43 protein-coding genes are annotated in these 44,466 nt (G+C 71.8%); 27 read left to right on the forward strand and 16 right to left on the reverse strand.

The features are described 5' to 3' along the window. Nucleotides 1-63: 63 nt before the first annotated feature. Entirely contained in the window at nucleotides 64-681 is a 618-nt protein-coding gene (locus AB0C62_RS27285; RefSeq protein ID WP_362977453.1) for a TetR family transcriptional regulator, read from the reverse strand. Nucleotides 682-820: 139 nt separating this feature from the next. Between AB0C62_RS27285 and AB0C62_RS27290 the strand changes: the two genes are divergently transcribed. The 8 genes from AB0C62_RS27290 (at nucleotide 821) to AB0C62_RS27325 (ending at nucleotide 8,630) form a co-directional block, all read left to right on the forward strand. Beyond that, a complete protein-coding gene (locus AB0C62_RS27290; RefSeq protein ID WP_362977455.1) occupies nucleotides 821-1,618 on the forward strand; it encodes an acetoacetate decarboxylase family protein in 798 nt (265 codons plus the stop codon). Further along, nucleotides 1,618-2,502 carry an SDR family NAD(P)-dependent oxidoreductase gene (locus AB0C62_RS27295; protein WP_362977457.1) on the forward strand — a complete coding sequence of 295 codons (885 nt, stop codon included), beginning with the start codon at nucleotides 1,618-1,620 and terminating at the stop codon, nucleotides 2,500-2,502. The genes AB0C62_RS27290 and AB0C62_RS27295 overlap by 1 nt, the downstream gene beginning before the upstream one ends. A 9-nt stretch (nucleotides 2,503-2,511) precedes the next feature. After that, nucleotides 2,512-3,795: an amidohydrolase family protein gene (locus AB0C62_RS27300; protein WP_362977459.1), complete on the forward strand. Its 1,284-nt coding sequence runs from the start codon at nucleotides 2,512-2,514 to the stop codon at nucleotides 3,793-3,795. Then, a complete protein-coding gene (locus AB0C62_RS27305) occupies nucleotides 3,792-5,024 on the forward strand; it encodes an amidohydrolase family protein (protein ID WP_362977461.1) in 1,233 nt (410 codons plus the stop codon). The genes AB0C62_RS27300 and AB0C62_RS27305 overlap by 4 nt, the downstream gene beginning before the upstream one ends. A gap of 100 nt (nucleotides 5,025-5,124) precedes the next feature. Beyond that, entirely contained in the window at nucleotides 5,125-5,835 is a 711-nt protein-coding gene (locus AB0C62_RS27310) for a VIT family protein (protein ID WP_362977463.1), read from the forward strand. Nucleotides 5,836-5,978: 143 nt separating this feature from the next. Beyond that, nucleotides 5,979-6,881, forward strand: a complete 903-nt coding sequence (locus AB0C62_RS27315) for a sterol desaturase family protein (protein WP_362977465.1) — start codon at nucleotides 5,979-5,981, stop codon at nucleotides 6,879-6,881. Further along, nucleotides 6,878-7,549, forward strand: coding sequence for a lysoplasmalogenase (locus AB0C62_RS27320; RefSeq protein ID WP_362977467.1), 672 nt, complete (start codon nucleotides 6,878-6,880; stop codon nucleotides 7,547-7,549). The genes AB0C62_RS27315 and AB0C62_RS27320 overlap by 4 nt, the downstream gene beginning before the upstream one ends. A 37-nt stretch (nucleotides 7,550-7,586) precedes the next feature. Beyond that, nucleotides 7,587-8,630, forward strand: coding sequence for a zinc-dependent alcohol dehydrogenase family protein (locus AB0C62_RS27325; protein WP_362977469.1), 1,044 nt, complete (start codon nucleotides 7,587-7,589; stop codon nucleotides 8,628-8,630). A gap of 25 nt (nucleotides 8,631-8,655) precedes the next feature. On the opposite strand, the gene AB0C62_RS27330 is transcribed toward AB0C62_RS27325, so the two are convergent. From AB0C62_RS27330 to AB0C62_RS27340, 3 genes are all read right to left on the reverse strand, one after another. Beyond that, the gene (locus AB0C62_RS27330) at nucleotides 8,656-9,708 is read right to left on the reverse strand and encodes a CopD family protein (RefSeq protein WP_362977471.1); all 1,053 of its coding nucleotides are present in this window, start codon (nucleotides 9,706-9,708) and stop codon (nucleotides 8,656-8,658) included. Between the two features lie 87 nt (nucleotides 9,709-9,795). Then, nucleotides 9,796-11,208: a CoA transferase gene (locus AB0C62_RS27335; protein WP_362977473.1), complete on the reverse strand. Its 1,413-nt coding sequence runs from the start codon at nucleotides 11,206-11,208 to the stop codon at nucleotides 9,796-9,798. A 167-nt stretch (nucleotides 11,209-11,375) separates the two neighbouring features. Then, nucleotides 11,376-12,902, reverse strand: a complete 1,527-nt coding sequence (locus AB0C62_RS27340; RefSeq protein WP_362977475.1) for a S8 family serine peptidase — start codon at nucleotides 12,900-12,902, stop codon at nucleotides 11,376-11,378. 391 nt (nucleotides 12,903-13,293) lie between these two features. On the opposite strand from AB0C62_RS27340, the gene AB0C62_RS27345 reads away from it, so the two are divergent. The 3 genes from AB0C62_RS27345 (at nucleotide 13,294) to moaA (ending at nucleotide 16,467) form a co-directional block, all read left to right on the forward strand. Beyond that, nucleotides 13,294-13,671: a DUF485 domain-containing protein gene (locus tag AB0C62_RS27345; RefSeq protein WP_362977477.1), complete on the forward strand. Its 378-nt coding sequence runs from the start codon at nucleotides 13,294-13,296 to the stop codon at nucleotides 13,669-13,671. Then, on the forward strand, nucleotides 13,668-15,305 hold the full coding sequence (locus tag AB0C62_RS27350) for a cation acetate symporter (protein WP_362977479.1): 1,638 nt from the start codon (nucleotides 13,668-13,670) through the stop codon (nucleotides 15,303-15,305). Before AB0C62_RS27345 ends, AB0C62_RS27350 begins: the two co-directional genes overlap by 4 nt. A 172-nt stretch (nucleotides 15,306-15,477) precedes the next feature. Next, nucleotides 15,478-16,467, forward strand: a complete 990-nt coding sequence (gene moaA / locus AB0C62_RS27355) for a GTP 3',8-cyclase MoaA (protein WP_362977481.1) — start codon at nucleotides 15,478-15,480, stop codon at nucleotides 16,465-16,467. A gap of 41 nt (nucleotides 16,468-16,508) precedes the next feature. Here the strand turns inward: moaA and AB0C62_RS27360 are convergent, their stop codons facing one another. Next, entirely contained in the window at nucleotides 16,509-16,745 is a 237-nt protein-coding gene (locus AB0C62_RS27360) for a hypothetical protein (RefSeq protein WP_362977483.1), read from the reverse strand. A gap of 361 nt (nucleotides 16,746-17,106) precedes the next feature. Next, nucleotides 17,107-17,493, reverse strand: coding sequence for a DUF3099 domain-containing protein (locus tag AB0C62_RS27365; RefSeq protein ID WP_362977538.1), 387 nt, complete (start codon nucleotides 17,491-17,493; stop codon nucleotides 17,107-17,109). A 242-nt stretch (nucleotides 17,494-17,735) separates the two neighbouring features. On the opposite strand from AB0C62_RS27365, the gene AB0C62_RS27370 reads away from it, so the two are divergent. Next, complete coding sequence (locus AB0C62_RS27370; protein ID WP_362977486.1) at nucleotides 17,736-18,017, forward strand: GlsB/YeaQ/YmgE family stress response membrane protein; 282 nt, start codon at nucleotides 17,736-17,738, stop codon at nucleotides 18,015-18,017. A 106-nt stretch (nucleotides 18,018-18,123) separates the two neighbouring features. Here AB0C62_RS27370 and tyrS read toward each other — a convergent pair whose 3' ends face one another. The 3 genes from tyrS to AB0C62_RS27385 are packed head-to-tail and all read right to left on the reverse strand — an operon-like array spanning nucleotide 18,124 to nucleotide 22,360. Beyond that, the gene (gene tyrS, locus AB0C62_RS27375) at nucleotides 18,124-19,392 is read right to left on the reverse strand and encodes a tyrosine--tRNA ligase (RefSeq protein WP_362977488.1); all 1,269 of its coding nucleotides are present in this window, start codon (nucleotides 19,390-19,392) and stop codon (nucleotides 18,124-18,126) included. A gap of 44 nt (nucleotides 19,393-19,436) precedes the next feature. Next, nucleotides 19,437-20,840, reverse strand: coding sequence for a metallopeptidase TldD-related protein (locus AB0C62_RS27380; RefSeq protein WP_362977490.1), 1,404 nt, complete (start codon nucleotides 20,838-20,840; stop codon nucleotides 19,437-19,439). Further along, nucleotides 20,837-22,360, reverse strand: coding sequence for a TldD/PmbA family protein (locus AB0C62_RS27385; protein WP_362977492.1), 1,524 nt, complete (start codon nucleotides 22,358-22,360; stop codon nucleotides 20,837-20,839). The genes AB0C62_RS27380 and AB0C62_RS27385 overlap by 4 nt, the downstream gene beginning before the upstream one ends. Nucleotides 22,361-22,608: 248 nt before the next feature. Between AB0C62_RS27385 and fabG the strand changes: the two genes are divergently transcribed. The 3 genes from fabG (at nucleotide 22,609) to AB0C62_RS27400 (ending at nucleotide 24,599) form a co-directional block, all read left to right on the forward strand. Next, nucleotides 22,609-23,313: a 3-oxoacyl-[acyl-carrier-protein] reductase gene (fabG, locus tag AB0C62_RS27390; protein ID WP_362977494.1), complete on the forward strand. Its 705-nt coding sequence runs from the start codon at nucleotides 22,609-22,611 to the stop codon at nucleotides 23,311-23,313. Between the two features lie 5 nt (nucleotides 23,314-23,318). Next, nucleotides 23,319-24,086, forward strand: a complete 768-nt coding sequence (gene fabI / locus AB0C62_RS27395; RefSeq protein WP_362977496.1) for an enoyl-ACP reductase FabI — start codon at nucleotides 23,319-23,321, stop codon at nucleotides 24,084-24,086. 153 nt (nucleotides 24,087-24,239) lie between these two features. Further along, the gene (locus tag AB0C62_RS27400) at nucleotides 24,240-24,599 is read left to right on the forward strand and encodes a hypothetical protein (protein WP_362977498.1); all 360 of its coding nucleotides are present in this window, start codon (nucleotides 24,240-24,242) and stop codon (nucleotides 24,597-24,599) included. A gap of 3 nt (nucleotides 24,600-24,602) precedes the next feature. Here AB0C62_RS27400 and AB0C62_RS27405 read toward each other — a convergent pair whose 3' ends face one another. Continuing rightward, nucleotides 24,603-25,313 (reverse strand): FadR/GntR family transcriptional regulator, encoded by a 711-nt coding sequence (locus tag AB0C62_RS27405; RefSeq protein WP_362977500.1) that lies wholly within the window; start codon nucleotides 25,311-25,313, stop codon nucleotides 24,603-24,605. 99 nt (nucleotides 25,314-25,412) lie between these two features. On the opposite strand from AB0C62_RS27405, the gene AB0C62_RS27410 reads away from it, so the two are divergent. From AB0C62_RS27410 to AB0C62_RS27425, 4 genes are all read left to right on the forward strand, one after another. Continuing rightward, nucleotides 25,413-26,720 carry a CynX/NimT family MFS transporter gene (locus AB0C62_RS27410; protein WP_362977502.1) on the forward strand — a complete coding sequence of 436 codons (1,308 nt, stop codon included), beginning with the start codon at nucleotides 25,413-25,415 and terminating at the stop codon, nucleotides 26,718-26,720. Nucleotides 26,721-26,791: 71 nt separating this feature from the next. After that, nucleotides 26,792-26,908, forward strand: a complete 117-nt coding sequence (locus AB0C62_RS27415) for an SGM_5486 family transporter-associated protein (RefSeq protein WP_263974370.1) — start codon at nucleotides 26,792-26,794, stop codon at nucleotides 26,906-26,908. Nucleotides 26,909-27,194: 286 nt separating this feature from the next. Beyond that, nucleotides 27,195-27,407: a hypothetical protein gene (locus tag AB0C62_RS27420; protein ID WP_362977504.1), complete on the forward strand. Its 213-nt coding sequence runs from the start codon at nucleotides 27,195-27,197 to the stop codon at nucleotides 27,405-27,407. A gap of 431 nt (nucleotides 27,408-27,838) precedes the next feature. Continuing rightward, nucleotides 27,839-28,357, forward strand: coding sequence for a histidine phosphatase family protein (locus tag AB0C62_RS27425; protein WP_362977506.1), 519 nt, complete (start codon nucleotides 27,839-27,841; stop codon nucleotides 28,355-28,357). 70 nt (nucleotides 28,358-28,427) lie between these two features. On the opposite strand, the gene serB is transcribed toward AB0C62_RS27425, so the two are convergent. Both serB and AB0C62_RS27435 read right to left on the reverse strand, forming a co-directional pair. Beyond that, the gene (serB, locus tag AB0C62_RS27430) at nucleotides 28,428-29,651 is read right to left on the reverse strand and encodes a phosphoserine phosphatase SerB (protein WP_362977508.1); all 1,224 of its coding nucleotides are present in this window, start codon (nucleotides 29,649-29,651) and stop codon (nucleotides 28,428-28,430) included. A gap of 789 nt (nucleotides 29,652-30,440) precedes the next feature. Further along, nucleotides 30,441-32,282 (reverse strand): streptophobe family protein, encoded by a 1,842-nt coding sequence (locus AB0C62_RS27435; protein ID WP_362977510.1) that lies wholly within the window; start codon nucleotides 32,280-32,282, stop codon nucleotides 30,441-30,443. 238 nt (nucleotides 32,283-32,520) lie between these two features. Between AB0C62_RS27435 and AB0C62_RS27440 the strand changes: the two genes are divergently transcribed. Continuing rightward, a complete protein-coding gene (locus AB0C62_RS27440; protein WP_362977512.1) occupies nucleotides 32,521-35,019 on the forward strand; it encodes an FHA domain-containing protein in 2,499 nt (832 codons plus the stop codon). 88 nt (nucleotides 35,020-35,107) lie between these two features. On the opposite strand, the gene AB0C62_RS27445 is transcribed toward AB0C62_RS27440, so the two are convergent. The 3 genes from AB0C62_RS27445 to AB0C62_RS27455 form a co-directional block, all read right to left on the reverse strand. Next, nucleotides 35,108-35,851, reverse strand: a complete 744-nt coding sequence (locus AB0C62_RS27445) for a transglycosylase SLT domain-containing protein (RefSeq protein WP_362977514.1) — start codon at nucleotides 35,849-35,851, stop codon at nucleotides 35,108-35,110. Nucleotides 35,852-36,153: 302 nt separating this feature from the next. Further along, nucleotides 36,154-37,278 (reverse strand): S-adenosylmethionine:tRNA ribosyltransferase-isomerase, encoded by a 1,125-nt coding sequence (locus tag AB0C62_RS27450; RefSeq protein ID WP_362977516.1) that lies wholly within the window; start codon nucleotides 37,276-37,278, stop codon nucleotides 36,154-36,156. After that, nucleotides 37,275-37,970 (reverse strand): SDR family NAD(P)-dependent oxidoreductase, encoded by a 696-nt coding sequence (locus tag AB0C62_RS27455; protein WP_362977540.1) that lies wholly within the window; start codon nucleotides 37,968-37,970, stop codon nucleotides 37,275-37,277. The genes AB0C62_RS27450 and AB0C62_RS27455 overlap by 4 nt, the downstream gene beginning before the upstream one ends. A 219-nt stretch (nucleotides 37,971-38,189) precedes the next feature. Between AB0C62_RS27455 and AB0C62_RS27460 the strand changes: the two genes are divergently transcribed. From AB0C62_RS27460 to AB0C62_RS27475, 4 genes are all read left to right on the forward strand, one after another. After that, the gene (locus tag AB0C62_RS27460) at nucleotides 38,190-39,356 is read left to right on the forward strand and encodes a GAF domain-containing sensor histidine kinase (protein WP_362977518.1); all 1,167 of its coding nucleotides are present in this window, start codon (nucleotides 38,190-38,192) and stop codon (nucleotides 39,354-39,356) included. Beyond that, entirely contained in the window at nucleotides 39,349-39,990 is a 642-nt protein-coding gene (locus AB0C62_RS27465; RefSeq protein ID WP_362977520.1) for a response regulator transcription factor, read from the forward strand. Before AB0C62_RS27460 ends, AB0C62_RS27465 begins: the two co-directional genes overlap by 8 nt. Before the next feature lie 211 nt (nucleotides 39,991-40,201). Continuing rightward, nucleotides 40,202-40,447 carry a chaplin gene (locus tag AB0C62_RS27470; RefSeq protein WP_362977522.1) on the forward strand — a complete coding sequence of 82 codons (246 nt, stop codon included), beginning with the start codon at nucleotides 40,202-40,204 and terminating at the stop codon, nucleotides 40,445-40,447. 195 nt (nucleotides 40,448-40,642) lie between these two features. Further along, nucleotides 40,643-40,882 carry a chaplin gene (locus AB0C62_RS27475; RefSeq protein WP_362977524.1) on the forward strand — a complete coding sequence of 80 codons (240 nt, stop codon included), beginning with the start codon at nucleotides 40,643-40,645 and terminating at the stop codon, nucleotides 40,880-40,882. A gap of 185 nt (nucleotides 40,883-41,067) precedes the next feature. Here the strand turns inward: AB0C62_RS27475 and AB0C62_RS27480 are convergent, their stop codons facing one another. After that, nucleotides 41,068-41,856 carry a hypothetical protein gene (locus AB0C62_RS27480; RefSeq protein ID WP_362977526.1) on the reverse strand — a complete coding sequence of 263 codons (789 nt, stop codon included), beginning with the start codon at nucleotides 41,854-41,856 and terminating at the stop codon, nucleotides 41,068-41,070. Nucleotides 41,857-41,977: 121 nt separating this feature from the next. On the opposite strand from AB0C62_RS27480, the gene AB0C62_RS27485 reads away from it, so the two are divergent. The 3 genes from AB0C62_RS27485 (at nucleotide 41,978) to AB0C62_RS27495 (ending at nucleotide 44,386) form a co-directional block, all read left to right on the forward strand. Then, nucleotides 41,978-42,769 carry an ABC transporter ATP-binding protein gene (locus AB0C62_RS27485; protein ID WP_362977528.1) on the forward strand — a complete coding sequence of 264 codons (792 nt, stop codon included), beginning with the start codon at nucleotides 41,978-41,980 and terminating at the stop codon, nucleotides 42,767-42,769. Nucleotides 42,770-42,864: 95 nt separating this feature from the next. Further along, nucleotides 42,865-43,299 carry an NfeD family protein gene (locus tag AB0C62_RS27490; protein ID WP_362977530.1) on the forward strand — a complete coding sequence of 145 codons (435 nt, stop codon included), beginning with the start codon at nucleotides 42,865-42,867 and terminating at the stop codon, nucleotides 43,297-43,299. A gap of 130 nt (nucleotides 43,300-43,429) precedes the next feature. After that, a complete protein-coding gene (locus AB0C62_RS27495) occupies nucleotides 43,430-44,386 on the forward strand; it encodes an SPFH domain-containing protein (protein WP_362977532.1) in 957 nt (318 codons plus the stop codon). The last annotated feature ends 80 nt before the right edge of the window (nucleotides 44,387-44,466 follow it).

The raw sequence follows: 44,466 nt of genomic DNA on the forward strand, positions 1-44,466 counted from the left end.
CAGCCGTCGACCGGGCCGTGCGACGGCCGTACACGGACCCGGCCGCCCTCTCCGCGGTCCGGGTCAGCCGGCCAGCAGCGCGTCCACCAGCGCCCGTACGGACAGGACGAACAACCTCTCCGGGTCGACCGGGCGGCTCAGCGCACGCGCCAGGGCCGGGTCGCCCTGCGCGGTCCGCGCGTCCCACAGCTCCTCCTCGGCGGGCCGCTGCACGGGCGCGCGCTCCCGGTTGCGCTCGACGAGGACGAAGCCGACGACCTGGAAGAGCACCGCGCGGACGACCTCGGCGGCCCGCGCCCCGCGCAGCCCCGCCGCGTGCACCTCGCGCACCAGGGCCTGCCGCGCGGGCAGGAACATCCGCTCGGTGAGGCCGCGTTCGTGGACCATCGCGACGAGGTGGGGGTGCTCGCGCAGCTGCCGACGCAGGGTCCGGGCGACCGAGACGACGCGGGTGGCCGGTGTGCGCCCGGCGGGACGGATCTCGCCGAGGTCGGCCACGGTGCGTTCGACGAGGGCGTCGAGGAGCGACTCGCGGTTGCCGACGTGCCAGTAGATCGAGGTGACGGCGGTGCCCAGCTCGGCGGCGAGCCCCCGCATCGTCAGGGCGTCCGGCCCGTGCCGCTTCACCAGACCTGCGGCGGTCTCCAGGACGTCCTCGCGGGTGAGTGCGGGTCTTCCCATGGCGCTCCCCAACTCCGTGCCTGCACGTGTATTCACCCTTCGAGCAGTCTGCTGTAACTGTGTTACAGGCGCCAGTGACGGACCATCAGAAAGCTGCTGCTTCCCCAAGCTGCTGCTTCCCCGCGAAGGGCGGTACGACATGGCACGAGTGAGGTACGGGGCACGCACCGAGGCGGAGATCGCCGCCGCGCGCACCGCGAACTCCCGGCTCCCCGACATCTGGTCCACCGGAGTGGTGGCCGTCTGGGAGAGCGACCCGGACGCGGTCGCGGCGGTCCTGCCGCCCCCGCTGAAGCCCACCGCGCGGCCCCTGGTCCGCGTGAACATCAGCAAGGTGGATCTGCCCGGATATCCCCTGGGAGCCGGCTCGTTCGCCGTCGCCGCCGCGCACGACGGCGTCGAGGGCTTGTACCCGCTGGTCATGCCGATGACCCACGAACGGGCCCTCACCGGCGGGCGTGAGGTCTTCGGGGAGCCCAAGAAGCTGGGGGAGGTGACGGTCGAGCGCGACGGGCTCGTGGTGCGTGCCGTCCTCGCCCGGCACGGCATCGCCTTCGTCGAGGTGCGCGGAGCGGTCAGCGGCGACCTGCCGCTGCCGGAACCCGCGCGGAAGACCGACTTCTACTTCAAGTTCCTACCCGCGGTGGACGGTTCGGGATTCGACCTCGACCCGGTCCTCGTGCACTGCGTGCGCAACGAGAAGGTCCGCCGGCTGGAGCGCGTCACCGGCGACGTCGTCCTGCGCGAGTCGATGTACGACCCGGTCGCCGACCTCCCCGTCCGCCGGCTCGTGGAGATCACCATCGGCGAGAAGACCACCGACCAGCAGGGCAGGGTCGTCGAACGCGTCAGCGGACAGGCCCTGTTGCCGTACGTCCACCAGCGCTACGACGACCCGCGGCAGATCCTCGACGGGCCGCCCGAAGGGAGCCTGTGATGGAACTGCGCGCGGGACAGGTCGCCGTCGTCACCGGAGCGGCGAGCGGCATCGGGCTGGCGATGGCTCGACGGTTCGCGGCCGAGGGCCTGAAGGTGGTCCTCGCCGACGTCGAGGAGGGCGCCCTCGGCAAGGCCGTCGCGGAACTGCGCGAGGACGGCGCCGACGTGCACGCGCGGGTGGTGGACGTCGGGGAGCGCTCCGAGGTCGTCGCGCTCGCCGAGGACGCCTACACCACGTACGGCGCGGTGCACGTCCTGTGCAACAACGCGGGCGTCGGCTCCGGCGCCGAGGGCCGCATGTGGGAGCACGACCCGAACGACTGGAAGTGGGCCTTCGCCGTCAACGTGTGGGGCGTCTTCCACGGCATCCAGGCGTTCGTCCCCCGGATGATCGCCGCCGGCGAGCCGGGCCACGTCGTCAACACCTCGTCCGGCGACGGCGGGATCGCCCCGCTGCCCACCGCCTCCGTCTACGCCGTCACCAAGGCGGCCGTGGTGACGATGACCGAGTCGCTCTACGCCCATCTGAAGGCGGAGCACGCGCGCGTGGGCGCCTCCGTCCTCTTCCCCGGACCCCACATGCTCCGCACCGGCCTGTGGGAGTCGCACCGCAACCGTCCCGAGCGCTACGCCAAGGCACGGCCCCGGAAGACCCCGTACCGCAGCCTCGACCAGTGGGAGGCCGCGATGAGGGAGTCGGGCCACGACGTCCTGTTCACGCCCGTCGAACAGGTCGCGGACCTCGTCGCCGAGGGAATCCGCCGGGATCGCTTCTGGCTGCTGCCCGAGAGCGAGCACAGCGACCGGCAGATCCGTGCCCGGTCGCAGTCGATGCTCGACCGGGCCGATCCGTCCTACCTGGAAAGCTTCATCCTCGACTGAGGGGGCGCGGTGACCGCACAGGACCCGTATCTGATCATCTCCTCCGACTGCCACGCCGGACTCCCCACCGAGGAGTACCGGCCCTACCTGGACTCCCGGTTCCACCGGGACTTCGACGAGTTCCTCGCGGGCCAGGGCAGGCGCCGCGAGGAGATGACCCGTCTCGGCATCCGCAACGAGACGTTCGCCGACAAGTGGTTCGAGGACAACGAGGAAGGCCTGCGCGGCGGTTGGGACTCCGCACAGCGCCTCAAGGAACTCGACGGCGACGGGGTGGCCGCCGAGGTCGTCTTCCCCGACGCGGACGCCGTCGACAGCCGCACCGCCGCGCCCTTCGGGGTCGGCCTCGGCCTCTCCGGCGACCAGGACCCGGATCTCGGCATGGCGGGCGCGCAGGCCCACAACCGCTGGCTCGCCGAGTTCGTCTCCGAACACCCCGAACGGCACTGCGGGGTGGCGCTCCTGCCGATCACGGGCGAGACCGGCCGGGTCGTCGCCGAGGTCTACCGGGCCAAGGAGTCGGGCCTCGGCGCCCTGATGATCCCGTCCATGTGGGTCGACAAGGAGCCCTACCACGACCGCCGTTACGACCCCGTGTGGGCGGCGGCCGCCGAGTGCGGGATGCCCGTGCTCACCCATTCCGGAGCGGCCCCCCGCCACGAGTACGGCGACCACCTCGGGATCTACGTCTCCGAGGTCACCTGGTGGCCCGCGCGCCCCCTCTGGTTCCTGCTCTGGTCCGGGGTCTTCGAACGCCACCCCGGTCTCCGCTTCGGCGTCGCGGAGTCCGGCTGCTGGTGGCTGCCCAACCTGCTGTGGTTCATGGACCGGCTCTACCTCGGTGCGCACGGCGGCAAGAAGCTCTCGCCCTTCGCCGAACTGAAACGGCCCCCGCACGAGTACCTGGACCGGCAGGTGTTCGTCTGCGCGACCAACACCAAGCGCCGCGAACTCGCCCAGCGCTACGAGATCGGCGTCGACAACATCCTCTGGGGCAGCGACTTCCCGCACCCCGAGGGCACCTGGCCCGACACCCGCGCCTGGCTGGCGAGGACCTTCCACGACATCCCGGTGGCGGAGACCCGCCGCATGCTCGGACTCGCGGCGGCCGAGGCCTTCGGCTTCGACGTCGCCGAACTCGCCCCGCTCGCACGGCGGATCGGGCCCACCCCCGCCGAACTGGGCCAGGCGGAGGACCAGTCGGCGGTCGAGGCGTCCTGGGCGCGCTCGCGCGAGGTCGGCCGCCACTGGCTGACCGACCACGACTTCCCCGACCTGGGGGTGACCCCGTGACCGCCGACGACCGGTACACCGTCATCTCCGCCGACTGCCACGCGGGCGCCGATCTCCTCGACTACAAGCCCTACCTGGAGCGCGCGCACCACGACGACTTCGACGCCTGGGCGGCCGGCTACGTCAACCCCTACGAGGACCTGCTGGCCGACACCGCCGACCGGAACTGGAACTCCGGCCGGCGCCTCGCGGAGCTGGAGGAGGACGGCATCGTCGCGGAAGTGGTCTTCCCGAACACCATCCCGCCCTTCTTCCCCTCGGCGTCCCTGATGGCACCGGCCCCTACGGCGGCCGAGTTCGAACAGCGCTGGGCGGGCCTGCGCGCCCACAACCGCTGGCTCGCCGACTTCTGCGCGGCGGCACCCGGCCGCCGCGCGGGCGTCTTCCAGATCCTCCTGAACGACGTCGGCCGGGCCGTCGAGGAGATCCACCGGGCCGCGGACGCCGGCCTGACGGGCGGCCTGCTGCTGCCCGGCACACCCCCCGGCTCCGGCCTGCCCGAGCTGTACTCGACGGCGTACGACCCGATCTGGGCGGCCTGCGCCGACCGGGGCGTCCCGGTCAACCACCACGGAGGCTCGGCCTCGCCGCCCCTCGGTGACGAACCGGCGGCCCGCGCGGTCTTCATGGTGGAGACGACCTGGTTCTCCCACCGGGCCCTGTGGCACCTGGTGTTCGGCGGAGCGTTCGGCCGCCACCCCGGCCTGCGCCTGGTGCTCACCGAACAGGGCTCGGGCTGGATCCCCGGGGTGCTCGACATGCTGGACTACTACCACCGCCGGCTGGTCGCGGCGGCCGGCCGGGCGGCGACGGCCGAGTCCAGGTTCGGCGCCGGGCTGGGCGAGGCGATGGGCAAGGGCCCCTCCCAGGTGTGGCGCGACCACTGCTTCGTCGGCGCCAGCTTCATGCGCCCCCACGAGGTCCCGCTGCGCGACCGCATCGGGCTCGACAAGATCATGTGGGGCAGCGACTACCCGCACGACGAGGGCACCCACCCCTACAGCCGCGAGGGCCTGCGGATCGCCTACGCGGGACTTCCCCGCGAGGAGGTCGCGGCCATGGTCGGCACCAACGCGGCCCGCGTCTACGGGTTCGATCTCGCCCACCTCGACGAGATCGCGGCGAAGGTCGGCCCCACGGTGGCCGAGATCGCCGAACCGCTCGTCACCCCGCCTGCCGACGCGACGAGCCCGGCGTTCGCGAGGGGAGGCTCGGTCCGCGTGTGGTGAGGGCCGCCGCGACCCACGGGCGGCTCCCCGGCGCCGTACGGACCGGCGGACCACCGGGTCGGTACGGCGCGCCCCGCCCCCGGGGTGCGATCCTCCCCGTGTGACGGAACCGACGCACGACGAGGCCCACGGCGGCACGCTCGGCTCGCGGCTCAACTGGCTCCGGGCCGCCGTCCTGGGCGCCAACGACGGCATCGTGTCCACCGCCGGCCTCGTCGTCGGCGTGGCCGGCGCCACCGACGACCGCGCCGCCCTGCTCACCGCGGGCCTCGCGGGACTGCTCGCCGGGTCGATGTCGATGGCGGCGGGCGAGTACGTGTCCGTCTCCACCCAGCGCGACTCGGAACTGGCCGCGCTGGCCCTGGAGCGACGCGAACTCAGGGACGAGCCCGAGGCCGAACTGGAAGAGCTGACCGAACTCCTCCAACAGCGGGGCCTGTCACGGGAGGTGGCCCGCGAGGCGGCCGAACAGCTCACGGAACGCGACGCCCTGAAGGCCCACGCCTCCGTCGAACTCGGCATCGACCCCGACGACCTCACCAACCCGTGGCACGCCGCCTGGGCGAGCTTCCTCGCGTTCACCGTCGGCGCGCTGCTGCCACTGCTCGCGATCGTCCTGCCCCCGGCGGCCTGGCGGCTCGGTGTCACCGTGGTCTGCGTGCTGGCCGCGCTCGCCCTGACCGGCTGGAGCAGCGCCCGGCTCGGCGCGGCGGACCCGCGCCGTGCGGTGCTGCGCAACATGGCCGGGGGAGCGCTCGCCATGGCCGTGACGTACGTGGCAGGAGCACTGCTCGGAGCGGCGGGCGCGTGAGCGCCCGATCCGGCACCGGACGCCGCACGGTGAACTCCGGTGCACGGGGCCGGAGACCACCGGGAGGCGAACCCGTACCCGCCGGTCATACTTGTCGGTAACAGCCTCTAGCCGCGGCCGACCGGCGCCTCTACGGTGCATCCATGCCGAACCTGCCCGACGTCGTGCTGTGGTCGATACCCGCCTTCGTGCTGCTCGCCGTGATCGAGATGGTGAGCGTCCGGCTCCACCCGGACGACGACGCCGCGGGCTACGAACCGAAGGACGCCGCCACGAGCGTCGGCATGGGCCTCGGCAGCCTCTTCTTCGACTTCCTGTGGAAGTTCCCGATCGTCGCGATCTACGCGGCGGTCTACGAACTGACGCCGCTGCGCGTACCGCTCCTGTGGTGGACGGTCCCGCTGATGCTGCTCGCGCAGGACTTCTTCTACTACTGGGCCCACCGCGGCCACCATGTCGTCCGCGTCCTGTGGGCCTGCCACGTCGTCCACCACTCCAGCCGGAGGTTCAACCTCACCACCGCGCTGCGCCAGCCCTGGACCGGCTGGACGTCGTGGCCCTTCTACCTCCCCGTGATCGCGCTCGGCGTGCACCCCGCCGCCCTGGCGTTCTGCTCGTCGGTGAGCCTCGTGTACCAGTTCTGGATCCACACCGAGCGCATCGACCGGATGCCCCGCTGGTTCGAGTTCCTCCTCAACACGCCCTCCCACCACCGCGTCCACCACGCGTCCCAGGGCGGCTACCTCGACCGCAACTTCGGCGGCATCCTCATCGTCTGGGACCGGCTCTTCGGATCGTGGGTCGCCGAGACCGAGCGGCCCGTCTACGGGCTGACCAAGAACATCACCACCCACAACCCGCTGCGCGTGGCCACCCACGAGTACGCCGCCATCGCCCGGGACGTGATGGCGGCCACGACCTGGCGCGAGCGCGCGGGACGCGTCCTGCGCGGCCCCGGCTGGGAGCCCGCGCAGGCTGCCACCACCGCCTCTGCCGGCACCGCCACCGCCACCGCTCCGGCCCCGGTCACCGAGCCCGCCGCGTGACCCCGCGCTCCGCCCCGCTCCTGCTCGGCTCCTTCGCCCTGGCAACAGCCGTGGACGTCCTGTCCCTCGCCGTCGGGTACGAGCCGGGGCACCTGATCGCCAAGCCGCTCCTGATGCCCCTGCTCGCCGCGTACGCCGCCGTCCGCGGCGGCCCCCGGCTGCTGGTCGCCGCCCTGCTCCTCGGCTGGGCCGGCGACCTGGCCCTCCTCTCCGACGCCGACGCCGCCTTCCTCGCCGGCATGGCCTCCTTCGCGGCCGGACACGTCTGCTACCTCGTGCTCTTCCGGCGGACGGCCCGAGCCCGCGGGCCCTGGCCCGCCGGCGCGTACGCCGTCGTCCTGGCCGTCCTCGTCGTCCTGCTCTGGCCCGGGCTGCCCGCGGGGCTCCGCGTCCCCGTCGCCGGTTACAGCCTGCTGCTGACCACGATGGCCCACGGAGCCACCCGCCTGGGCCCCCTCGCCGGGCTCGGCGGCGCCCTCTTCATGCTCTCCGACACCCTCATCGCCACCGGTGTCGCCGACTGGCGGCAGCCCCCGAACCCGGCCTTCTGGATCATGCTCACGTACGCGGCGGCCCAGTTCCTGCTGGTCCGCGGCGTGCTCGGACCCCTCGGCGCCTCACCCGCGTCCGCGGCGGCGTACGGTGGTACGCGCTCAACCACCCCCTGAGCGCACCCCCGCACACCGCACGAGAGGGACCCTCGCCATGCGCGCCACCACCATCCACGCCCCGTTCGACATGCGGGTGGAGGACGTGCCCGAGCCCATGGTGCAGCTGCCCACCGACGCCGTCGTCCGGGTGCTGCGCTCCTGCATCTGCGGCAGCGACCTGTGGGCGTACCGCGGCGAGGCGGCCCGCCAGGCCGGCCAGCGGATCGGGCACGAGTTCCTCGGCATCGTCGAGGAGACCGGCTCCGAGGTGACCGGCGTCCGGCGCGGCGACCTGGTCGTGGCCCCCTTCATGTGGTCCGACGGCGTCTGCGACTACTGCCGCGAGGGACTCACCACCTCGTGCGAGCACGGCGGCTTCTGGGGCTCCGTCGGCTACGACGGCGGCCAGGGCGAGGCCGTCCGCGTCCCCTTCGCCGACGGCACGCTCGTCCAGCTCCCCAAGGACGCGGCCTCCGACGACCACCTGCTCTCCGCGCTGCTGACGCTCTCCGACGTCCTCGGCACCGGCCACCACGCGGCCCTCGGCGCCGGCGTCCGCAAGGGTTCCACCGTGGCCGTCGTCGGCGACGGTGCCGTCGGTCTGTGCGCCGTGCTGGCCGCCAAGCGCCTCGGTGCCGATCGGATCATCGCCCTCGGCCGCCACGAGGCGCGGACGGACATCGCGCGCCGCTTCGGCGCCACGGACGTCGTCGCCGAACGCGGTGACGCGGCCGTCGAGGCCGTGCGCGAGCTGACCCGCGGCCAGGGCGCGATGTGCGTCGTCGAGGCCGTCGGCACCGAGCAGTCCATGAGCACGGCCGTGAACATCACCCGCGACGGCGGCGCCATCGGCTTCGTCGGCGTGCCGCACGGCAGCGGCACCGGCCTCGACCTCGGCGTCATGTTCGACCGGAACATCGCCCTGCGCGGCGGCGTCGCCCCGGTGCGCTCCTACATCCCCGAGCTGCTGCCCGACGTCCTCGACGGCACCATCGACCCGTCGCCGGTCTTCGACATGACCGTCGGCCTGGAAGGTGTGCCCGAGGGCTACAAGGCGATGGACGAGCGGACCGCGCTCAAGGTCATCGTCACGAACTGAGGTCCGCTGCCGGGCTGTCGGCCGCTCACCAGCGGATGGGCAGCGGCAGCGCCGTCAGCAGGCCGGACGCCGTGACGACCGCGCCCAGCACGACGACCTCCGCGCGCGCGGGGGAGCAGGCGCCGAGCGGGTCCCGCCCACGCCGCAGCCGCAGCCGTGCGCAGAGTGCCAGGACGGCGACGGCGGCCACCAGGAGCACCTTCGCGAGCAGGGTGCGCCCGTACGCCGTCGTCGTCAGCTGGTCCATGATCGTGCCGGCCGGCATCCGGCGCAGCGAGCTCCAGACGCCGGTGGCGGTGATCGCCGCGAACAGGACGGCCGCCACGCGCGCGTAGCGGCCGAGCAGCGCGGCCCCGGCCGCCGAACCCCCGGCAGCGCCCGGCGCGGGGACACCGGCCGCCTCCGCCGCCCGCCACGCGCGCAGCAGCCGCAGGACGTGCAGCAGACCGCCCGCCCACAGGGCCGCACAGGTCAGATGGACGAGCGTCAGACCGGAGCCGGCCGGCGCCGCGTGCTCGGCCGCCGGATGCGCGCGCAGCGCCTCCGCCAGCGCCACCGCGGCCAGCGGCCACACCTGCGTGCCGGGCCGACGCGACCGGGCGCAGAACCAGGCCACCGCGAACGCGTTGACCTCCAGGAGCGCCAGCCTGCCGTCGCGGCTCGCGTAGAGGCCGCCCAGATCCAGGTCGGCGAGGTGACGGGGCAGCAGATTGCCGGTCGCGACCACGGAGGCGAGCCCCAGCGCGGCGACGAACCCGGCGACGGCCGCGTACGCCGCCCAGCTGCGCGGCACGTCCGCCCGCGGCGCACCGGGCACCCGACGGGCCAGCCCGGCCGCGAACAGCTCTCCCACGGGGACGCACAACGCCGCGAACAACACCGCGCGCAGCAGGGCGATGCCCGCGACCCCGGGTGCGGCGGCCTCTCCGGTGCCGGTCAGCGCGGTGCGCGGGCCGAGCAGCGGGATCAGGGCCGCGACGGCCACCAGCGCGAGCAGGGCGAGGGCCCTGCGGGTGGCCTGCCGCCGGGCCGCCGCCCCCGCGTCCGCCGCGTCGGCCGTCGGTCGTGTCAACGTCACCTCACGATGCTCACCAGCCGCCGCGTACCCGGCAACTCACGTTAGCCCGTCCGACGTTGGAGATCCGGGCACCGAGAAAACCCCCCGTCACAGCCAGCCCGGCGTGTCCGCTCCGCGGGGGCCCGGCGGGCGGGACCAGTCGGTGGGGCCGTCGGTGAAGGTGAGCGGCGGGAGGGCGTACCGGAGGTGGCCGATCGGGCTGTCGCGGTCGGCGAGCCAGGTGTCCGGGCTGTCGTAGGGGAGGCCCGTCACCTGGTTCTCCGCACCGGGCTCCGCGGACCCGTCGGTGTCCCGGGCGATGCCGCCCGTCAGCCACGCCGCTGTCCCTGCCAGCGCCAGGCGTACGAGACGGCCCCGGCCGTCCTCGGACCGCTCGGTCAGGGCCCGGAGGACGGCCGCCGCCAGCAGGTACCCGGTGCCGTGGTCGAGGGCCTGTGCGGGCAGCGCACCCGGCTGCGCGGCCGACCCCTCCGTGACGGCGATCCCGGTCGCCACCTGCACCAGGCTGTCGAAGCCCCGCCGACCGCCCCAGGGCCCGTACGCGCCCCACGCCGACAACTGGGCCACGACCAGGCCCGGCCGACGTTCGGCCAGCGCCTCGGGGGTGAGCCCGAACCGGTCGAGCGCGCCCGGCCGGTACCCGGTCACGACGACGTCGGCCGTCGCCAGCAGCTCCTCGAACGCACCCCGGTCGGTGGCCAGGTCCAGGGTCGACGACCGTTTCCCGAAGCCGGTGTCGGCGTGCGCGTCGGCCGACTCGGGCAGGTGCGGCGCGTCCACCCGCAGCACGTCGGCCCCCAGGAGCGCGAGCGTGCGGGTGGCGACCGGGCCCGCGATGACCCGGGTGAGGTCCAGCACCCGTACCCCGGCCGCGGGTGGCAGCGAGCCGCCGCCGTCGAGCGGGGCGAGGGCACGCGCGGGCGCGGAGTCCAGCAGGCCGCGCTCGATCAGCGGCCGGGCCGCCACCGCGCGCCCCTGTGCGTGGCCGGCCCACTCCTCGGGCGTGCGCAGCGCGACCGCGAGGCCACCGGCGGCGTACACCGTCTCCTCGACCTCCCGGGCGGGCCGCTCCGCGAGCACCGCGGCCACGTCCTCCACCGTCGCGTCGTCCGTCAGGCCCAGCGCCGCCAGCAGTCGCGCCCGGTGATGGGGATAGTTCGCGTGCGTGCGCGCCCAGCCGTCCGCCGTCCGCCAGAAGCGCGACAGCGGCGCGAAGGAGACCGGTGCCCGCCCGTCGACGAGCAGATGCCGTTCGCTGACGAACGCCGTGGCGACGGCACCGTCGTCCACCGTCACGGGCGGGACCTCGGCGCGTCCGGTCCGCCGGGCCGCCAGCTCGGCGGCGGCCAGCGCGCACCCGCCCACGCAGGCCCGCGCCATCTCCCGTACGGGCAGCCGGGCCTCCAGCGCGCCCGCCCGCACCACGGTCGAGACCCGGGCGAGCAGCGCGGGGTCCCCGCCCAACTCCCGCCATACGGCGGCCATCGGTGATTGCGTCATACGGGCACTATGCGGCGTGGATCGGATCAACATGCGTATCGGCCCCCGCCGGGTGCCGGGTGCCGGGTGCCGGGTGCCGGGTGCCGGGCGCCGGGCGTCGGACGACGCGACGTGGCCCCGGCCGCCGCCCTGGGCGACGACCGGGGCCACGAAGGCGTCGGCGGAGGCTACTTGACCGCCCGCAGGGCGTTCACGATCCCGAATCCGTAGAAGCCGTTCACGTGCTTGCCGCCCACGCAGGTCGCGTCGACGACACCGTCACCGTTCCCGTCGTACGGTTCGGCCGGGCAACCCGGGTTGTCCGCCTGGGCCTTGAGGAGAATCTGGAGCTGGGCGGGCGTCGCCCAGGGGTACTTGGACTTGAGCAGCGCGGCCACACCGGCGACGTGCGGCGTCGCCATCGAGGTGCCCTGGAGATAGCCGTACGTGTTGTTCGGCAGCGTCGAGAGGATGCGGCCGTTCTGCGACGGCGTGTCCGGGATCTGGTACCGGTCGCCGCCCGGCGCCGCGACGTCGATGACGCCCTCGCCGTAGCTGGAGAAGTACGACTTGGCGCCCTTGACGCCGGTCGAGGCGACCGTGACGACACCCGGCAACTGGGTCGGGATGTCGAAGCACTTGTGCGGGTCGACCGTCCGCGTCGTCGGCGTCGAGTCGTCGGGGCTGGACGCGTCGGTCAACGCGTCCGAGTCGAGGTCGTCGTTGGAGTTGCCCGCCGCGGCGACGTTCAGCGTGCCCTTGTGCTGCGCGTACAGCTGGGCCCGGTTGACCGCGTCGACGATCGCCTTCTGGTCGGGGTCGTCGACGCAGTTGTACAGCCACGGGTCCACGTAGTAGCTGTTGTTGGTGATCTCGACGCCGTGGTCGGCGGCGAACACGAAGGCGCAGACGACGCTCTCCGGGTAGAACAGCTGGGTGGAGTCGGGCTGGGCCACGGTGATGCCGGAGACCTTCACGCCGGGCGCGACACCGGCGACACCGACGCCGTTGCGGGCCGCCGCGATCTCACCGGCGACATGGGTGCCGTGGTAGTGGTCGGCGTCCACCGGGCGCCAGGAGCCGTACGTCGTGTCCGGCTTGCCGCCCACGCAGTTCGCGGACTGGGAGGCGGAGAAGTTCGGCGCGATGTCCGGGTGCGTGTCGTCGACGCCGACGTCGATCACCGCGACGGTCACCTTCTTGCTGCCCGGGTTGACCGCGGCCGCCTTGTCGGCGCCTATCGCGCGCAGATCCCACTGGTCGGCCTCCAGGGGCTCTTCGCCCGGGGCGGCCGTCTTCGCGACCTTGGCGGCCTCGGCGGCCGACAGCACCTGCGCCGCGCCCTCGTCCGTCGTCCCCGCGGGCGTCAGGGCCGAGGTGCGCGTGGCACCGGCCGACTGCACTCCGCGCGCCGCCCGGATCTGCCGCCCGAAGTCCGGGTTGGCGGAGTGGACGACGATCACACCGATCTGCTCGTACGCGATGACGACGCTGCCGCCGGCCGCGGTGATCGCCTTCTTCACCGACGCGACGGTGCGGTGGTCCGCCCGCGTGTTGACCACGTAGGACAGGTTCGGCCCGTCCGCCGCCGTCACGGCGGGCGCGGTGGCGGGAGCGGCGGACGCGACACCCGGCAGAAAGCCCAGCGAAGCGGTGAGCGACAGAACGACCGGCACGGCGAGGGCGAGACGGCGTCTGGAACGCAGATGAGCCACGGGATCTCCACATCATCCGGAAAACGGAGCTGCCCGAACACAGGTGGTGCCCGGGCAGGTACATGACGGAAATGGCGCAGGCCGAAGCTATCCTCCCGGCGCCCGGGCCAGCAATGACTTCCGGCGACGACTTCCGCGGGAAGGCGACTTCCGAAAGAACCCAAGGGAGTTGAACCGGTCCACGCGTGGCGCCGTGACCTTGGGCAGGGAGCCCGTGGACGATCGAGGCCCTCTGCCGGATCACGGAACGGAGCGGCTGTGCCGCATACCGTCACGTGATCCACGTCACTGTGAGGTCAGCCCCATGTCCGTACCCGAACCGTCCCCGTCCGCGAGCACCGGCTCGCCCCCGCCCACCGTCGCAACCGCACCCGCAACGCGAGGAGACACCGTGGCCACCGACGCACCGCCACCCGCGAACGACGCACCGCCGCCCGCGAAGACCCGCGCCCCCCTGCCGTCCACCGAGGAGTTCATCGAGGTCCAGCAGAGCGCCGAGTTCGGTGAACTCCGCCGTTCCCACCGCTCGTTCGCCTTCCCGCTGACCGTCGGCTTCATCCTCTGGTACCTGCTGTACGTCCTCCTCTCGAACTACGCGGGCGACTTCATGGGCACCAAGCTGTTCGGCAACATCAACGTCGCCCTGGTGCTCGGTCTCGCCCAGTTCCTCACCACGTTCCTCATCGCCTGGTGGTACTCGCGGCACGCCGCCGCCCAGCTCGACCCCAAGGCCGAAGCCATCAAGTCCCGGATGGAGGGCGGCGCATGAGCTCCGTACAGACCAGCGTGCACACGACGGTGCTGGCCGCCGGCGAGGCCAGTGAGCACCGGCCGCTGATCATCACCCTGTTCGCGGTGTTCGTCGCCGCGACCCTCGTCATCACCGTCTGGGCCGGCCGCCAGACGAAGGACGCCGCCGACTTCTACGCGGGCGGCCGCCAGTTCACCGGCTTCCAGAACGGCCTCGCGGTCTCCGGCGACTACATGTCCGCCGCGTCCTTCCTCGGCATCGCCGGCGCCATCGCCCTCTTCGGCTACGACGGCTTCCTCTACTCCATCGGCTTCCTGGTCGCCTGGCTGGTCGCCCTGCTCCTGGTCGCCGAGCCGCTGCGCAACTCCGGCCGGTACACGATGGGCGACGTCCTCGCCTACCGCCTGCGCCAGCGCCCGGTCCGCACCGCCGCGGGCACCTCGACCATCGTCGTGTCGATCTTCTACCTGCTGGCCCAGATGGCGGGCGCCGGCGTCCTCGTCTCGCTGCTCCTCGGCATCACCAGCGACAGCGGAAAGATCGGCATCGTCGCGCTCGTCGGCGTCCTGATGATCGTGTACGTCACCATCGGCGGCATGAAGGGCACCACCTGGGTCCAGATGGTCAAGGCCGTCCTCCTGATCATCGGTGCCCTGCTGCTCACCTTCCTGGTGCTGCTGAAGTTCAACTTCAACATCTCCGACCTGCTCGGCAAGGCGGCCGAGAACAGCGGCAAGGGATCCCCGTTCCTGGAGCCCGGCCTCAAGTACGGCGCCACCTCCACCACCAAGCTGGACTTCATCTCGCTCGGCATGGCGCTGGTCCTCGGCACCGCCGGCCTCCCGCACATCCTGATCCGCTTCTACACCGTCCCCACCGCCAAGACCGCCCGGAAGTCCGTCAACTGGGCCATCGGCCTCATCGGCGCCTTCTACCTGATGACCCTCGCCCTCGGCTTCGGCGCGGCCGCGCTGATCAAACCGGACGAGATCATCGCCTCCAACAAGGCGGGCAACACGGCGGCACCCCTGCTCGCCCTGCATCTCGGCGGCGTCGACTCCAGCTGGGGCGCGATCCTGCTCGCCACCATCTCCGCCGTCGCCTTCGCCACCATCCTGGCGGTCGTCGCGGGACTGACCCTGGCCTCGTCCTCGTCGTTCGCGCACGACATCTACGCGAACGTCATCAAGAGGGGCCAGGCCACGGAGAAACAGGAGATGAGGGCCGCCCGCTACGCGACGGTCGGCATCGGCGCCGTGTCGATCCTCCTCGGCGCCCTCGCCCGCGACCTCAACGTCGCCGGCCTGGTCGCGCTCGCCTTCGCGGTCGCCGCCTCGGCCAATCTGCCCACGATCCTCTACAGCCTGTTCTGGAAGAGGTTCACCACCCAGGGCGCGCTCTGGTCGATCTACGGCGGCCTGGCCACCGCGGTCGGTCTGGTGCTGTTCTCCCCGGTGGTCTCGGGCAAGCCCACGTCGATGTTCCCGGACGTCGACTTCCACTGGTTCCCGCTGGAGAACCCGGGCCTCATCTCGATCCCGGTCGGCTTCCTGCTGGGCTGGCTCGGCACCCTGCTGTCGAAGGAGGAGCCCGACGCCGGCAAGTACGCCGAGCTGGAGGTTCGCTCCCTGACGGGCACCGGAGCGCACTGAGGCACCGGCATCGCGCGGGCCCGTCGTAGGCCGCTGGTGGATCACCACTAGTAGGTCCCTACGACGGGCCCGCGCCGCGTCTCGTGGGATCGGGCCGCTGTCCTTGTCGGCCACGTCACGTAGGCTCGCACATGTCCGGAAAACGTGATCAGCATCGAGGGAGGGGGCCCACGTGCTCATCGACACCTTCGGCCGGGTGGCCACTGACCTGCGGGTTTCCCTGACAGACCGGTGCAACCTCCGCTGTACGTACTGCATGCCCGAAGAGGGGCTGCAGTGGCTCGCCAAGCCCGATCTGCTCACGGACGACGAGATCGTCCGGCTGATCGACATCGCGGTCACCCACCTCGGCATCGAGGAGGTCCGCTTCACCGGCGGCGAGCCGCTGCTGCGCGCCGGCCTCGTCGGCATCGTCGAGCGGGTCGCGGCGCTCGCCCCCCGCCCCCAGATGTCGCTGACGACCAACGGCATCGGCCTCAGGCGCACCGCCGCCGCCCTGAAGGCCGCGGGCCTGGACCGGGTGAACGTGTCGCTGGACACCCTCCGGCCCGACGTCTTCAAGACCCTCACCCGCCGGGACCGGCACAAGGACGTCATCGAGGGACTCGAAGCCGCCCACAGCGCCGGCCTGACCCCCGTGAAGATCAATTCGGTCCTGATGCCCGGCCTGAACGCCGACGAGGCCCCGGACCTCCTCGCCTGGGCCGTCGCCCACGACTACGAACTCCGCTTCATCGAGCAGATGCCGCTGGACGCCCAGCACGGCTGGAAGCGCGACGGCATGGTCACCGCGGGCGACATCCTCGCCTCCCTGCGCACCCGCTTCGAGCTCACCGAGGAGGGCGACGGCGAGCGGGGGTCCGCACCCGCCGAGCGCTGGACCGTCGACGGCGGCCCGCACCGGGTCGGGGTCATCGCCTCGGTGACCCGCCCCTTCTGCGCGGCCTGCGACCGTACGCGTCTGACCGCCGACGGCCAGGTGCGCACCTGCCTCTTCGCCACCGAGGAGACCGACCTGCGGGCGGCACTGCGCTCGGACGCCCCCGACGAGGAGATCGCCCGGATCTGGCGGGTCGCCATGTGGGGCAAGAAGGCGGGAGCGGGTCTGGACGACCCGTCGTTCGTGCAGCCCGACCGTCCGATGTCGGCGATCGGCGGCTAGGCCTGCCGTTCGGATCAGGTGGCGTCCGGATGCGCGCCTGCTCAGGCCTCCGGGGACTCCCACTCCTCCAGCCGCACGACGTCCTTCAGGAACCCGCGGATGCCGAGGAACTTTGACAGGTGCTCGCGGTGTTCGTCGCACGCGAGCCAGGTCTTCCTGCGCTCGGGTGTGTGCAGCTTCGGGTTGTTCCACGCGAGCACCCACACGGCATCCGCGCGGCAGGCCTTGGCCGAGCAGACGGGGGAGGCGGGGTCGGAGCCGGGCACGTTCAGAATCACGCTGCCGACCCTAGCCGAGGCCTCACTTCGCGCGTCCCGCGCGGTCGGGCGGCATCCCCGGGAAAAGCCTCCGACGGGGCCTTCGGCACCCCCACAAAGGCGACGCCGAGCAGCCACGGGGGGAGCTGCCCGGCGTCGGTCCGTCGCTCCGACGGGGGATGCGGAGCGCGTACGAAGTATGTCACGGGCGACCCGCCGCCCGGCACCTGAACAACATGATTGATCTGAGGTTTTCTTGAGCTTGGCGCGTGGCCGGATTCCGTTTTCGGAGGTTCCTCCGGGGGCGTTTCCGAGGGTGTGACGGAGCCTCTTCGGAAGGGTTTCGAAGACGGTTCCCGTACCGTCGCCGACCCGCTTCGCGTCAGCTCGAGTCGTGCGGCTCGGGCCGCGGCGGCGTCCCCGGATCGGCGGCGACATCGTCCGGGAACGCCGCCGCGGGACCGTCCTGACGCGGTGGCGCGATCATCGGCCGGGAGGGCGCGGCGACGAACGTCGAGGGGAGCCCCGGAGCGTTCTCGCGGCCCGCGTTGGCGATGACGACGGCCACGTAGGGGAGGAGGATGCCGAGCACCAGCGCGACGATCGCCACGTGCCGCTCGACGTTCCACAGGGTCGCCCCCAGGATCACCGCGACCGTACGGACGGACATGGAGATGATGTAGCGGCGCTGTCGGCCGCGGACGTCCTCGTCCAGTCCCTGCCGCGCTCCGGTGATCCGGAAGACCTGGACGTCGCTCTGCTTCCTGATCACACTCCACCACCCGCCTGTCTCGGACGCCCACCGGGCCGTGCCCGGCACGAACCCGTGGAGAGCGGGCCCGGACTGCCTCCACGGTACGCCGCGGCTGCGCCGCCTTCGAGACCGGGGCAGGTACCCGGCGGGTGGATCGGGTGCGCGGTACCGCGTATGGCTCCGCCCGACATGCGACGTATGACCGCCACCCCGAGACTGGCTGTACTGCTCACGGAGAGCCGTACTAGGAGGCAGACATGGGCTGGTTGTGGGCGATCATCGTCGGTTTCGTGCTGGGCCTGATCGCCAAGGCGATCATTCCGGGCAAGCAGCACAGCCCGCTCTGGCTGACCACCATCTTCGGCATCCTCGGCGCCATCGTCGGCAACGCGATCGCACGGGGCATCGGCATCGCCGAGACCCGGGGCATCGACTGGGGCCGGCACGCGCTGCAGCTCGCCGCCGCGATCGTCATCGTCTTCCTCGGCGACATGCTCTACATGGCGGTACGGGGCAACAAGGTGAACGCGACCCGGTGAACCCCACCCCGTGAACGCCACACCGTGAACAAGACGACGAAGGGGCGGCCCCGGTCAGGGAGCCGCCCCTTCGTCGTCGTACGTCACACCGCGCGCGGGCGGTGCCTCAGGCGCCGGTGACCTCGACCGCGGCCAGGCTCTTCTTGCCCCGGCGCAGCACCAGCCACCGTCCGTGCAGCAGGTCGTCCTCGGCAGGGACCGCGTCCTCGGCGGCGACCTTCACGTTGTTCACGTAGGCCCCGCCCTCCTTGACCGTGCGCCGGGCGGCCGACTTGCTGGCCACCAGACCGACCTCGGCGAAGAGGTCCACGACGAGACCCGGCTCGGCGACCTGGATGTGCGGCACCTCGGAGAGGGCCGCGCTCAGCGTCCGCTCGTCGAGCCCGGTCAGCTCGCCCTGCCCGAAGAGGGCCTTGGACGCGGCGATCACGGCGGCCGTCTGGTCGGCGCCGTGCACCAGCGTCGTCAGCTCCTCGGCCAGCGCGCGCTGCGCGGCGCGCGCCTGCGGCCGCTCCTCGGTCTGACGCTCCAGCTCCTCCAGCTCCTCACGGGACCGGAAGGACAGGATCCGCAGGTACGTCGAGACGTCCCGGTCGTCGACGTTCAGCCAGAACTGGTAGAAGGCGTACGGCGTCGTCATCTCGGGGTCGAGCCAGATGGCGCCGCCCTCGGTCTTGCCGAACTTGGTGCCGTCCGCCTTCGTCATCAGCGGCGTCGCCAGCGCGTGCACGTGAGCCTGCGGCTCCAGGCGGTGGATCAGATCCAGACCGGCGGTCAGGTTGCCCCACTGGTCGCTGCCGCCCTGCTGCAGCGTGCAGCCGTACCGGCGGTACAGCTCCAGGAAGTCCATGCCCTGGAGCAGCTGGTAACTGAACTCCGTGTAGCTGATGCCCTCCTCGGACTCCAGCCGGCGGGCGACCGAGTCCTTGGTGAGCATCTTGTTCACACGGAAGTGCTTGCCGATGTCCCGGAGGAACTCGATGGCCGACAGTCCGGCCGTCCAGTCCAGGTTGTTCACCATGACCGCGGCGTTCTCGCCCTCGAAGGACAGGAACGGCTCGATCTGCGAGCGCAGGCGCGTCACCCAGTTCGCGACCGTCTCCGGGTCGTTCAGCGTGCGCTCCGCCGTGGGGCGGGGGTCACCGATCTGGCCCGTCGCCCCGCCGACCAGCGCGAGGGGCCGCAGGCCCGCCTGCTGGAGCCGGCGCATCGTGAGCACCTGCACCAGGTGGCCGACGTGCAGGCTCGCCGCGGTCGGGTCGAAGCCGCAATAGAACGTGACGGGGCCGTCCGCGAGCGCCTTGCGCAAAGCATCTTCGTCAGTGGACAGGGAGAAAAGCCCCCGCCACTTCAGCTCGTCGACGATGTCCGTCACGGTTCTCGTATCTCCTTGGGTGGTCTCGTGGATCAGGTACGAGGTTATACGCCCTGGCTGACGGAGCTCATATTGAAGTCCGGCACCCGCAGGGCGGGCATCGCAGCCCTAGTGAACCAGTCGCTCCACTCGCGCGGCAGCGTCTTTTCCGTCCGCCCCGCCTCGGTGGCGCGCCCGAGGAGTCCCACCGGCGACTCGTTGAAGCGGAAGTTGTTCACCGCGCCGACGACCTGGCCCTTCTCGACCAGGTAGACGCCGTCCCGGGTGAGCCCGGTCAGCAGCAGCGTCGCCGGGTCGACCTCGCGGATGTACCAGAGGCAGGTGAGCAGCAGACCGCGCTCGGTGGCGGCGACCATGTCCTCCAGCGACCGGTCCTCGCCACCGTCCAGGACGAGGTTCCCGATCGACGGCGTCACCGGCAGCCCGGTCAGGTCCGCGCTGTGCCGGGTGGTGGACAGGTGCCGCAGCTCACCCTCCCGGATCCAGTCGGTGGCCGTCAGCGGCAGCCCGTTGTCGAACACGGAGGCGTCGTCGCCCGAGGAGTGCGCGAGCACGAACGGCGCGGACTCGAGGCCCGGCTCGTTCGGGTCGCTGCGCAGCGTCAGCGGCAGCTCGGTGAGCCGCTCGCCGATGCGGGTGCCGCCGCCCGGCTTGCTGAACACCGTCCGGCCCTCGGCGGCGTCCCGGGCGGCCGCCGACCACATCTGGTAGATCATCAGGTCCGCGACGGCGGTCGGCGGCAGCAGCGTCTCGTAGCGCCCGGCGGGCAGCTCCACGCGCCGCTCCGCCCAGCCGAGCCGTACGGCCAGCTCCGCGTCGAGCGCGGCCGGGTCGACGTCCTTGAAGTCACGCGTCGAGCGCCCCGCCCACGCCGAACGCGTCCGGTCCGGGGACTTGGCGTTCAGCTCCAGCGTCCCGTTCGGCTGGTCGTGCCGCAGCCGCAGCCCGGTCGACGTGCCGACGTAGCTGGTGACGAGTTCGTGGTTGGCGAAGCCGTACAGTTCCCGGCCGCCCGCACGCGCGCGGGCGAACGACTCGCCCAGCGCGGGCGCGAAGTCGGCGAACACCGCGGAGGAGGTCTCGGCCGGCGCGTCCGTGAAGTCGGGGGACTGAGCCACGCCCGTCACCAGCGGCCGGCCGTCCTCGGCGGGACCGGCACCCCGTGCCGCGGCCTCGGCCGCCCGCACCAGGGGTTCCAGTTCGTCGGCGGTCACCGCCGAGCGCGAGACCACGCCGGACGCGGTGCCCTCCCGGCCGTCGACCGTGGCGATCACGGTGAGCGTGCGCCCGCGGGTGACCCCGTTGGTGGTCAGCGCGTTGCCCGCCCAGCGCAGGTTGGCGGAGGACTCCTCGTCGGCGATCACCACACAGCCGTCGGCCCGGGACAGTTCGAGGGCGCGCTCGACGATCTCGTGCGGCTTGTTCTGCTGGCTGGAGCGAGCGCTCATCGACCGGCCTCCTGGGTCGTGTTGAGGATGTTGACACCCTTGAAGAGGGCGGAGGGACAGCCGTGCGAGACCGCGGCGACCTGGCCCGGCTGGGCCTTGCCGCAGTTGAAGGCACCACCCAGGACGTAGGTCTGCGGACCGCCCACCGCGGCCATCGAACCCCAGAAGTCGGTGGTCGTGGCCTGGTACGCGACATCCCTCAACTGGCCCGCGATCCGGCCGTTCTCGATGCGGAAGAAGCGCTGGCCGGTGAACTGGAAGTTGTAGCGCTGCATGTCGATGGACCAGGAGCGGTCACCCACTACGTAGATGCCGCGGTCGACACCCCCGATCAGGTCCTCCGTGGACAGACCGCCCGGGTCCGGCTGGAGCGACACGTTCGCCATGCGCTGCACGGGCACGTGCCCGGGGGAGTCGGCGTAGGCGCAGCCGTTGGAGCGGTCGAAGCCGGTCAGCTTCGCGATGCGCCGGTCCAGCTGGTACCCGACGAGGGTGCCGTCCTTGACGAGGTCCCAGGACTGGCCGGCGACCCCTTCGTCGTCGTACCCGATGGTCGCGAGGCCATGCTCGGCGGTGCGGTCACCGGTCACGTTCATCAGCTCCGAGCCGTACCGCAGCTTGCCGAGCTGGTCGAAGGTGGCGAACGACGTGCCCGCGTACGCCGCCTCGTAGCCGAGCGCGCGGTCCAGCTCGGTGGCGTGCCCGATGGACTCGTGGATCGTCAGCCACAGGTTGGACGGGTCGACGACCAGGTCGTACACCCCCGCCTCGACGCTCGGCGCGCGCATCTTCTCGGCGAGCAGCCCGGGGATGCTCTCCAGCTCGGTGTCCCAGTCCCAGCCGGTGCCCCGCAGGTACTCCCAGCCGCGTCCGACCGGCGGCGCGATCGTCCGCATCGAGTCGAACTCGCCGCTCGACTCGTCCACCGCGACCGCGGTGAGCTGCGGATGCAGCCGTACCCGCTGCTGCGTGGTCACGGTGCCCGCGGTGTCCGCGTAGAACTTGTTCTCGTGCACCGACATCAGCGACGCGTCGACGTGGTTGACGCCGTCGGCCGCCAGCAGCCGCGCGCTCCAGTCGGCGAGCAGCCCCGCCTTCTCCTCGTCCGGCACCGAGAACGGATCGATCTCGTACGAGGAGATCCACGTCCGGTCGGCGTGCACCGGCTCGTCCGCCAGCTCGACCCGCTCGTCGGAACCGGCCGCCTTGATCACCTGGGCCGACAGCTTCGCCATCGCCACGGCCTGCGAGGCGACCTTCGCCGCCGCGTCCATCGTCAGATCGACGCCCGACGCGAACCCCCAGGTCCCGCCGTGCACCACGCGCACCGCGTAGCCCAGGTCCGTGGTGTCGGACGACCCGGCCGGCTTGGCGTCGCGGAGCCGCAGGGACGCGCTGCGCACCCGCTCGAACCGGAAGTCCGCGTGCTCCGCGCCGAGCGCCCGCGCCCGCGCGAGCGCGGCGTCCGCGAGGGCGCGCAGCGGCAGCGCCGTGAACGCTTCGTCGATGGAATGAGGCACCGAGGTCTCCCTGCTGTCGTGGCCTGTCGGGTCCGATCATGTCGCGCGGGCGGGCTCCGCGGCCACGCCTTTCGTGCGACCGGGCGCTTTTTCGGCCGGGCCTCCCCGGCTTTCTGTAGGGACCCGACAGAGGGCACCCGAACCCACTGTCGGTGCCCGATTCTCTGACAGGCCGGACGGACCGATAGGTTTTCGAGGTAGGCGCCTGTCATGCAGGGGTTTCAGTCCGCTATCGAAAGGGTGATCCGTTGAGCCGCTCGGTTCTCGTCACCGGAGGCAACCGAGGCATCGGCCTCGCCATCGCCCGCGCATTCGCCGACGCAGGCGACAAGGTCGCGATCACATACCGGTCCGGTGAGCCGCCGTCCGGCTTCCTCGCCGTCAAGTGCGACATCACCGACACCGAGCAGGTGGAGCAGGCCTACAAGGAGATCGAGGCCGAGCACGGCCCGGTCGAGGTCCTCATCGCCAACGCCGGCGTCACCAAGGACCAGCTGCTGATGCGGATGTCCGAGGAGGACTTCACCTCGGTCATCGACACCAACCTGACCGGCACCTTCCGCGTCGTCAAGCGCGCCAACCGCGGCATGCTGCGGGCCAAGAAGGGCCGCGTCGTCCTCATCTCGTCGGTGGTCGGACTGCTCGGCTCCGCGGGCCAGGCGAACTACGCCGCCTCCAAGGCCGCCCTGGTCGGCTTCGCGCGCTCGCTCGCCCGGGAACTCGGCTCGCGCAACCTCACCTTCAACGTCGTCGCGCCCGGCTTCGTCGACACCGACATGACGCAGGCGCTCACCGACGAGCAGCGCGCGAAGATCGTGTCGCAGGTGCCGCTGGGCCGTTACGCGAAGCCCGAGGAGATCGCCGCGACGGTGCGGTTCCTCGCCTCGGACGACGCCTCGTACATCACTGGAGCCGTCATCCCGGTTGACGGCGGACTGGGAATGGGTCACTGATCACCATGAGCGGAATTCTCGAGGGCAAGCGCGTCCTGATCACCGGTGTGCTGATGGAGTCCTCCATCGCCTTCCACACCGCCAAGCTGGCCCAGGAGCAGGGCGCCGAGATCATCCTGACCGCGTTCCCGCGGCCCACGCTGACCGAGCGCATCGCCAGGAAGCTCCCGAAGCCCACGAAGGTCATCGAGCTCGACGTCACCAACGACGAGCACCTCGCCCGTCTCGCCGGCCTCGTCGGCGAGGAGCTGGGCGGCCTCGACGGTGTCGTGCACTCCATCGGCTTCGCGCCGCAGGACGCCCTCGGCGGCAACTTCCTCAACACGCCTTTCGAGTCGGTCGCCACGGCCATGCACGTCTCGGCGTTCTCCCTGAAGTCGCTGACCATGGCCTGCCTGCCGCTGATGCAGAACGGCGGCTCGGTCGTCGGCCTCACCTTCGACGCGCAGTACGCGTGGCCGCAGTACGACTGGATGGGTCCGGCCAAGGCCGCCCTGGAGGCCACCAACCGCTACCTCGCCCGCGACCTGGGCAAGCAGAACGTGCGCTCCAACCTCATCTCCGCGGGCCCCATCGGCTCGATGGCCGCCAAGTCCATCCCGGGCTTCAGCGAGCTGGCCTCCGTGTGGGACTCCCGCGCGCCCCTGGAGTGGGACATCAAGGACCCCGAGCCCGCGGGCAAGGGCGTCGTCGCCCTGCTGAGCGACTGGTTCCCGAAGACCACCGGCGAGATCATCCACGTGGACGGCGGCCTGCACGCCATCGGCGCGTAGCACCCACGCCCGGTCCGGACGCCCCGTTTCCCGCAGCTCGCGGGGGACGGGGCGTCCCCCGTTCGGCCCATTCGGCCGGGCGCCGCGGGTACCGCAGCACGCAGTCTGGGAGAACGCACCGCCCCGCAGCCGTACGGCCGAGGAGGTCCCCTTGTGCGCCTGTCCCGCCGCATTGCCCCGGCGTTCGCCGCTGTCGCTCTGGTGATGGCCGTTCCGTACGACGCGATACCCCGGACGCTCGCAGACCACGACGGCGCGGGGGCCGCACGCCCCTCCGGATCCCAGCCCTTCGGCGCCGAGTGCCGGACGACCGTCACCGGCTCGCACGCGGTGGCGTACTGCCACAACCCCTATGTGGACACCGACAGCGTCCGGCTGCACGTCGAGTGCGCCCGCTGGTGGGACATCGACACCGACAGTGCCCCCGTCGACGTCGGACCCGCGACGACGGTCCGGCTGACCGGACGGTGCTGGAAGGAGATCCGCGCCGTCTGGATCACGCACGGCACCTGACGGTCAGCCGCGGCCGGTTCCCAGCGCCCGCCCCCGGGCGTCCAGCCGTCCCGGCCGGCACATGAACGCGTAGCTCCCCGCCTCCTCGGCGGCCGCCTCCGGGGTGCCCGAGCGGATTGCGTCGACGAGCCGGGCATGGTCCATGTGACTCTCCGGCGTCAGCTCCGCGCCCACGTCCTCGCGCAGCCAGTCGCGCAGCACCTCGCCCAGGTCCGCGTACATCGCCGTCATGACGTCGTTGTGGGACGCGGCCACCACGGCCAGGTGGAAGGTCGCGTCGGCGGTCACGAAGGCTTCCGTGTCACCTGACTCCCAGGCCTCCTCCCGGCGCACGAGGAGGGCGTCCAGCTGCTTGAGATCGCGCTCGGTGCGCCGCTCGGAGGCCAGCGCGGCGGCGCTCGACTCCAGCGTGGACCGCAGCTCGGCGATGTGCCGCGGATCGGCGTCCGCGAACCTGCGGTGCATCACACCCGCCAGCTCACTGGTCGCCACGACATACGTGCCCGAGCCCTGCCGGATGTCCAGCAGGCCGTTGTGGGCGAGCGCCCGGACGGCCTCGCGCACCGTGTTGCGGGCGACACCGAGCTGGTCGACGAGTTCCGGCTCGGTGGGGATGCGGGAGCCCACCGGCCACTCGCCCGAGGTGATCTGGTTCCGCAGCTCGGCGATGACCTGCTCGGACAGTGCCGAACGGCGGGGGTGGCTCAACGGCATGACGGTCCTTCGTACGGGCCCGGGTGCGGTCGGTCGCGCGGGCCGGAGATTCCGGAGATTAACCCAGCGGGATTGGACAGCCAATCATCCCATGATTCTATGATGGGCGACATGGCAAGCGAGGAGACCCGGACGACGATGACGTCCCCACCGACACACCGCCCCACCGAGAGCACGGCACCCCGGCCGCCCGCCCCGCGCGCGTGGACGACGCGACTCGTGGTCGTGGGCATCGTCCTCACCGCCCTGAACCTGCGTCCGGCCATCACCAGCCTCGGCGCGCTCCTCGAAGAGGTGCGCGACGGACTCGGCATGAGCGGCAGCGTCGCCGGACTGCTCACGTCCGTGCCGCCGCTCTGCTTCGCCGTCTTCGGCGTGACGGCTCCCCGGCTCGCCCGCCGCTTCGGGCCCGCCGCGGTCGTCTGCGCGGGCATGGCCGCCATCACGGCCGGCCTCGCGCTGCGCCCGTTCATCGGGGGGACGGCCGGGTTCCTGGCCGCCAGCGCGCTCGCGCTCATGGGCATCGCCGTCAGCAACGTCCTGATGCCCGTGATCGTCAAGCGCTGGTTCCCGGACCGGGTCGGCTCCATGACGGGCCTCTACTCGATGGCCCTCGCGCTCGGCACCTCGCTCGCCGCCGCCGTCACCGTGCCCGTGACCGACGCCCTGGGCGGCTCCTGGAAGTCCGGACTCGTGGTGTGGGCCGGCCTCGCCGCGGCGGCCGTTCTCCCGTGGATCGCGCTCGTCCGCGCGCGGGGCGCCGCTCCCGGCTCCGTCGAACCGGCACAGGACCCGACGGACGCCCGCCAGGAAGCCGCCACCCTGCGCATCACCCGCAGCCGTACGGCCTGGGCCCTCGCCGTCTTCTTCGGCCTCCAGGCCACCGCCGCCTACATCACGATGGGCTGGATGGCGCAGATCTTCCGCGACGCCGGCGTCGCCGCGGGCACCGCGGGGCTGCTCCTCGCGGTCACCATGGTGATGGGCGTGCCGCTGGCCTTCGTCATCCCGCGCCTCGCCACCCGGCTGCCCCACCAGGGCCCCATCGTGGTGGCCCTCGGCGTCTGTGGACTCGCCGGATACGCGGGCCTCTACCTGGCCCCGGCCGGCGGCGCCTGGGCCTGGGCCGTGCTCCTCGGCATATCCAACTGCGCCTTCCCGCTCGCCCTCACCATGGTCGGCATGCGGGCCAGGACCGGCGCCGGTGTCGTCCAGCTGTCGGCGTTCTCCCAGAGCACCGGCTACCTGCTGTCGATCCCCGGCCCGCTCCTCGTCGGAGTCCTCTACCAGCACAGCGGCGGCTGGGGCCTCCCGCTCGCGCTCATGGCCGGCCTGATGATCCCGCAGATCGCGGTCGGCATCCTCGCGGGCCGCAACCGCACGGTCGAGGACGAGCTGGCCGGCTGACCCCGGCCGGCGCGGCCCGCGAACCGGGACCCGGCGGCGGCCGGGCCCACCCGGGGTGCGAGACTGACATCATGCCTGTGCTCGACCCGAACCCCCAGAACGGCCAGAAGAAGCTGCTGCTCGTGCTCGGCGCGATGCTGGCCATCACGGTGATCATCGGCATCATCGCGTCCATCGCGTCACCGTGAACGACCGCGCCCGTCGACCGGTGAACGGCTGACCCCGCGCCCGGTCCACGGCCGAACTCCCGCGCCCTGAGCCCCAGGGCCCCCTCCAGCGCTCCCCCTACCCCGCCGCGTCCTGCGCCGGGGCATCTCGGGGCCCGGGGGTAGGGCTAACCCCCCGTCCCCTAGGGGGCGAGTGTCAGGGTCAAGTGGGTGGATCACCGGATGGGTCGGGGCCCGCGCAGTCCGTACCTTCGAATCGTGGCCGCGAGGAGTGGCCCGCGACCACTCGAAGACCCACGGAGGCGGCATGTCGGCCCGTACGCACACCCGGATCCACCCGGCGACGCCCGGCCGCGTGGACATCCGCCTGCCCTGGTGGGCCCTCGCCCTCCCCACGCTCGCCTTCATCACGCTGCTGCTCATGATCCTGAACCCGTCGGACGCGCACGCCGCGAGCGGGGACCCGGCCCTCACGCACGTGTTCGAGCGCATCCAGACGGTGCTGCACACGGCACCGTGACGCGGCACGCGGCACGCGGGCGGCACCGGCTCCTCGACGGAGACCCACTGCCCCCTGCCGCGCTGCCCACCATCCCGGGTTCTGCGCACGCACCCCACACCCGCACCCCACATCCGCGCCCCTCGCCCCGCCTCCATCCCCCCACCCACGACGCACCCACCACGACCAGCCACACACCGACACTCCACGCCACCACGACACTCCACGCCACCACGAACCGCATGCCACCGGGGCACCACACGCCACCCATGCACGGGGACGGCGCCGATCCCGCGTGATCTCCCGCGGTCGACACCCGCACGCCACCCAGAGCGACCGCTCCACCCCTCTCGGGTACGGCATCACCCCTGACGGGGGAGGGCGTCACCCGTGCCGGGGGAGCACCTCAACTCCCTGCGCCTCGTGGCATGTTTCGTGCGAAGCTGGGACGCATGAGCGTCGCAGAACCCCGCAGGATCGTCCTCTTCCGGCATGCGAAAGCCGACTGGCCCCAGATGTCCGACCACGAGCGGCCGCTCGCCGACCGGGGCCGTATGGACGCCGCCGTCGCCGGGCGCAGGCTGGGCGAGACCGGCATCCCCTTCGACCTGGCCCTCTGTTCCACGTCGATCCGGACCCGAGAGACGTGGAAGCACGCTGTCCAGGAGCTCCCGCACCGGCCGAAAACGGTCTACGAGGAGCGGATCTACGAAGCGTCGCCCGGAGAGCTGATCGCGGTCCTCAACGAGACCCCGGACGACGTTCAGAGCGTGATCCTGATCGGTCACAACCCCGGCGTCCACGGCCTCGCCGACGTCCTGGCGGGCCAGGCCGAGGACGACACCCGCGAACGGATGAAGGCCCAGGGCTTCCACACGGCCGCCTTCGCGGTGCTCTCCTTCGAGGGCCCCTGGAAATCCCTGGAACCCGGGTCGGCCTCGCTGACCGAGTACTGGGCGCCCACGGAGTAGACCGACCCCTGACATCGACGGGGCCCGGCACCATCAGGTGCCGGGCCCCGTCCGCAGTGCGCGCGCCGTCTCAGTGCGCGGCGGCGTCCTCGTCCTCGTGCATGTCGGCGGCCTCGACCTCTTCCCGGGTGACGCCCAGCAGGTACAGCACCGTGTCGAGGAACGGGAAGTTCACCGCGGTGTGCGCGGCCTGGCGCACCACCGGCTTGGCGTTGAAGGCGACCCCGAGGCCGGCGGCGTTGAGCATGTCGAGGTCGTTCGCACCGTCGCCGACCGCGACGGTCTGGGCCAGCGGCACCCCGGCCTCGGCGGCGAACCGCCGCAGCAGACGTGCCTTGCCGGCCCGGTCCACGATCTCCCCGGTCACCCGGCCGGTCAGCTTGCCGTCGACGATCTCCAGGGTGTTGGCATGGGCGAAGTCGAGCCCGAGCCGCTCCTTCAGATCGTCGGTCACCTGGGTGAACCCGCCTGACACCACGCCGACTTGGTAGCCGAGCCGCTTCAGCGTACGGATCAGGGTGCGCGCGCCGGGGGTCAGCCGTACCTGCTCGCGCACCTTCCGCACGACCGACTCGTCGAGCCCGGCGAGGAGCGCCACGCGTGCGTGCAGGGACTGCTCGAAGTCCAGTTCGCCGCGCATGGCGGCCTCGGTGACCTCGGCGACCTTGTCCTCGCATCCGGCGTGCGCGGCGAAGAGCTCGATCACCTCGTCCTGGATGAGGGTCGAGTCCACGTCCATCACGACGAGTCGCTGGGCGCGCCGGTGCAGGCCGGCGGCCACGACGGCGATGTCGACGCCGAGCGCGGCGGCCTCGGTCACCAGCGCGGTCCGCAGCGCCTCGGTCTCGGCGCCGGACACCGCGAACTCGACCGCTGTCACGGGGTACTTGGCGAGGCGGAAGATGCGGTCGATGTTGCCGCCGGTCTTGGTGATCCGGGCGGCGATGGCGGCCGTCGACTCGGCGGTGAGGGGGTGCCCGAGCACCGTCACCAGCGAACGTCCGGAGCCGCGCGGCCGGTTGTCACCGAGGCCGGAGATGATCTCCGCCTGCATCTTCATCGACTCCGCCCAGCTGTGGACGGTGGCCCTCAGATCACCTTCGATACCGGGGGTCGGCTCGGTCACGAGCGCGCACAGCACCATGCGGCCACGGGTGACGACCTGCTCGATGTCGACGACGTCGACGGAGTAGGCGGCGAGGGTGTCGAAGAGTCCGGCGGTTATGCCCGGGCGGTCCTTGCCGAAGATCTTGACGAGGAGTGTGGGCACATCAGAGGTCTGCGAAGCGCTCATGGTGATCCCACCGTATCCGGCACTGCGTGCCGTCCGCCCGCCTGGTCCGCCTGACGGACAGAGAACACTGTCCAACACCTGAGCATCCCCCAGGTGACCCCCGGGCACCTTGCCCACCGGGCACCCCGCCCCGGGCCGGCATCCTGCCGCCCCGCAGCCTCGAACCCCCAACCGACCCCCAGCCCGCAGCTCCCGCCGCGCCAACCACCTTTTCTCGCCCCCTCCGCCCCTACCCGTCCCCTACCTGGGCTCCGCCCCGGACCCCACTCCTCAAGCGCCGGAGAGGCTGGACTGTTCCCCACCCCTGGGGCGCCGCCCCAGACCCCGCTCCTCAAACGCCGGAGAGGCTGATTCTTGCCCCGCCTGACTGATCGCAGGATCGAGGGTCGGCCCCCCCTGCCCACAGTCGGCGTCCGCCGTGAGGGTCGGCTCCCGCCCCCACGGCCCGCAGTCGGCGTCCGGCGGGAGGGGCCGTGCCGGTACATCGGATGCCCGTCGCTCACGTCCGGATCGAGCAGCCTGGCGTTGTTGACCCACGTCTGGTCCAGCGGCGACGGGCGGATGTACCGGCACGGCCCCGACCCACCCACCGGCACCACACCCGCAAGCGCGCGCACCCACCCGGAGGGCTACGTCGGCGCAACGGGCGGATGTACCAGCGCGGCCCCGCCCCCCACCGGACCGCACCCGCAAGCGCACCCGCACAACACCCGGAGGGCTACGCCGGGGCGACGGGCGGATGTACCGGCATGGCCCCGGCCCCCCACCGGCGCAGGCGCTGGGCCCGCCTCAACGCCGGGGCCGTCCCGACGGAGGTGCGGGCGGCGGTGGCGGCGGGGGCGGAGGAGGCCCTCCGTCGGGCCCGTCCGGCCGCCGCTTCGGCAGCGGCCCCCTCGGCCGCATCACCGTCGGCGCCCCGTACACATCCCCGGGCCCCGCCCCGGGCCCCGCCCCATACCCCGCCCCCGACCCCGCTCCCGCCCCGGACCCCGACCCCACCCCCGGCCGCCGATCCTCCGGCTCCGACCCCCGCAACTCCTCCGGCACCCTCAGATACGGATTGGTGTCCGGATTGGGCGCCCGGTACGACCCCCGAGGCCGATACGGCCCAGCACCTTCACCGGCGCTCCCACCACCCGCCGCCGGAACACCCGCACCCCCTGGGCCCCCCAAGCCCCCCACCACACCCAACACAGCCACCCTCCGCCCCGCAGCCCCACTCGCGCAGGCCAGCAACGCCCCCAGACCCCCGGCCCCCGCCCCCCACACCGCACCGAGAACCAAGGCCATCCCCAGTCGCCCGTGCAACAGGATCCCCGCCCCGAAGGCGTCGAACCCGAGGACCGACAGCGACGCGTCCACCGACACGTCCGTCAGCCACGCGAGCAGCGGCAGTGCCAGCGCGGTCACGACGCCGAGCCGAAGTGCGCAGAGACCGGCGAACCGCAGCGCACCCCCGCCTCGTACAGAGGTGTCAGCCGGTGCCCCCGCAACGGCTGCACCCCCGGCCCGTACGAATGGCGTACGGACAGCCGTCAGCACGCCCGCGTACAGCATCATGAGCGCGGTCGCGACGGCCAACAGCCAGACCCGGCCGTCGAGTTCGGCGAGTCGGCTCAGGGTGACGGGTCGGTCGGTGCCGCCGCCGAGGAGCCGGTCCAGCGGGTCGGGCAGCAGCTTGGCGAGTTCACCGGTGGCCCGGCCGTCCCAGGGCACGAAGAGCCCGAGGGGGACGGCGAGCCACACGCCGTTGGGTGCGCCGAGCAGCGCCGCCCCCGCGATCCGCTTCGGATGGTCGTCGCCGACCGCCGCGTACGCCGCCGCCGCGAGCCCGGCGAGGACCGCGACGAGCAGCACGGCGACGAGGGAGGCGGCGGCCGGCCGTACGACGCGGTGCACGGCGTCCCAGCCGGGCGGCAGGGGCGTACGCCGGGAGGCGAGCAGGGCGATCAGCAGGACGCCGGCGGCCCACGCGGCTCCACCGAGGAGGGTCGGCACGGTGTCGACGGAGAAGCCGACGGCCGCCTTGGCCTTCACGAGGTCGCCGACCTTGTCGGGAAGGAGCCCCCCGAGATCCCCCAGATCGCCCAGCCCGCCCGGCAGTTTGTCGGTGATGTCCCCGAGCCCGCCGTCTCCGCCGGTGACCTTGTCGAGCCCGAGCCTGCCGCCGTCGATGGTGATGACGTCGTGGCCGGCCCAGGCGAGGCCGCCCAGGGTGGCGACGAAGAGGACGATCACCGAGCCCGCCCGCGCGAGGAGTTCGGACGGCGCGATCACAACTCCGGCCCCGCGCAGGGACCGTAGGAAGAACCATGCCATGAGGAGGGCGCCGACGAGCCCGACGCCGAGCGGGGTGATCTGGATGGCGGTGTGGGCCTGCGCGCCTTCGAGGCCGAAGGCGGACACGTCACCGGAGGGGGTCACCGACCCGTTCGCCCCGAGGGCCACGACGGCCGCGGTCATCGGGCCGAGCGAGCCTGCCGTGTCCGCGCCGAGGAGGTGCAGACCGAGCGCCGCGGTGCCCGCCATGCCGATCAGCGCCCAGCTCACGGACGCGATCGCCGACAGCAGCACGTCACCCCACGGCACCCCCCTGGTGCCTCCGCCGTGCTGCTCGGTCCCGTTGCCCATCCCCAGACCCCCCGATCCGCGCCGCGGTGATCCCGCGGATGTCCCCCTCGCGGGGGATTACCACTCTCCGGTCCGGTTTCAACCCCGTCAACGGAAACGGGCAACTCGCCCGTACCCATCCTTCACATGGCCCGACTTTCGGTCAGGGGGCTCCTACTGAAATAGTTCCCCACGATGTTCGACATCCCTAGACTCCCTGTGTTGGGGGTAACTCGGGGGACAACACAGTGGGGCTGGAGTGCCGGAACTCGTACTGGAATTGAATGGACGGACCTGGACGCTCGACGCCTCCAGGTCCTACGCCCTCGGACGCGATCCGCAGGGGGACATCGTGGTCGACGACGCCAGGGTGTCCTGGCGTCACGCCACGATCAGCTGGAACGGCCGCAGTTGGGTCATCGACGACCACGGGAGCACCAACGGCACGTTCGTACAGGGGCAGCGCGTCCACCAGACGGAGGTCGGCCCCGGTTCGGCGGTGCACCTCGGCAACGGGACCGACGGTCCGCGGGTGAGCCTGTCCGGCACGGCGGCCTCGGTCGCACAGCCGCAACAGCCTTACGCGGCGCAGGGCGCGGGCCCCGGCTGGGCTCAGCAGCCGACGCCGCAGCAGGCTCCGGGCCAGGGCGGGCAGCAGCCGCCGCGGCAGGCGGCGGGCATCCCGCAGCAGCAGGGACCGGGTGGGGGCGCGGGGGCGCCGCCGGTCTACGGCGACCGCAGCCCGACGACGTTCCACCAGTTCTCGCTGGGACGCGTGATGCGCATCGGCCGTGCGCTGGAGAACGAGCTGGTGGTCTCGGACCTCCAGGTCTCCCGGCACCACGCCGAGTTCCACGCGACGCCGGACGGCCGCTTCGAGATCCGCGACCTCGGCTCGCACAACGGCACGTACGTCAACGGCATGCCGATCGCCAAGGGCGGCTCGACGCTGCTCGGCCCGAACGACATCGTCGGCGTCGGCCACTCCACCTTCCGGCTGGTGGGGGACCGTCTCGAGGAGTTCGTCGACACCGGTGAGGTGTCCTTCTCGGCCCGCCATCTGACGGTGACCGTCGACGGCGGCAAGCAGATCCTCAAGGACGTCTCGTTCGGCGTGCCGGAGAAGTCGCTCGTCGCGGTGATCGGCCCGTCGGGCTCCGGCAAGTCGACGCTCCTGAAGGCGCTCACGGGCTACCGCCCGGCCAACCAGGGCGACGTGCTCTACGACAACCGAAACCTGTACAAGCAGTTCGCCGAGCTGCGGCAGCGCATCGGTCTGGTTCCGCAGGACGACATCCTGCACAAGGAGCTGACCGTCAAGAAGGCCCTCAAGTACGCGGCCAAGCTGCGCTTCCCCGCGGACACCACGGGTCAGGAGCGCGAGGCCCGGATAGACGAGGTCCTGCGCGAGCTGAAGCTGGACGTCCACAAGGAGAAGAAGGTCACCTCCCTCTCCGGCGGCCAGCGCAAGCGGGTGTCGGTGGCACTTGAGCTGCTGACCAAGCCGTCGCTGATCTTCCTGGACGAGCCGACCTCCGGTCTCGACCCGGGCATGGACCGCGACGTCATGCAGCTGCTGCGCGGCCTCGCCGACGACGGCCGTACGGTCCTGGTCGTCACGCACTCGGTGGCCGAGCTGGCGATCTGCGACAAGCTCCTCGTGATGGCGCCCGGCGGCGCCGTGGCCTACTTCGGCCCGCCGGAGGAGGCGCTGAACTTCTTCGGCTACGAGACCTGGGCCGACGTCTTCTCGGCGTTCGAGAACTACCGCGACTACGACTGGGCGGGCCGCTGGAAGGGCTCGCAGCACTACCAGATGTACGCCGCGGACATCGACGCCGTCGCCCCGCAGTCGACGCAGATGCCGTCGGCGCAGGCGATGAAGCCGCCGAAGCCGCAGAGCTGGGGATCCCAGCTGACGACGCTGATCCGGCGCTACGCCTCGGTCATCGCGTCCGACAAGGGCTTCCTGGCGCTGACGGTGATCCTGCCGGCGGTGCTGGGCTCGGTGAGCCTGCTCATCGACAGCGGCAAGACCCTGCTGGTCAACGACAAGGTGCTGCCCTCGGGCGTCCATGTCGCGAACGGCACGGCCACGACGGTGCTGCTGATCCTCGCGGTCGGCGCGTGCTTCGCGGGCGCGGCCAACTCCGTCCGTGAGCTGATCAAGGAACGGGTGATCTACGAGCGGGAACGGGCGACCGGTCTGTCACGGTCCGCGTACCTGATGTCGAAGGTGATCGTCCTCGGAGTGGTCACGCTGTTCCAGGGTGCCCTGGTCGGCGCGATCGGCTTCGGCAGCCGTACGGTCCCGGACGAGGGCCTGATCCTCAAGAGCCTGCCCAAGGTCGAGCTGACCATCCCGATCATGGCGCTGGGCTTCGCGTCGATGATGTTCGGCCTGGTCATCTCCTCGCTGGTGAAGACCGCCGAGAAGACGATGCCGCTGCTGGTCATGTTCGCGATCGTCCAGGTCGTCTTCACCGGCTGCCTGTTCATCCTGAACGGCACTCCGGGTGTCAACCAGTTCTCGTATCTGATGCCGGCCCGCTGGGCGGTCGCCGCGTCCGGTACGACGCTGGACTTCAACAACATCTTCCCGAACCAGGACGATCCGTCGAACACGGACCCGCTGTGGGACCACACGGCGGGGGCCTGGGCCCTGGACATGGTCGCGCTGATCGCGCTCGGTATCGCCTGCGGGTTCCTCGTGGCCCGCTTCCTGCGCCGCCACGAGCCCGAGGTCATGCGCAAGTAGGTTCCGCGTCCGAGGAGGGCGCGAGGGCGGCACCCCGGTTCGGGGTGCCGCCCTTCGGCGTCTGTGACGGGAGCTCCGCGCTCGGCCCTCAGTACGCGCTGTTGACGTTGTCCATCGAGCCGTACTTGTCGGCCGCGTAGTTGGCGGCGGCGGTGATGTTGGCGACCGGGTCGTAGATGTTCCACGACGTGCCGGCCACGTGGTAGGCGGTGAAGGTCGGCGGGATGACCTGCAGCAGACCCTTCGACGGGATGCCGTTGATGGCGTTGATGTCCCAGTCGTTGATGGCCTTCGGGTTGCCCGAGGACTCACGCAGGATGTTGCGGTGCAGCCCGTTGTAGGAGCCCGGGATGCCCTTCGACTTCATGATGTCCAGGGACTCGCGGATCCAGCCGTCGAGGTTGTTCGCGTAGGTCTTGGCGGCGACGGGCTGGACCTTGATCCGCTCGGAGGAGCGGCTCGCGGCGGCCTTGGTGCGCGCCTGGGCGGCCTTCTTCGCGGCTGCCTTCTTCTTCGCGGCGGCCGCCTCGGCCGCCTTCTTCTTCGCCGCGGCGGCGTCGGCCGCCTTCTTCTTCGCGGCGACGGCCTGGGCCTTCAGGTCCGCGCCGGCCAGCTGGTCGGTGACGCTGGCCTTGACGTCCTTGATCTGCTTGTCGCTGTAGGCGACCTTCGCGGTGGAGACGGCAGCGTCGTTCGTGGTGGTGTGGGAGTTGTCCGGCACCAGGGAGAACGCGAGGGTGGCGGCACCGAGGGTGGCCACGCCGGCGATCGAAAGCTTGTGGAGCTTGGTCAGCTTCGGACTATGTCCAGGAGTGGTGATGTTCTTGGGCATGACTGAGACCTCTTCGAATAGCGCGGAGGTCGCTCGCGGTCCGAGGGGACATTGCTTCATTGCGTTTCCGGACGAACACCCCGGGGCAGAACCCGAGGCGCTGAGCGACGAGGGCAATTCTTAGCGGCCGCAAAATGCTGTGGCAAAGGTGTGACGTACGAAGCCAGGTAGTGGAGACGGAAAGGGCAAAACGGGGCAGACTGGCATGTCTGCCCCGCTCATCTAGGGTCTGCTTGTCTCCTATGTCCGTTCGTACGTGATGTGCACCCTATGTGCGGGCTCACATCGGGGGCGTTGCGATCTCACCAAGAGTTGCGGGCGCAACGCTCTCTGTGAGGGGCCTCCTCCGGGAGGATGAGGTGCACGTCGCCGAACTCGTGCCAGAGGTAGTGCCCGGCCAGCGCGGCCTCGTAGCTGCGGTCGACGGCAGCCCTTCCGGCGACCGCCTCCAGCATCAGGAGATGCGAGGCCTCCGGCTCGTGCAGCCCGGTCAGCAGCCCGTCGACGACCCGTACCCCCCGCTCCGGGGTCACCACCAGGTCCGTCCAGCCCCGCGCCGCCCGCACCAGCCCGTCCGGCCCCGCCGCGGACTCCACGGCCCGCACGGCCGTCGTACCGACCGCCACGATCCGGCCCCCACCGGCCCGCGCCGCGTTGATCAGCCGGGCCGACGCCTCCGGCACGGCGTACGGCTCCGGATACGGCGGCTCGTGCGCCTCCGCCGACGCCACCCCCGTGTGCAGCGTGACCGGCGCGAACTGCACCCCCCGGCTCACCAGCTCCGCCACCATGCGCGCGGTGAAGGGACGCGCCGCACTCGGCATCTCCGCGCTGCCCGCCCCGTCGTCCGAGGGCAGCGCGAACACCGTCTGGTACACGGACAGCGGCTGGTCCCGATCCGTGTAGGAGTAGCGGATGGGCCGCCCGTGCCGCCGCAGCAGCCCCAGCACGTCCCCACCGCCCGGAACCCGCGCCCACCACAGCCGTGGCCCGCGCGCGCTCAGCGGCTCCTCCAGGACGAGGCGTACGTCCCCCGGCAGCCGCACCTCTGTCCCCGCGGGGCCGCCCGCACGCGCACGCGTGGTGCCCGCCCCGTCCGGATCCCGCAGCTCGACGGCCCACCGCCCGTCGTCCCCGCGCGTCGAGAAGTGCACCACCACGCGCGCGTGCCCGACCCGCCCGTCCACGGCCGCCGCCAGGGTGGCCGACGTGTTCACGATCAGCAGGTCCCCGGCCGCGAGCTGCCGCGGCAGCTCCACGAACGCGTGATGCGACACCGCGCAACCGCGCGACACCAGCAGCCGTACGGAGTCCCGGTCGCTCCCCGCGCCCCGCTGCTCGGCCGGCACCCGCGCCGACAACTCCTCCGGAACCTCTCCCCATGTCCGGCCACGCCCGACCGGAGGCACCCCCATGGCCGTCGTCATCGCTCCTCCAGCAGGGCCGGAGCGGCGTAGCGCCCACTGGCCGGCCGTTCGTCGAGCAGCCGCAGGAACGCCGGGACCACCCGGTCCGGCGCCGGCCGCGGACCCTCGTCGTCCGGCACGGCCGCCCGGTACAGGTCCGTTCCCATGTCCCCGGGGTCCACGGCCCAGACCCGCAGCCCGGGCTCCTCCTCACCGAGCACCGCCGACAGATGGTCGAGCGCGGCCTTCGAGGCCCCGTAACCGCCCCAGGTCTCGTACGCCTCCGCCGCCGCGTCCGAACTGACCGCGACGACCGCACCCGCCCGCGCCGCCCGCAGCAGGGGCAGCGCCTCCTGGACCAGGCCCAGCGCCGCGACCACGTTGACCTCCAGCGCACGCCGCAGCCCGCCCAGACCCAGCTCCTCCAGACGCACCAGCGGCTCGGCGCCCAGTGCGCTCGCGTTGTTCACCAGCAGGTCGACCCCGCCCAGCCTCCCGGCCGCCGCGACGAGAGCGGCACGGTGGCCGGCGTCCGTCACATCCCCGGGCAACGCCTCCACCCGCGTTCCGTACGCGGACAGGTCCACCGCCGTCCTCTCCAGCACCTCGGCCGTTCTGGCGTCCAGCACCAGATCCCAGCCGCGCTCCGCCAAGGCCGCGCCCAGCGCCCGTCCCAGTCCCTTCGAGGCCCCCGTGATGATCGCTACCGGCATGACGTCCGTCCCCTCGTCCATGACCCGCCCTCCGGCGGATGCCCTCACGCTAGGAACGGGACCCGCCCGGCCGCCTCGTACGCGGGCCGCAGTGATCCGGGTCCCTTCGTCCTAGGTCCGGCGAGGCGAGGGGCCGGACCGGTCCTAGGTACAACGACCCAGGTCGGCGCCATCACCGGCCCGATACGCGGTGTCACCGGCCGCCGGTACGTTGGGGTCATGAGCCAAGGACCCCGGTCGGGCCTGTACGCGGTGAGCACCGCGCTGCTGGCCATGAGCCGGCACCTCGAAGTGCGCGACGTCCTCAAGACGATCGTCGCCTCGGCCCGCGAACTGCTCGACGCGCAGTACGCGGCCCTCGGCGTGCCCGACGACCACGGGGGCTTCGCCCAGTTCGTCGTCGACGGCGTCAGCGACGCCCAGTGGAAGGCCATCGGCCCGCTCCCGCGCCAGCACGGCATCCTCGCCGCGATGCTGAGCGAGGCCCGCCCCGAGCGCCTCGCCGACGTGCGCAAGGACCCCCGCTTCGAGGGCTGGCCCTCCGCCCACCCCGACATGTCCGACTTCCTCGGACTGCCCATCCGCGACGGCGACGAGACGATCGGCGCGCTCTTCCTGGCGAACAAGCGGCGCACCACGGGGGACGGCTCCACCCCGTCGGAGGCGAGCGCCTGCGGCTTCACCGAGGACGACGAGGAACTGCTCACCATCCTCGCCCAGCACGCCGCGATCGCCCTCACCAACGCCCGCCTCTACGAACGCAGCCGCGAGCTGACCATCGCCGAGGAGCGCTCCCGCCTCGCGCACGAGCTGCACGACGCCGTCAGCCAGAAGCTGTTCTCGCTGCGCCTCACCGCCCAGGCCGCCGCCACCCTCGTCGACCGGGACCCCTCCCGGGCCAAGGGCGAACTCCAGCACGTGGCGGCCCTCGCCGCCGAGGCCGCCGACGAACTGCGCGCCGCCGTCGTCGAGTTGCGTCCCGCCGCACTCGACGAGGACGGCCTCGTCGCCACCCTGCGCACCCATATACACGTCCTCGACCGCGCCCACTCCGCGCGCGTCACCTTCGTCGGCCGCGGCGTCCGGGCGCTGCCCGCCTCACAGGAGGAGGCGATGCTGCGCGTGGCCCAGGAGGCACTGCACAACGCGCTGCGCCACTCCGGCGCCGCGCGCGTCGACGTCACCGTGGAGAAGCGCGGCCCCGGAGCCGTCCTGTCGGTCGTCGACGACGGCAGCGGCTTCGACCCCACCGCGACACGCAACGCCGGCCGCCACCTCGGCCTGGTGTCGATGCGGGACCGGGCGAGCGGGGTCGGCGGCACACTCACCGTGGAATCGGCGCCCGGAAAGGGCACCACGATCGAGATGGAGGTCCCTGGTGGCTGACGCAATCAAGGTGCTGCTCGTCGACGACCACCAGGTCGTCCGCCGCGGCCTGCGCACCTTCCTGGAGGTGCAGGACGACATCGAGGTCGTGGGAGAGGCGTCCGACGGCGCCGAAGGCGTCGCACGCGCCGAGGAGCTGAAGCCCGACGTCGTCCTGATGGACGTGAAGATGCCGGGCATGGACGGCATCGACGCCTTGCGCAAGCTCCGCGAACTCGCCAACCCGGCCCGCGTGTTGATCGTCACCAGCTTCACCGAGCAGCGCACGGTGGTGCCCGCCCTGCGAGCGGGCGCCGCCGGGTACGTGTACAAGGACGTGGACCCCGACGCGCTGGCCGGCGCCATCCGCTCCGTCCACGCGGGGCACATCCTCCTGCAACCCGAGGTCGCGGGCGCCCTGTTGTCCCAGGAGGAGGCGAACTCGGGCCAGGGAAGGGGAGGTTCGCTCACCGAGCGGGAGCGCGAGGTGCTCGTGCTGATCGCGGACGGCCGCTCCAACCGGGAGATCGCCCGCGCCCTGGTCCTCTCCGAGAAGACGGTGAAGACCCATGTCTCGAACATCCTGATGAAGCTCGATCTCGCCGACCGCACCCAGGCCGCGCTCTGGGCCGTCCGGAACGGCATCGCGGGCTGATCGTCCCGGGCCTGTCACCAGCGGATCCGTGCTCCGGCGCGCCTTTCGCGCGCTTTCCTGGCCGCGCGCCCACGGGCGGGTTCCGGTCCGGAATGAGATTCATACCGTCGGGTGTATGTCCCCCGAACGGCGCAACCTCCGAGGGGTGCCGCCGTTCTCCAGTGCGTGCTGCGGCGACCTGCCGCAGTGTTCGCTAGGAGGGGTTTCAGAAGTGAAGAACCTGAAGAAGGTCACCGCTGTCGCGATGGTCGCCGGTGGCCTGGTCGCCGCCGGCGCCGGTATGGCCTCGGCCTCCGACGGATCGCTGGCGGTCGGCAAGGCCGTGGGTTCCCCGGGTGTCATCTCCGGCAACACCATCCAGGCCCCTGTCCACGTCCCGGTGAACGCGGTCGGCAACAGCGTGAACGTCATCGGCGTGCTGAACCCGGCGTTCGGCAACCTCGGCTTCAACCGCTGAGGTCCGCCACCGGACGGTCGTGACCACCGGCCCCTGGGGATTCCCCGGGGGCCGGTCTGCTTGTCCACTCATCAGTGGAATGCATCGAACGGGGCAATCGTGACGGCCTCCCGTGCCGTCCCGGCCTCCCCGGCGTTGCTCAGCGTACGACCCGCGGGCCGGGTCGGATCCGTATACGCAGGAGGAACGCTTCTCATGAACATCGCCAAGAAGGCCGCCCTGGCCATCACCGTCGCCGGTATCGCCGCTGGCGCTTCCGCGGGTGCCGCTGTCGCCGACTCGGGTGCCGAGGGTGCGGCCATCGGGTCGCCGGGCGTCGCCTCGGGCAACGTCGCGCAGGTCCCGGTCCACATCCCGGTGAACGTCGTGGGCAACTCCATCAACGTCATCGGCCTGCTCAACCCGGCCTTCGGCAACGCCGGCGTCAACGGCTGACGCACCACCTGGAAGAGCCCCGCGAACGGAAACGATTCGCGGGGCTCTTCCGCGTCCCCGGCCCCGGCCCGACACCACGCACGCCGGCGTCCGCCCGCCAGTGAGGGCCGGAACGGTCCGGTGACCCGACGCCCGTATCCCTGTGAAGGTCGCCGACAGGCGCTGGAGTCACGCAGCGGGCCGACTCAGCGGACGCCCCGCTCCCGCTCCTCCACGAACGCGTTGTACGCGGCCACCTGTGCCCGCCGCGCCGTCCGCTCCACCGGCCGCAGCGCCTCGGCCCGAGCGGCCATCTCCGAGGCGCTCACCGCGCCGCCGTGCCCGTTCTCGTAGGCGACCGAGATCAGCAGCCCCACCCGCTGGGCCAGCTCCAGCACGCGCACCGCACGCGGCGGGTACCCGGGGGCCAGTACTTCCCGGCCGCGCTCGGCCCGTGCTCGGTACGCGTCCACCGCCGCCTCGGCCACCGGCCCCGACCCGGCCACGTCCAGCCGCGACAACACCGCCGTCGCGTCACGCAGGGCCTCCGCGAGTTCCCGCTCGGCCTCCCCGAGCGAGGGCACGTCGGCGGGCGGCGCCTCGCGTACGGCGAGACAGTGCCAGACGACCTCGACGTGCACATCACCCTCGGGCCCGGCCTCGTACACCTCCGGGACGAGCCCCAGCGCCGAGCCGTGGCACACGACGGCCTCCTCGGCTTCGAGGGCGCGCGCGTTGAAGGCGGGAGGGCCGCTGAGTCCGAGGGGGTGGCCCGGCGCGGGCAGCGCCACCCGCAGCCCGGTCACCCCGAGCGCGCGCAGCCGGCCGAGGGCGAGCGTGAGCCCGACGGGCCCCGTCTCGCCCGGCAGCCCCTCGACCCGGTGCACGGCGTCGTCACCGACGATGGCGAGCACGGCGTCGTCCGGAGAAACAAGTCCGGCCAATAGGGCATTTCCCCATGCGGCCAGTTGTCCTGAGCGTGGTTCCGAGAGCATGCCTCCACCCTAAGGACCGGCCGATGGATCGGTGTGGCCGACCGGTGGCGTAGGTTTTCCCTGGGGGCTGCGTCCACAGACGTAAGCGACGGCCGAGACTGCAATGGGAGACAACGCGCTCATGAGCGATGTACTGGAGCTGGAGGACGTATCCGTGGTCCGCGAGGGCCGGGCTCTGGTGGACCAGGTCTCCTGGTCGGTCAAGGAGGGGGAGCGCTGGGTCATCCTCGGTCCCAACGGCGCCGGGAAGACGACCCTGCTCAACGTCGCCTCCAGCTACCTCTTCCCCAGCGCGGGTACCGCCACCATCCTCGGTGAGACCCTCGGCAAGGTCGACGTCTTCGAGCTCCGTCCGCGCATCGGCATCGCCGGCATCGCGCTCGCCGAGAAGCTCCCCAAGCGCCAGACCGTCCTGCAGACCGTCCTCACCGCCGCCTACGGCATGACCGCCGGCTGGAACGAGGACTACGAGGACATCGACGAGCGGCGCGCCCGCGCCTTCCTCGACCGACTCGGCATGAGCGAGTACCTGGACCGCAGGTTCGGCACGCTGTCCGAGGGCGAGCGCAAGCGCACCCTGATCGCCCGCGCGCTGATGACCGACCCCGAGCTCCTCCTCCTCGACGAGCCCGCCGCCGGCCTGGACCTCGGCGGCCGCGAGGACCTCGTACGCCGCCTCGGCCGCCTCGCCCGCGACCCGATCGCCCCCTCCATGATCATGGTCACGCACCACGTCGAGGAGATCGCTCCCGGCTTCACCCACGTCCTGATGATCCGTCAGGGCAAGGTGCTCGCGGCCGGACCCCTGGAGCTCGAACTGACCTCGCGCAACCTCTCGCTCTGCTTCGGCCTCCCGCTCGTCGTCGAGCAGGTCGGCGAGCGCTGGACCGCGCAGGGCCTTCCGATGGCCTGACGGCCCCGGGCGCACGGACGCGCAGATCCCGTCAGGAGCAGGCGAGTTGATCGTGCGCCCTGTCCGCGGGAGGAGCGCGGTCCTACCATGACCACGTGGACGACATCGACGCATGGGTGTGGTGGCTGATCGGCGCCGCAGGACTGGGCATCCCGCTCGTGGTGACGGCGATGCCGGAGTTCGGCATGTTCGCCGTGGGGGCGGTGGCGGCATCGGTCGTGGCGGGGCTCGGCGGCGGCATCGTCGCCCAGGTCCTCGTCTTCGTCGTCGTCTCGGTCGCCCTCATCGCGGTCGTACGCCCCATCGCGGCCCGGCACAGCGCGCAGCGGCCCCAACTCGCCTCCGGCATCGACGCGTTGAAGGGCAGGCAGGCCATCGTCCTGGAGCGCGTGGACGGTTCGGGCGACGGCAGGATCAAGCTCGCCGGAGAGATCTGGTCGGCACGCTCCCTCGACTCCGGACAGGCCTACGAGGTGGGCCAGGAAGTCGATGTGGTCGACATCGACGGAGCCACGGCGATCGTCATGTGACCTCGGACAACACAAGTGAACCGAACGCCCCACGCGGCAGACGACGTTCTGTCAGACTCGTCCAGCAAGATCTTCAACAGCCATAAGATCTTTCGGAATTACCGAGTGGAGAAGGGTACGGGGAGCATCGATGGAACCGATCATCATCGTCCTGATCATTCTGGTGGTGTTGGTCTTCATCGCCCTGATCAAGACCATCCAGGTCATCCCACAGGCCAGCGCCGCCATCGTCGAACGCTTCGGCCGCTACACGCGGACACTGAACGCCGGCCTCAACATCGTCGTCCCGTTCATAGACTCGATCCGCAACCGCATCGACCTGCGTGAACAGGTCGTCCCCTTCCCGCCCCAGCCGGTGATCACCCAGGACAACCTGGTCGTCAACATCGACACGGTCATCTACTACCAGGTCACCGACGCGCGCGCCGCGACGTACGAGGTCGCCAGCTACATCCAGGCGATCGAGCAGCTCACCGTCACCACGCTGCGCAACATCATCGGCGGCATGGACCTGGAGCGGACCCTGACCTCCCGCGAGGAGATCAACGCGGCCCTGCGCGGAGTCCTCGACGAGGCCACCGGCAAGTGGGGCATCCGCGTCAACCGCGTCGAACTCAAGGCGATCGAGCCGCCCACCTCCATCCAGGACTCGATGGAGAAGCAGATGCGCGCCGACCGCGACAAGCGCGCCGCGATCCTCACCGCGGAAGGCATCCGGCAGTCGCAGATCCTCACCGCCGAGGGTGAGAAGCAGTCCGCGATCCTCCGCGCCGAGGGTGAGGCCAAGGCCGCGGCCCTGCGCGCCGAGGGCGAGGCCCAGGCCGTCCGTACGGTCTTCGAGGCCATCCACGCCGGAGACCCGGACCAGAAGCTCCTCTCCTACCAGTACCTCCAGATGCTCCCGAAGATCGCCGAGGGCGACGCCAACAAGCTCTGGATCGTGCCCAGCGAGATCGGCGACGCCCTCAAGGGGCTGAGCGGCGCGATGGGCAACTTCGGTGGCCTGGGCGGCGGTTCGGGCAACAGCGGATCCTCCGGGAACTCCGGCGGCAAGGAACGCCGGGAGAAGCCGTCCATCACGGACTGACGCCGTACGACGTAGGGGCCCACCTCCTGGCCAGGAGGTGGGCCCCAACGGCGGTAGGCGGGACGCCGCGGGCGGGGGCC

Source organism: Streptomyces sp. NPDC048643 (assembly GCF_040650615.1).
Taxonomy (GTDB): Bacteria; Actinomycetota; Actinomycetes; order Streptomycetales; family Streptomycetaceae; genus Streptomyces.

Coding starts and splice junctions, on each gene's coding strand:
- AB0C62_RS27350 (WP_362977479.1), top strand. CDS start 13,668: ATGAGCTCCGTACAGACCAGCGTGCACACGACGGTGCTGGCCGCCGGC.
- AB0C62_RS27460 (WP_362977518.1), top strand. CDS start 38,190: ATGAGCCAAGGACCCCGGTCGGGCCTGTACGCGGTGAGCACCGCGCTG.
- AB0C62_RS27480 (WP_362977526.1), bottom strand. CDS start 41,856: ATGCTCTCGGAACCACGCTCAGGACAACTGGCCGCATGGGGAAATGCC.
- fabI (WP_362977496.1), top strand. CDS start 23,319: ATGAGCGGAATTCTCGAGGGCAAGCGCGTCCTGATCACCGGTGTGCTG.
- AB0C62_RS27370 (WP_362977486.1), top strand. CDS start 17,736: ATGGGCTGGTTGTGGGCGATCATCGTCGGTTTCGTGCTGGGCCTGATC.
- serB (WP_362977508.1), bottom strand. CDS start 29,651: ATGAGCGCTTCGCAGACCTCTGATGTGCCCACACTCCTCGTCAAGATC.
- AB0C62_RS27495 (WP_362977532.1), top strand. CDS start 43,430: ATGGAACCGATCATCATCGTCCTGATCATTCTGGTGGTGTTGGTCTTC.
- AB0C62_RS27285 (WP_362977453.1), bottom strand. CDS start 681: ATGGGAAGACCCGCACTCACCCGCGAGGACGTCCTGGAGACCGCCGCA.
- AB0C62_RS27435 (WP_362977510.1), bottom strand. CDS start 32,282: ATGGGCAACGGGACCGAGCAGCACGGCGGAGGCACCAGGGGGGTGCCG.
- AB0C62_RS27445 (WP_362977514.1), bottom strand. CDS start 35,851: ATGCCCAAGAACATCACCACTCCTGGACATAGTCCGAAGCTGACCAAG.
- AB0C62_RS27450 (WP_362977516.1), bottom strand. CDS start 37,278: ATGACGACGGCCATGGGGGTGCCTCCGGTCGGGCGTGGCCGGACATGG.
- AB0C62_RS27420 (WP_362977504.1), top strand. CDS start 27,195: ATGTCGGCCCGTACGCACACCCGGATCCACCCGGCGACGCCCGGCCGC.
- AB0C62_RS27335 (WP_362977473.1), bottom strand. CDS start 11,208: ATGACGCAATCACCGATGGCCGCCGTATGGCGGGAGTTGGGCGGGGAC.
- AB0C62_RS27410 (WP_362977502.1), top strand. CDS start 25,413: ATGATGGGCGACATGGCAAGCGAGGAGACCCGGACGACGATGACGTCC.
- AB0C62_RS27315 (WP_362977465.1), top strand. CDS start 5,979: ATGCCGAACCTGCCCGACGTCGTGCTGTGGTCGATACCCGCCTTCGTG.
- AB0C62_RS27380 (WP_362977490.1), bottom strand. CDS start 20,840: ATGAGCGCTCGCTCCAGCCAGCAGAACAAGCCGCACGAGATCGTCGAG.
- AB0C62_RS27415 (WP_263974370.1), top strand. CDS start 26,792: ATGCCTGTGCTCGACCCGAACCCCCAGAACGGCCAGAAGAAGCTGCTG.
- AB0C62_RS27485 (WP_362977528.1), top strand. CDS start 41,978: ATGAGCGATGTACTGGAGCTGGAGGACGTATCCGTGGTCCGCGAGGGC.
- AB0C62_RS27290 (WP_362977455.1), top strand. CDS start 821: ATGGCACGAGTGAGGTACGGGGCACGCACCGAGGCGGAGATCGCCGCC.
- AB0C62_RS27425 (WP_362977506.1), top strand. CDS start 27,839: ATGAGCGTCGCAGAACCCCGCAGGATCGTCCTCTTCCGGCATGCGAAA.
- AB0C62_RS27455 (WP_362977540.1), bottom strand. CDS start 37,970: ATGCCGGTAGCGATCATCACGGGGGCCTCGAAGGGACTGGGACGGGCG.
- AB0C62_RS27295 (WP_362977457.1), top strand. CDS start 1,618: ATGGAACTGCGCGCGGGACAGGTCGCCGTCGTCACCGGAGCGGCGAGC.
- AB0C62_RS27325 (WP_362977469.1), top strand. CDS start 7,587: ATGCGCGCCACCACCATCCACGCCCCGTTCGACATGCGGGTGGAGGAC.
- AB0C62_RS27475 (WP_362977524.1), top strand. CDS start 40,643: ATGAACATCGCCAAGAAGGCCGCCCTGGCCATCACCGTCGCCGGTATC.
- AB0C62_RS27405 (WP_362977500.1), bottom strand. CDS start 25,313: ATGCCGTTGAGCCACCCCCGCCGTTCGGCACTGTCCGAGCAGGTCATC.